Here is a 57,671-nt window from a genome sequence, read left to right as displayed (position 1 = left end):
GTCGGTAAAATGCACGGCCCATCATTTCCATCCGATGGACCAGCTGGCCGTAGCTCAAGCGGTCGCGATGGCCTTTCCACGAGTGGCCGGAGAATGCCGGGGACGATGCCGTGTGCGCAGCACGTCGACGCAGGAGCGCCGGGATGGTGAGTCCGTGAAGCTCGTTGTAGCTCATGAATTACCTGCAATTACGTTGTACGGATTATCTGGCCCCGAACGGTTGCGTCCGGTGCTGGCGATATCAACCGGTCGACTATCCCGCGTGAGGCAGTTCGGCCTATCTTCAGTTCAGCCTCAGGCAACGGTGTCGACGACGCCACCGTCCACGCGCAAGGCTGCACCCGTGGTCGCCGACGCCTGGGGCGACGAAAGGTAGATGACCAGGTTGGCGACTTCTTCCATGCTCGCTGCGCGTCGGATAAGGGAAGTGGGGCGATGAGCGACGACAAACGCCGCGGCTGTTTCTTCCATCGACAGGCCCGATTTCTCCTGCTCGTCCTTCAGGAGTGCCTGCAGACCATCGGACAGCGTCGGACCTGGTAACACGGCGTTGACGGTGACGCCCGTGCCGGCCATGCGTTTTGCGAGACCGCGCGAGACCGTCAGGTTTGCTGTTTTCGTCGTAGCGTAATGAAGCATGTCAACTGGAACGTTGAGCGCCGATTCTGATGAGATGAACACAACGCGACCCCAGCCGCGCTCTGCCATTCCCTGGAGATAGGCGCGTGCGGTTCGAACGCCTCCCATCACGTTGATTTCGTACATTCGAAGCCATACGTCGTCGGGTGTCTCGAAGAAGTCCTGCTGGCCATAGATGCCCGCATTATTGATAAGAATGTCGACTGCAGGCACTGCAGCCTTCAGCGCGGCCGCACCTTCTGCAGTGGCGACATTGGCGACGACGCCGCTGATTTTGGCGGTCGGCAATTCCGACTGCAGTTTCTCAATCGCGTGGTCGACTTCATCTTTCGTCAACCCGTTCAAGACCACCGATGCTCCGGCGTTAGCCAGCCCACGCGCAATGGCGAACCCGATTCCCTGGGCGGACCCGGTGACCAGCGCCGTCTTTGAGGTTAAGTCAATCTTCATAGATAGCAGTCCTATTTATCGAATTTTGATTATTCAAACGTTTAACCGGAGATATATTTTCTAGCTAGATGACCGAGTCGAGCAGGTGCGACGAGTGGGACGCTACGAGATGGTGGGCGGGTTCTTCCATCTGTTTGAAATATTGAACAGCAAAATCGACGAAAGTCTTCACCCGTACCGTAAGACGCTTTGAGCCATCCGTTAGCAGGTGAAAACGTTGGGCTGGCAGGTGGTAGTCCTCCAGTACGGGAACGAGTCGCCCAGCCTTAACGTCAGCGCCGACTTCCCAGGCCCCTTTCCACAACACACCCAGGCCTGCAACGGCCCATTGACGCAGGGCATATCCGTCGTTGGTCATCCTGTTGCCCTTGACCTGCACCGAGGTTGAAAAGCCGTCCTGCATGAACCGCCAGCGGTCGAGCGGGAAGTCATCGCGCAGCAGAATCAAACAGTTGTGATTTCTCAGCTCATCGAGCGTGCGGGGAGGACCGTGCCTATCGATGTAGTCAGGTGAGCAGCAAACGACTGGCCGGTCGTTGCCAAGCGGTCTGGCCACCATTGAGCTATCCGGAAGGTTTCCCCAGCGAAATGCAATGTCGAGACCGCGGTCGACGAAGTTCAGCACCTGGTCGCTGAAGTTGATGCGGAAAATAACCCCCGGATTTTCAGCAATAAAGGCGTCAATCAACGGAGAGAGGTATTGCCGGCCGAGGTCGATGGGGCAGGTGATTCCGATTGTGCCCTGAAGGTCGGCGTGACCACCTTTAATCGCGCGGTCAAGCGATTCGACGTCGTCGATAATGCCCACCGAATTCTCAAATAGGTATTGGCCTTCGGGCGTTGTGCTCAACCCGCGGGTGCTCCGCTTTAGCAGGGGCGCCCCGTATTGCTCCTCCATGGCCTTAAGCCGACCGCTCATGGCCGCAGGCGAAAGGCCTAGTTGCCGTCCTGCGGTTGAAAGTGACCCTGTCTGGACGACCAGACGGAAGAGTCGCATGTCCTGTATGCGGTCAGCCATGGTGCGTTTGTCTCAAGTGTCGTTCTAATTCTGGTCGCTGATGTCGTCGTGATGTCAGCCCAGTACGAGCCAGTATAGGCGGAAGTGCACTCGTAAAGAGCGCTTCAGCTTTTCGGAAAACGCGAAAAGTTATTTCGCTAAATGTGAAAACGGGTTTCGGTGATTCCAGTGCTAATGTTTAACGACACAAAGTCGTGACAGTGAAACACGAAGGAGACACAGATGCACGCATATGACGCGGCGACTGTTGCAACGCCCGAGCTCGCAGCAGGATTCAAATCCGCCATGAGCCGGGTCGCATCGTCCGTAATGCTCATTACCACCGTCGACAGCGACGATTACCCCCACGGTCTTGCGGCCACTGCATTTTCATCGGTCTCGATGGAACCAGCGTCTGCCCTGATTTGCGTGAATCGCTCTGCCAGCGCCTCCCCGATTATCAAGGAAACCGGACTTTTCTGCGTAAGCCTGCTTCAGACTGCGCACGAGCAGATTAGTACGATTTTTAGCCGCTCGGATATGCGTACTCGGCGATTCGTTGAAGGTGACTGGAAAACCGGCGTCAGAGGCATCCGCTACCTCGCTGACGCTCAGGCTGCGATTTTCTGCGAGGTCGCGCGCGAAATCGAACACGGCACCCACACCATCATCATCGGCAACGTCATCGACGTGGTATTGCCGCAGGTGAGCGAACCGCTGGTGTATGTGGGTGGCCGTTACCGTCGGCTCGACAGCTGAAAGCTAAGTAGTGTGGAGAGTAGTTCCTTGGAGAGTGGCAGTCGGTATTCACTCTGGTCAGCAGAGTCGACGTTCGCCCGCCACTAAAGTCTGAACCGCCGACGAGCCACGCTTGCGGCGCGCTAGCGGTTTATCAAGTTGAAAGATTCAGGAGATGATATGAAGCTTGGAATGTTCATGCAGCCGTTGCACCTCGCCGGCGCGCAGTATCACCAGATGTACGACATGGATGTAGCGTGCGCAATTCACGCCGACAAGGTTGGTTTCGATGAGCTGTGGGTGGGCGAACATACCTCGCAACGCACTGAGCCGATTACCAACGCCTTGCAGTTTCTGTCAGCTCTGATTCCGGTTACCGAGCGCATGAAATTGTGCACCGGCGTGTTGAATTTGCCTCACCACCATCCTGCACGAATTGCGGCCGATGCAGCCATGTTTGACCACATGTCGAAGGGCCGCTTCATCATGGGCATAGGCCCCGGCGGTCTCGCCTCGGACTTCGAGGTATTTGACAGCGACCACAAGGCAAGCGGTGCGATGCTGGCTTCCTGCTACGCAATGATTCGCGCAATCTGGAATACGGATGCACCGTATGACCTCGAGACAGCGCATCACAAGGTTAGCATCAAGAACACGGTGAACGAGGCTCTCGGCGTCGGGTTGATGCCGGTCCCGTATCAGAACCCGTTCCCCCGCGTAGCGACTTCCGCGATGAGCAACTTCTCCAGCACGGCAAGGCTTGCTGGTGCCAACGACTGGGACGTGATTTCGGCTAACTTCAACCTTCCGTCGACCGTGGCTACGCACTGGCAGTCCTACAGCGAAGGTGCTCAGGGCGCGGGTCTCAAGGCTGACCGACGCAACTGGCGAATCGCCCGCTCCGTCTTCGTCGCCGACTCCCAGGCAGAGGCCGACGAATACCTGGCCCGTGAATCCAACGCGCTGGCCAAATACTTCGATTTCATGGTCACCCACCTTAAGGCTATCGGCTACGCGAGCATCTTCAAGTCGCGCCCCGACATGTCGGACGACGAGGTGAACATCGAGCATTGCATCCGGGAAATGGTTATTGCCGGCGACGCAAACTCGGTTGTTGACCAACTGGTGGCATTCAGCGAGAAGACCGGCCCGTTCGGTACGCTCCTGACGACCTTCCATGAATGGGACGACGAGGCACTGTGGCGCCGTTCGATGGAGCTGACGGCGAAGCGGGTGATGCCAAAGCTGAGCGAATACATGGAGCCCCGACTAGCGGAGGCGCAGCAGGTCGAGTACGCCCAATAAGGAATTTTCGTCTGCTATCGCGGCGTCAACCGCGAAAGCAGAGGACATCCATCGGTGCTGTTGCGAATATAGCGAATTGCTGCGGTGCAATGCGTGAACTATGCGTCGCTACCCCTGAACGCTCAATCTCCCGCATTTCGCAATTGTGAAACCGGGGAGTCTCTTGTGCTGGTTTCGCCGTTCGCGTGCATTCCAAGGGCACGCGAGCGGCTTTTTTATTTGGTGAGGCTGGAGGCTCAAATCACAGATGCAAGACATCCTTGTAATTCGGGAAGCGGGCGTACTTACCATCGCGTTAAATCGCCCCGAAAAGATGAACTCGCTTACCGCTGCGATGTATGCTGCCATCGCCGGGACGTTGGAAAGCGCGTCCGGTGATGAGCAGGTTCGAGTAGTAGTTATTCAGGGCAGCCAGCGGGTATTTTCCGCTGGAAATGACATCGAAGAGTTCGGTTCCAACCCGCCCGTCGCACAGGATGCGCCAGTCTGGCGGTTCATTTGCGTGCTTAGCACTTTCCCCAAACCAATCGTCGCCGCCGTCAACGGCCTGGCCATCGGTATTGGGACCACCATGTTGTTGCATTGCGACCTCGTGTATGCGGCAGCCGACGCCCGTTTCAGCGTTCCGTTTGTGAATCTTGGAGTGTGTCCTGAAGCCGGTTCAAGTCTTCTCCTCCAGAAGATTTTCGGTTACAGAAGCGCCGCCGAAGCTCTGCTGCTCGGTGGACAGTTCAGCGCGGAAGAGGCCCTTAAGGGTGGACTGGTCACCCGCTTGTTGCCTCCTGACGACGTGCTGGCGTACGCACAGAAACAGGCAGCAAATCTGGCTGACAAGCCTGTCTTCGCGTTAATGGAGACAAAGCGGCTCCTGAAAAGTCACGACGTTGAATCTGTCAGCGCGCGAATCGAGGAGGAGACTCGCCTGCTTCAGAAGATGGTGACGCAGCCTGCAGCGCGTGAGGCCTTCGCCGCCTTTGGCGAGAAGCGCAGACCCGATTTCCGGAAGGTCGGCCAATAAGGCGCGAATCACTTTTAATACCCTAAGGAGTTGAAATGGAACGCGATGTAGTTGTCGTAAGCGGCGTACGTACCGCCATTGGAACGTTTGGCGGTAGCCTGAAGGACATCGCGCCGACAGAACTCGGCGCGCAGGTGGTGCGTGAAGCGCTGCGACGGGCTTCAGTTGGCGGCGATGAGGTCGAACACGTTGTCTTTGGCAATGTCGTTCATACCGAGCCGAAGGACATGTATCTGGCTCGTGTTGCAGCGGTGAACGGCGGAGTGACACAGGACGCACCTGCGCTCACGGTGAATCGCCTTTGCGGCTCTGGTCTGCAGGCGGTCATCTCGGCGGCACAAACAATCCTGCTGGGCGACGCTGACATTGCCGTCGCAGGCGGTGCGGAAAACATGAGCCGCGCGCCGTACGCAGTCCCGCAGGCGCGCTTCGGGGCGCGCATGGGCGATACACAACTGGTTGATATGCTGGTTGGGGCGCTGAGCGACCCGTTTCATCGATTCCATATGGGTGTCACCGCGGAGAACGTGGCACAGCAGTTCGGTGTGACCCGGGAGCAACAGGACGCGCTAGCTCTCGAATCCCATCGGCGCGCATCCAATGCCATCGAAAGGGGATATTTCAAGGAGCAGATTCTGCCCGTTAAAGTAAAAGGTAAAAAAGGTCCGACATTGTTCGAAGTTGACGAACACGTTCGCACAGCCCCCGCGTTCGAAGACTTCGCAAAGCTGAAGCCGGTTTTTACGAAAGAGAACGGCACGGTTACCGCCGGCAACGCTTCCGGAATCAATGATGCCGCAGCGGCGCTGGTACTGATGGAGCGAAAAGTGGCCGAGAGCCGTGGTTCAAAGCCGCTGGGCAGGCTGGTCGCCTATGCACACGCCGGCGTCGACCCGAAAATTATGGGAATCGGTCCCGTTCCGGCCAGTCGGGCCGCGCTCGCACGCTCAGGTCTCACCATCGATGACATTGACGTCATCGAGGCTAACGAGGCGTTTGCCGCCCAGGCCTGTGCTGTCGCACGTGAGCTTGGACTGGACCCGGGCAAGGTCAACCCGAATGGTTCGGGTATTTCGCTCGGTCACCCAATTGGCGCCACCGGCGCGCTGATTACCGTCAAGGCGCTCTATGAGTTGCAGCGTACGGGTGGCCGCTACGCGCTGGTCACGATGTGTATTGGCGGCGGTCAGGGTATTGCGGCCATCTTCGAACGGATTTAAGGGGGCACCGTGGGAATCCAGAATCAGGACACTATGCCGGTCGTCGGACTGGCAGTGACGTCGGTCGGTATCGTTGGCTCCGGCACGATGGGGCAGGGAGTCGCGCAGACCCTAAGCGTTTCAGGCTTGCAGGTTGTGCTCATCGACATCTCGACCGCAGCGCTGGAAAAGGGCGTTGGAAAGATTGACGCCGCGCTTGGTCGTCTGGTCGAAAAGGGGAAGTTGACTGGCGCAGACAAAGACGCGGCACTTGCGCGGGTAACGACGTCCACAGACTACTCAGTGCTCAAGGACGTTGACTTCGTGATAGAGGCCGCGACGGAAAACGTGGACGCCAAACTTCGCATCTTCGAGCAGATTGTGAAGGCGGTGTCGGCGGAGACCATCATCAGCTCCAATACGTCGTCAATTTCCATCACGCGGCTCGCTGCTCACATCGGGGTACCGTCGCGCGTAGTCGGCATGCACTTCTTCAACCCGGTGCCACTTATGCCGCTCGTCGAGGTTATCCGAGGGCTTCAAACGAGCGACGTTGCAGTGGAAACCGTGCGTCAGCTCGCCATCGCCGCGGGGAAGACACCCATCGTGGTCGCAAACTCTCCGGGCTTTGTCGTCAACCGCCTACTGGTGCCCATGATTAACGAAGCGTTTTTCCTGCTTGGAGAAAGGGTGGCTACGGCCGAGGAAATCGATGCGGGTATGAAGCTGGGCGCGAACCACCCGCTTGGGCCGCTCGCGCTTGCAGACATGATTGGTCTGGATGTCTGCCTGTCGGTGATGGAAGTTTTCCATGCCGATTTCGGGGACCCCAAGTACCGTCCGAGCCCGCTGCTGCGCGAGATGGTGACCGCCGGCCGCCTGGGCCGTAAGACTGGACAGGGAGTCTATTCGTACGCGGCTTAGAACCTGCTGCTCGTGGACGAACAAAGGCCCGCTGCATCGAGCGACGGGCCTTGGATTTCCGGTCGGTCTTGCTGAGGCTCAAGCCGTTGCGAGCGACGCAACCTTGCTGACTGTCTGGACGCAGGCTTTCGCGACCTTTACCCCTTTGACCACGAAATGGTCACGGAAGAACGTCACATGTTCTTCGGACGAGTGAAAGTTGTGCGGTGTAAGCACGGCAGAAAAGACCGGCGTACCGGTCTCGAGTTGAACCTGCATGAGTCCGTTGATGACTGCGGTCGAGACGAAGTCATGACGATAGATTCCGCCGTTGACGATGAGACCCGCGGCCACGATACCGGCGTATTTGCCACTTTGAGCCAGCATCTTCACATGCAACGGGAGTTCGAAGACGCCCGGCACCTCGTAGAAGTCGATGTCGTCTCGCGCGTAGTTTTGCGACTGCATGGTTTCGAGAAAGGCAGTCTTGCACTGGTCAACGATATCCTGATGCCAGCAAGCCTGGATAAACGCAATGCGGCTGCGCGGGCCTTCATCTGCCTTGTTGGACAGCGCGTATTGGGTATCAAAAGCGTTCATTGCGTAGGACCTTGGATAGAGCGAATACGCACGATGCTACCGCCGCGAACGGCTCTGCGGCCTACAAATCACGTGAAGTCACTTTTCACATTATCTGAAAAATGCCAGCACCGTCTGGCGCTGTGCCGCCCGCACCGTGCGGATGGGATAAAAAAGACGTTTGAGTTTTGCGAGTGAATGATTAGTTGTTCATAAAATGACTGTTGACTCATTATTCGCACGGACATATCTTTCTCACATCCGCAGAACTGCAACCAGGAGAAAGTGTGGACTTCACTGAATCAGACGAGATGCAACAACTTCGCGACACGCTGCGCCGCTTTGTCGAAAAAGAGATGCCCCGGGAAGCTGCGGCAAAGTGGGACCGGGAAAACGTGTTCCCGCGAGACGTCTTTGCCAAGCTCGCATCGCTGGGAGTACTGGGTCTGACCGTCCCGGAAGAATACGGTGGAGCGGGTCGCGACATTGTCGCGACGATGATGGTCATTGAAGAGTTGTCGCGTCGCAGCCTTGCCGTCTCGGTGCCGTACATCATGGCGGCCTGCTATGCCGGCATGAATCTGGTCGAGTGTGGCTCAGAGGAACAGAAGCGGGAACTGTTGCCGAAAGTCGTCGACGGCAGTCTGCTCTTTGCGTATGGCTGGACGGAACCCGACATCGGCGCTGACCTCGCAAGCGTGAAGACCCGGGCAGAGCGGGTGGCTGACAAGGTCGTCATCAACGGAGCAAAGCGTTTCTGCTCCGGCGCGTCAGTATGCGATTACATCTTCACGCTGGTCCGCAGCGGGCCGGAGGGTGAGCGGCATCGCAATCTGTCCATGATGCTGATTCCCCCGAACACGCCGGGCGTAACCATCACCGAAATCGACAGCCTCGGTATGAAAGGCGTGGGTACAACGGATGTCATCTTTGACAACGTCGAAGTGCCAGCGTGGAACATTGTTGGCGGTGACGCAGGATGGCATCAGGGGTGGTCGATGCTGGTTGGCTCCGGGCTCGATGTCGAGAAGCTGGAGGTCGCGGCAGTTGCCACCGGCGTTGCGACCGCGGCATTCGAAGACGCATGGGCATATGCGCACGAGCGGCGGCAGTTCGGCAAGTTGATTGGCGACTATCAGTCCATCAATCACAAGCTCGCGGACATGAAGACCAGCCTGCACGCTGCGCGGCTGATGCTCTATCACGCTTCGTCGATGGCAAACCGGCATGAACGGTGCGCGGTGGAGACCTCCATGACCAAACTATTTGCCGCAGAAGCCGCGAAGGATATTGCGCTTGAGTGCCAGACGATTATGGGCGCCTACGGCTACGTGAAGGAGTTTGGTGCGGAGCGCTATGTCCGTGATGCACTGTTGATTCCGATTATGGGTGGCTCATCGGCGATTCAGAGAAACAACATCTACAAGTGGACCAACGCGGGGCTCTAGTCGAGATGCTTCGGGTCGCTTTTCGGGTAGTGGTTTGAACAGTCAAGGATAACTTCATCGTGGATTTCACAGAGTCGGACGATATTCGTCAATTGCGCGACACCCTCCGTCGATTCGTCGACAAGGAGATGCCTCGGGACCTGGTAGCGAAGTGGGATAAGGAAAACCGGTTTCCCCGCGAGGTCTTCGAGAAGCTAGCTGGACTCGGTGTACTCGGGCTGACAGTACCCGAGGAGTTCGGCGGTCTCGGTCGCAACATCATCGGCACGATGGTGGTCATTGAGGAACTCGCGCGAAGAAGCCTTGCCGTTGCCCTCCCGTATATCAACGCTGCCTGCTACGCGGGGATGAATATCGTCGAGTGCGGGAGCCAGCAGCAGAAAGAGGAGATTCTGCCGCGGGTGGTCGACGGTTCAATGATTTTCGCCTACGGATGGACTGAGCCGGATGTCGGTTCCGACCTCGCCAGCATGAGGACGAGGGCCGAGCGCCGCGGAGACACCATTGTCGTCAACGGGGCCAAGCGCTTCTGTTCCGGGGCAGGCGTGAGTGACTACATCTACGCGCTCGTGCGGACCGGACCAGAGGAAGAGCGCTACCGGAATCTGACGCTTCTCCTGATTCCACCGACACAGGCCGGCGTGACCATTGAACCCATCAACGGCCTTGGGCTGAAGGGGTTCCCGACGACCGACGTGACGTTCGAAGATGTCGAGTTGCCACTGTCGAGCATCGTCGGGGGCGAGGAAAAGTGGAACGGTGCCTGGCCCATGGTGGTCGGTTCCGGTCTTGATGTCGAGAAGCTCGAAGTCGCGGCGATGGCAATCGGTATCGGTCAGGCTGCGCTGGATGATGCCTGGACGTATGCGGGCGAGCGGCAGCAGTTCGGCAAGGCGATTGGGAGCTATCAGTCTGTCCAGCACAAGCTGGCGGAAATGAAGACCCGCCTTCACGCGGCCCGCCTGATGCTTTATCACGCGGCGAGCCTCGCAGACCGGCATTTGCCGTGCACCGGCGAGACTTCGATGGCCAAGCTCTTTGCCACAGAAGCCGGCAAGGCGATTTCTCTCGAGTGTCAGACCATCTTCGGCGCGTATGGGTACGTCAAGGATTTCGACGTCGAGCGATACGTTCGCGACTCGCTTGCCCTGCCAATCATCGGCGGCTCGTCGGCTATCCAGCGTAACAACATCTACAAATGGATGAAGCGGCAATGAAGCAAGTGGCGAGGCACCGGTGATATCGTGTTTTCTGGAACCTGGGATGAGTATGACCAGAACCGTAAATCGCTGGGCGTCATCTCGCCCTTTGGCAGATGGCAGATAGCGGACACGACATGAACGAGGCAGCCAGTATGACTTCTGAAGTGACAGACAAGGACGTTTCTCGCCCGGCGGGCAAGGCAAGACGCTCTACCCGAGAGATGCGGGCCGAGGAACTGAGAAGCAGGATATTTGCGTCGGCATCGACGGTTGTCGGGCGGCATGGGTATGCGGAAGCCTCCATCGGCCGGATTACCGAGGAGGCAGGCATTGCGCAGGGCACCTTCTATCTGTATTTCGAATCGCGCCAGGCGCTCTTTGATGTGCTGCTCCCTCATGTGGGTGTCGACATGCTCGCGTACATCAGCAAGAAGGTGCACGGGGCTGAGTCCTTTCTGGAGGTCGAAGAGCGGGGCTTCAGAGCCTTTTTCTCCTACCTGCGGACAAATCCCGGTTTCGTGCGCGTGCTGAACGAAGCCGAGGTTGCAGCGCCAATCGCCCATGCCACGCATATGAAGTTGCTCACCGAGCACTATGTTCATTCTCTTGAGCGAAGCGTGGCCAACGGTGAAATCAAGCGGTTTGACGGTCGGGAGCTCGAGGCGCTGGCCTACATATTCCAGTCGGCCCGAAGTTATCTGTACATGAGATATGTCAAGGGCCATGAGAAGTCGAAGCTGCCTGAGTGGGTAGTGGACACCTACATGAAGCTCGTACGGGATGGCCTGAAGTGAGGCTGCTCGTAGGCAGCGGACTCTGGGTCAGGCTCGCCTCTGTTCTATCTCGTAACGCCGTTCGACCGTAGTTGCTGTTATTTTTTCTTTTGCGGAGTAAGCCTTGAATCCCAGACTGTTCTCTTCACTGACGCTGCGCTCGGTGTCCTTGCCCAATCGCATTGTCATCAGCCCGATGAGCACCTATTCGTCTGAAGACGGATTTGCCAACGACTGGCATCTCGTCAATTACGGCAAATTTGCGCAGAGCGGTGCCGGGATGGTCATGGTCGAAACCGCAGCGGTTTCTCCTGATGGACGCGGCACATACGGAGACCTAGGGCTCTGGAGCGACGACCACGTCGTCCCACTGGCACGAGTCGCAGCCTTCATTCGTTCGCAAGGCTCCGTCCCTGCATTGCAGATTGGCCACTCAGGCCGAAAGGGCAGCATGCAGCGCCCGTGGGAAGGTTACGGTGTTCTGACCGATGTGGAGGCTGCGCGCGGCGAGCCCGCCTGGCAGACCGTTGCGCCCTCAGCCATTGCAGCGGCCGACGGATGGCCGGAGCCGCAGGAGATGACCACGGGCGAACTGGAAGAGGTCGCGCTCGCGTGGGAGGCCGCTGCCCGTCGCGCGGCTGACGCGGGCTTTGACGTTCTGGAAGTTCACTGTGCCCACGGCTACCTTCTGCACGAATTTCTTTCCCCGGTCGCCAACCAGCGTTCCGACGAATATGGCGGTGACGCAACGCGCCGCATGGCGTATCCGCTCGAAATTGTGAAGCGGGTGCGCGCAGTCTGGTCGGCTGAAAAGCCGTTGATGTGCCGCGTCTCGTCGGTCGACGGCGCGGAGGGCGGCTACGACATCGAGGACACCGTGGCATTCGCGCGAGAGCTTAAAGCGCTGGGCGTCGATGTTGTCGACTGCTCGTCGGGTGGAATCTCCGGGTTTGCGACGGTCTCCAGTCGCCTGCCACGCACGTATGGGCACCAGGTGCCATACGCCGCCCGTGTCCGCGCGGGAGCGGGCATCTCGACGATGGCTGTCGGGCTCATCATCAACGCACAACAGGCCGAGGAAGTACTGGAGGGCGAACAGGCGGACCTCATTGGCATCGGCCGTGAGGCGCTTCACAACCCGAACTGGGCATTGCATGCGCGACACGCGCTGGGGCAGGACACCTTTGATGGATGGCCCGCTCCTTATGGCTGGTGGTTGGCCAAGCGCGCCCGACTGATTAAATCTATGGATGAAGTGGGCGTACCGCGGCCCGTAGGTCATCAACATGTCTACTAGCATCACCCCTGAGATTGACTCCGAACTCGAGACGGCCGACTGGGTCGTCCCGGCCGGCTTCCGGCCTGTGCCGTCAGAAGGCTTTCTGGACACAGTCGGTCCGGTCTATATGCGCGAGGATGGTGCCGGCTGCCTGTGCATCGCCAGCAAGACGCTGGAACGTCATCGTAACCAGGGAGGCAATGTTCATGGCGGAATGCTTGCGACATTGGCCGACTATGCCATCGGTTTCAACCTGCTTCAGATTGGTTCACGCCCTACCAGATTTGGAACGGTAAATCTGAATATCGATTTTGTTTCGAACGGTCGCATTGGCGAGTGGCTGGAGGCAACGGTGACCATTGACAAGGCCGCGGGCCGCGTGAGATTCGCGTCGTGCGTCATTCGCGGCGAGGGTGGCCGATTGGTGGTGCGGGCGAGTGGAGTGTTTTCGGCGTCGACGCCCGAGTAGAGACATCCGCGTGGAAGATTAAACGGCAATAGCAAAGAGGGCTTTGAATTGAAAATTCTCGTTCCAGTGAAGAGAGTGGTCGACTACAACGTGAAAGTGCGCGTGAAGTCGGATGGGTCGGGCGTTGACCTTGCAAACGTCAAGATGTCGATGAATCCGTTCGATGAAATTGCCGTTGAAGAGGCCGTGCGCCTGAAGGAGGCTGGTGTTGCGACGGAGGTCATCGCCGTGTCCGCCGGTGTCGCGCAGGCGCAGGAGACGCTCCGTACAGCCCTCGCGATTGGGGCAGACCGTGCCATCCTCATTGAATTCGGCGAGGAGCTGCAACCGCTCGCGGTGGCGAAGCTGCTCAAGGCGCTGGTTGACAAGGAGCAACCGCAACTCATCATCCTTGGCAAGCAGGCCATCGACGATGATTCCAACCAGACCGGGCAGATGCTTGCGGCGCTGGCGGGGCTGCCGCAGGCGACCTTTGCCTCGAAGTTGACCGTGACGGACGGCAAAGCGCTGGTGTCTCGCGAGGTCGATGGCGGCGCAGAGACGCTCTCGTTGACATTGCCTGCCGTCGTAACGACGGACCTGCGACTCAACGAACCGCGATACGTGACGTTGCCCAACATCATGAAGGCGAAGAAGAAGCCTTTGGAAACCCTCAAGCCGGAAGAACTTGGTGTCGATGTTTCGCCGCGGCTCAGGACGCTTAAGGTGGTCGAGCCGACGAAGCGCTCTGCCGGTGTCAAAGTTCCCGACGTCAAGGCGCTGGTTGAGAAGCTGAAGAACGAAGCCAAGGTGCTGTGAAGAAATTCGGAGGGACAGGGAAATGACGATTCTGGTGATTGCCGAGCACGACAACTCGGCCCTTAAAGTGGCCACACTGAACGCAGTTGCTGCCGCACAAGCGATAGGCGGGGAAGTTCACATCCTGGTCGCCGGCTTCAATGCGCACGGCGTAGCGGAGGCCGCCGCAAAGGTAGCCGGCGTAACGAGGGTCCTTCATGCTGATGCGCAGCATCTCGAAGCCGGGCTTGCAGAAAACGTAGCAGAGACCGTTCTCGCTAGTGCGGCAAACTATTCGCACGTCCTCGCCGCGGCTACTGCTTCCGGCAAGAACGTCACGCCGCGCATTGCTGCAAGGCTTGATGTGGCGCAACTCAGCGACATTATCGCGGTCGAGAGCGCGGATACCTTTCAACGCCCCATTTACGCCGGCAACGCCATCGCTACGGTCCAGTCTCACGACGGCATCAAGGTCATCACTGTGCGTACGACCGGCTTTGACGCCGTCGCTCATGAAGGCGGAGCGGCGGTGGTCGAGACTGTCGCTGCTGGACCGGATGCCGGAACGTCGCAATTTGTGAGTCGCGAGGTGACCAAACTTGACCGGCCGGAGCTGACGTCGGCGTATACGATTGTGTCTGGCGGACGCGGGCTTGGCAGCGGAGAGAATTACACGAAGGTGCTTGAGCCGCTGGCCGACAAGCTTGGCGCAGCGCTTGGTGCTTCACGAGCAGCGGTCGATGCCGGCTTCGTCCCCAATGACTATCAGGTCGGCCAGACCGGCAAGATTGTCGCGCCGCAGCTCTACGTTGCTATAGGCATATCGGGCGCCATTCAGCACCTTGCCGGGATGAAAGACTCCAAGGTCATCGTCGCCATCAACAAGGACCCTGAGGCGCCTATATTCAGTGTCGTCGACTACGGCCTGGTAGGGGACCTCTTCTCGGTGGTTCCAGAGCTGGCAGAGATGCTCTGAAAGTACGGGCCGGGCAACAATCTGACGGGGCGCATGGCATAGGCCATACGCCCCGTTTCTGTTCAAGCTGAATACAACCTCACCACGCGCCGTCCGTAGTCTGGGAGAAAGGCCTTAGACATGGCTGCATGTGGTTGGCTTTTAGATGAGTCCCTTCAGCACTTCCGGATTCCAGTTGTTCAACTGGTCAATGCGACCCTCACGGACCTTGTTCGCCCAGTCCGGATTGACCAGCATGCCGCGTCCCACGGCAATCAGGTCAAAGTCGCCGCGGTCGACCAGTTGCAACAGGTTGTCAAGAGAAGCGACATTGCTCCCTTCACCCATGAGCGTATCGATATGCTCACCCGTCATACCGATGGACCCCACCGTAATGGTCGGTTTTCCAGAGAGCTTCTTCGTCCACGCGGCCAGGTTCTGGTCAGAGTTGAATTCTGTGTCCCAGAATCGACGTGTCGAGCAGTGGAAGACGTCGACGCCGGTATCAACCATAAGGCTGACAAACTGGTCGAGCTCGGCGGGCGTGTTGAAATTCTTTGCCTTGAAATCCTGCACCTTCCATTGCGAGATACGCAACGAGATGGCGAAGTCAGGGCCCGTCATGCGGCGGATTTCCCCAATGGCGTCAGCAGCGAGGCGCGCACGGTTGCGTAATGAACCGCCCCATTTGTCTTCACGTTTGTTCGTGCCGGGCCAAAAGAACTGGTCAAGCAGGTAGCCGTGCGCCGCGTGGAGTTCAACGCCATCGAAGCCAATCATCTTCGCGTTGATAGCAGCCTTGCCATAGGCTTCGACGATGGAGTCCAGGTCTGCGGGGAGCGCCGGCTCGCCGTCGAGTGTGGTTGGCTTGCCGATGCCGCCAAAGAGCCCAGACGGACCGACACGGCGGGGCGGTTTGTAGTCCGTGCCCTTTGCTTCGTACAGGCTGTCGACGGTGTGCTGCTTCATCTGGCCCACGTGCCAGAGCTGCGCAAGAATGGGCGTGCCTTCGGCATGCACTGCGTCCACAACCTTCTTCCAGCCGGCGAGCGCTTCCACGCCATATATGCGGGGAACGTCTACTTCGTTGGCTGCTGCGTCGTGCGGGACCCACGTGCCTTCTGTGATGATGAGGCCGGCGCCGCCGGCCGCCCGCTTGCGGTAATACTCGGCATTGGCATCACCGGGGACACCCGCCGGCGCCATTGTCCGTGTCATGGGCGACATGACGACACGATTCTTTAGGCGCATGCCGCCAATTTGCACCGGCTCGAATAGCTTCGCGGTACGTTCAGCGGCGATGGCTTCCACCGGTTTCGGGGAAATGTGTGCGTTCAAGTGAAACTCCTACATCGGAATCCAGCTTTTGTTTTATAGGGCACCGACCGTGACCGGGCGCAATGAGGCTTTTCCGGGATGCGAGACGGTGAGAACAGCAGACGTGTAGTCGCGTCGGACAGGTATAGGTGCGTCGAACCTGTTCTGTCCACGAGCTTGATGCGGCATTCCATCATGGTGATGCGCCGAAGAGAGCAAACAGCCCTTGCCGCGATGAACTGCGGAGGAACCGTTCGCGCTGGCTTGATAATGGCTTACAACTCGGATGAGAAAAAGCCCTTGGTGGGCGACTCTCTGTCGCCCCATGGGAGTCAATCTTCTATTGCGTTCGCGGCGGATTTCGCTTAGAGGCAGAGCGCGCCACTATTCTTTGTCTGGTGACACATACCTCGCCGAAGTACGCAGTGCCAGGCATTTCTGAGGCGAGGGAAGTCCGTTCTTCAGTGGAGAAAAAAGGGGCGATAAGAATACGGGTTGCCCTCTCTTCAAGCGCTTGTATCACTGATTGTTTGATTTGACGGTCGGTTGGGAGCGAGCGCTATGAGTAGCATCGTTGCTGTCGCCAGGATTGGGCACGACCAACGCGCGCTGGTCGTGCAACCGCCGTTGCGCAGCCTGAAGCGCTCTGGGATATTGCGTGCGGTCCGAACCCGGCTGGTATCCCACATTGACGAGTTCCTTAAGCTCCGCGGAAACCTGAGCACGGGTTTTCGTAGTTTGGTCCGCAGATGTGGGCAGTGAGGCAAGAAGGGTTGCGGCACACAGCACCGCGGTGATTGTCACTCTTAACATTTTTGTAACTCTGGTAGGAAGGAATCGCGGGCGCCCGCGTGGAGGCATCAGGTGGCGTCATGTGATGCCTTAGGCGTTGGGCCGTTCGGCACATGACGGCGAAGTGTAGGAGTCAAGTTGGCAGGATGAAAGATGCGACATACATAAAACACAATTCGCACCTGGCGAATTGCTGGCAGCTCACCCAGCTCCGTTCGACATGAGTGAACAACCTCGATAAAGGGGATTCTTTCGTGCGACGCAATTCACGTTGCCCGAATGCACTGTTCGGGATATTGACGATTATCTGTGCGTAGGTGTGACATAGACTGGATTGGAATGTTTCTGGTTGGAGTCATCGTGTTAGTCGCATTCTTCATCATCAGTCCGGTGGGCATCGTCGCATTGATTGTTTTTGCGAAATGTGCAGACACGCGGTTTAGAGATTCACAGCGGCCGCGCGACACAAGGTCGGCGATGTAAATCGGAACCCGATGAAAGCGATTCGAGTCGCTTTCACTAGAGAGGCGGTTATTGTCGAGCGGACGTGAAAAGTCAATTCGCCGAGGCAGGCTTTATCTATATCGGCTTGCACCGTACAGTTTCGCGTTGCGCTCATGCGCTGCAGTTTATTCAAGCGAGAATCAAGAGCCGAATCAAATGGACTATCTGGAGTCGCTTAGAGTATTTGTGAAGGTAGCCGAAGTTAGTAGCTTCGTGGGCGCTGCCGAGCAGTTTGACGTCTCGACGTCAGTCGTTACCCGTCACATCTCTTCAATCGAAGGGCGCCTGGACGCACGATTGTTTCAACGCACAACGCGCAGCGTGACTCTGACCGAGGCTGGGCGCATCCTGCTTGAGAAGGTGCGAGCAATTGTCGCCGACATCGACGACGTTGAGGGCGCGCTGCTGGCAGCGAGCAATGCACCGTCCGGAACACTGAGAATCGCGGTGCAAGGGTCACTTGGGGCTCATTGTCTCGCGAGAATTCTGAAGGAGTACGGGCTCAGATATCCAGCCGTCGTGCTCCAGATAGCGTTGACCAGTGGTGCCATCGAACTTGTCGAGCAACGCTTCGATGTCGTCATTGCAGCGGACGACTATCCACATCATAGCTCTGTTGTCAGGCGACGACTCGTGCAGTGGGATTTGTGCCTCGTTGCTACGCCGGACTATCTGGTGCCGTACCGGATGCAGAAAGCATCGCCCAGCCTTGACTGTCTGAATCTGCTCTATCTCGAGGATGTTTCAGCCAGCGCGGCAGCAGGGGTCGCTCATCGGTGGGTCAACGAACACGCAACGGGTGCATCGCGCATGCAGGTAAACAATGCCGAAGTGCTGCGGAACATGGCACTGGAAAGCATGGGCGTCGCGCTGCTGCCGCGATATATCGTCCAGCACGACCTGACCGATGGCCGTCTTGTGCAGGTGCCGACGGACGTTTGTATGCCGACTGACGGGTTGAGTGTCGCCTACGCGAGCCGACGCAATCTCGCGCCAAGCGTCCGGTCCTTTGTAGACTTTCTCGTTGAAGTGTTTGAGCAAAGGTCTTCTTCAGACCCACATATCCAGAAAGAGCTTGCTGAGCTCGAAAGTTGACCTCCCGAGCTCGCGGTCAGGCTCACGCGTCGCGCAGGTGGGTAGGGAAATGTGGCAGAACGAACTCGGCAAGTTCGTCAAGAATGTCGCTTGCAGGCCGCCGCGTGGGCTTCATGTGCAGGCCGACGTGTGCGACGCCCGCCTCCTCCTGCATCTTCCAGAACTCAATAAGCGTGTTGCGCCCGGCACGTAAGACCCGCCCTGGTTGGACCGGCGCGTCCGGGTCCTCATGCAAATCGAAAAGTGTGCCATAGCCGTACGGTTTGAAGTTCATCCCCGCACACGCGGCGCGCCAGCGCGGAATGACGTCTGTCATGGTCCGCGCGTCAAAGCCGGCCCAAATCCAGGCATCCATATGCTCGGCAATCCATTCGACCGACTGACCGCCGCGACCGATGGCAATCGTTGGAAGCTTTGGGCCAAACGGACGAGGCACCATGTCGAGTTGTCCTCGGAGGTTCCCATAGTGTTCGGACTCGATTACCGGATACGTATCCTCCGTGACCGCCCTGATGATGCCGCGTGCTTCGCGATAGCGCTCAGTACGATTTACGTATGGCAGACCAAACGCCGGAAACTCCGTCGGACGGTCACCGCCGGCGAGGCCGAGCAGGAAACGCCCGCCTAGAAGCTGGTCGACGGTGGCTGCCTGCTTCGCGACAAGCAGAGGATGCCGCAGCGGCGCAACGATACCTGCGGTTCCGATTGCAATATCTCGGGTGACTGCGGCGAGCCAGCCCGCGTATACCATAGGGTCGAGTATTTGCCCGACATCGCCAAAGTCCTGGTCATAGAAGGGAACGTCACGCAGCCACAACGCGGCCATACCCATTTGGTCCGCCTTTTGAGCCATTGCTGCGTGGTCTGCAAGCGAAGGACCCGGCGAGTCAGGATATCCCTCAAGTGGAGCGATAAAGCCAAACGTCAGTTTGTCCGGCTGAAATACACGGGAAAATCCCCTGTGCATTGCGAGCTCGACTGGTAACGAGGTGCCAGGGTCGGATGCATTATTCTTGATGTTCTCGTTCATGGCTGTTCGACTGGTATCGAATCAAAGAGGACGACGCTGGTTCGGTTCGCATCGCGGCAAATGCGAGATGCGCCAGCCGACAAAAAACAAAACTCCTCGCCGTAGAGCGAGGAGTTCATTGGTCAGGACCGAGCCGCTAACGCCGCCTGAAAGACGTTACGCTGCCAGTTGTTCCTTGTGCAACGCGACGAGTTCAGCTTCGTCCTTCAAAGCCTTTTGAACTGCCGGGCGGGCTTCGATACGGGCGATGAAGGCAGCCAGGTTCTTGAGGTGGTCCAAATTGACGCCCGAACGCTCGTGCCATAGCGTTGCCCACACGTAAGCGTCTGCAACGGTGAACTGTTCGCCCGTCAGGTACGAACGACCGTCGGACAGTTGTTTGTCGAGCACGCCGTATGCCGTGAGCAACTTGTTCGTATGGAATTCGATGCCTTCCGGCGTCATCAGCTTGCGCATCAGGGGGATGTGCTTCTGCGCGATTTCGGTAGCGATGAAGGTCAGCAGCTGGTCCATACGTGCACGTTCAATCGTGCCGTGCTTCGGAATCAGGTTCGTTTCCGGATGCTGGTCGGCGAGGTAGGACGTGATGGTGATGGTCTCGGTCAGGGCTTGCTTTTCGCCGTCCAGCACCAGCGCCGGCACGTAGAGAAGCGAGTTGACATCAGAGAACGTCGTGCCGTCGGTAGTCGACTTGCCGAACACGTCGAAGTGGACCAGTTGCGGCGTCAGGCCGATTTCGTTAGCGATGGCCTGTGCGGCGAGGGAGCAGGTCGCCTGGGCGATGTAGAGCTTCATTTGCGTGTCTTCCTACGAGGATGAGTGACCGGTTTGTTCCGGGTTTCACGTGGTGCGCCGTGGTGCACCGTTGAGATGAAGTATGGTCAAAATCAGGCCTTCGATAAACAGCGGTTCGAGAGTCAGTCTGTAGAATCGCGAGCGACAATCAACGAGGGAGTGTCCATGTCTGCCAATTGCCCGGTGGCGGCAACTAGCGACGCGATTGCCAGCACGAAACCGCAGAGCAGAATCCCCATTGAGCCATAAGCACCCGTAAAGACAGTGGCGAGCGACACGCCAAGCATTACGCCGGCGCATCCGGCTGATACGTGCAAGGCGTTGGCGACTTCCTGTGCACGCGGAGCCAGTGCGACCAGAAGCGAGCGCGTTATGACCATGCCTGCGGTGTGCGTAGCGCCCCAAAGCACCACGGCGATTGCCGCAGCGACCCCGGGAACCTGTCCGAATACAAAAAGGAGGAGGTAGCAGACGGCGAGCGCAAGCGGCTGGAGGAGAGCCGCGAGTGTTGAGTGGCCTGCGAGCAGGCGCCCGCTTAGCATTGCGCCCAATACGCCGCCGATTCCGAAGACCACCATCATGAAGGCGGCCGACGTCTCGTCAAATGCTGGCTGGTCCATCAGATAGAACAGGGCGTTACTGAATACTGCAAACATTGCGGCGTACTGCAGCACCGTTGAAAGTATTGAAGACAGCGATTTACGTGTGACAGGAATCGACCGCCCGCCATATTGCGCACGCGACGCCCGCCTGCTCTTGCGCCGTGTGACCATCCAGATACCGACTACAGCGGTGACACACGACATCAATGAAAAGGTCGCTGAACGAGGGAAGCTGGTGGATAACCATGTCGCCATGGGAAGGCCCAGGAGAAGGCCGAATGCAGCCATCCGTGCCGTGAACACACCTTTCCAGAAAGCCGTGCGCGGGGTGTCGTAGGAGCAGGCGCTCGAGACGGCTCCAGCCAGCAATACTGGATGGAGCAATGCAACACGCTGAGTGAGTTCCCGTGGCCATCCGGGGGCTAGCTCCGGGAGAGCCACAGAAAGGCACGCCAGAGTGGCAAGGCCGAACAGAATGACTGACAGAGTGCGACGCCTCTCTCGCGCGGACGAGAAGACCGCAGTGAGTGGAGCCATACCAGCCAATGCCAGAACAAGTTTCTCCATACCAGCTCTCAGATGTGGCGCGTAGGGAACGGGATTTGATTACGCGAAAGATGACCGAGTGGCTGACGCTCAATTTGCCTACTGCAGCAGGGGATAGAATGAAATTTAGCGTGCGGGAGAGCGGGGATAAACCCGCCGCCGGCGAATTCTCATTTCGTCGCAATCTGACAACGGGCTCCGTTGCCGATTGTTGTAAGCGCGGCGGCGTTACAGACCGCTGGCGCCACGTTTGGTCAACTCCAGCGCCAGCTCATCAATGTATTTGTCAGTCATGCCGCAATCGGCAAGCGCGCGTTGCAGTTTGAACACGTACTCCGCATTGGTGCCGAACGACCCGGATGCAGCTGCCATGAGTGGAGCAATTGCTGCCGGCCGGGCGTCAGGTTCGAATTGAGCCTGGTGCGAGTTGGCCACGAACACGAGGGCAGTTGCATCTCCGCCCGTCTTGAATCTGATAGGCGCCCACGTCGGGGTGTAGGCTCCGGTGACCATTTCGCGAATCCAGAGAATGCGCAGCTCTTCGTTCAAGTTTGCTTCGGGCATACGCAGGGCTACGCCCTCGGTCGTGCCGCCTGGCTCGAGTGAAAGCATCCTTCCTGGGTTTTCAGGACTACCGCGGCCAGCGAGGAGTCGGATACAAAAGCTGCGGTGCCAATCATCTAACGTCGCTATAACACGGCTGTCGTATTCAGAGATGGGATTCCACATCAATGAGCCATACGCAAACACCCAAAGGTCGCCTTGTTCCGGACGTCGGGACATGGTATCCGCGAGCGACTGGTCAATTTGCGACTGGGCCCAGAGAATTTCTTTCGGGAGCGAGTCAAAGCTCTCGAGGTACGCACCCGAGCTGATAGCAGTACGGTTCAACATGGCATTTGTCTCATTATGGCCGGCAGAGTAGCCCTCGCGGGTGAGGATGCACGCGCGATTGACTGATGCACTCGCGTCAGCTTGGGCGACGGCCGGTCCGGCGAATCTGTAGGTTGTTCTCAGGGATTTGTCTGAGAGTGTGATTCGCAAGTATGGCGGTCGACGCCCGCCAGATAAACCCACATACGGGAGACGCAGCGTCTTCGCAGAAGCGACAATGAGGCGAGTGAATCTGAATGCCGAAAAGTCACTGCTGATTATCCAGCCAGGCCGAATACTTTTTTTGATGGCCTATGCGCAAAGTAATTGACACTGCTATCTGGTCAGTTGCCCGCCGCCCGGGAAGCAGTTACTCATCGGGAGGTGGGCAGAACCCTGTTCAGTCCTTGACGGTGAATGCGGACACGGCCCCTGCCAGGGACTGCGCCTGATGGTCCATTGACTGGGCAGCTGCGGCCGCCTGCTCGACAAGCGCAGCGTTTTGCTGCGTCACTTCATCCATCTGCGAGATGGCCTTGCTCACCTGTTCGATGCCGGCCGACTGTTCCACGGATGCAGCGGCAATTTCGCCCATCAGGTCGGTGACTTGTTGCACCGCCCGCACAACATCCGTCATTGTCTTTCCGGCGCGGTCTACCTGAGCACTCCCGGCCGCGATACGGGAGGTTGAATCATCAATCAGCTGTTTGATTTCCTTCGCAGCTGTTGCGCTGCGTTGGGCGAGACTGCGCACCTCGCCAGCAACCACCGCGAAGCCTCGTCCTCCTTCTCCAGCGCGGGCGGCCTCGACCGCCGCATTCAATGCCAGGATATTTGTCTGGAAGGCAATGCCTTCGATGACACTGATGATGTCTTTAATTTCCTCAGAACTTTGCGAGATGCTCTGCATTGTGTCGATGACCTGCTGAACAGCGATGCCGCCGTCTCGTGCGGTTCCGGAAGCCAACGTGGCGAGTTCGCTCGCCTGTTGCGCACTCTCGGTATTCTGTCGCACGGTGGCTGTCAGTTGTTCCATGCTGGAAGCGGTTTCCTCCAGCGCCGCTGCCTGCTCTTCAGTCCGCGCCGAAAGGTCTGTGTTGCCGGCGGCGAGCTCCCTGACCCCGGTGACCATCGAGTCGGAGCCGCCGCGCACGTCGCGAACGATGGCGGTGAGGTTCGTCTGCATCAATCGCAGTGCTTGACCCAGTGTCCCAATCTCGCTGCGGGAGGGTGAGGGAAGGTCTGTCATGAGATTACCTCGAGCCACTTCGCCAACGGCAAGAACCGCTTCGCGCAGGGGGCGTACAAGCACAAGGTTGAGTGCCCAGTACGACGAGGCAATCAGCAGGATTGCGCAGACAACGACGATACCGGTAATGGCGAACATCCGGGCTGTGTTTCGGTCGCGCGCCTGCTCAAGCGCCGCGGATGCGGTTGCCTGAACCTTGAAGAATTCGTCGGATGCCTTACCGAACGCGACGCTGGTCGCAGTCATGGGCCCTTCGTTCACACTGGCATAGAGCTGCATGTCTCCATTCTTCACAATCTCAAAGAGCTTGTCGAACACCACAGCATGGGCTCGAAACGTCTTCTCGACAACGGCCGCCGCGGCGCGCTCCTCCTCGCTGCCCTTGGGTACAGCGACGAACGCATCAAACGACTTATAGGCGGTCGCGTAAAAGCCTGTTGCGGCGGAGATAGCTCCTTGCCTGGCTGATACGTTTTCGCTCTGGGCGATGTAGGCCCGCGCGAGTGCACTACGTGCCTTCAGGTTGTTCAGGTAGGTGTCTTTGAGGTCGATGGTGGCTATATCAAGCGTGCGAATGGATTGTGAGACGGCGATGGTTCGTTCGAGCGCCTTCGTCGCAACCAGACCGGTCGCCAGTACCAGAAGTCCAAAGAGGACGAGTAGTGTCACGAGCCCATGGCGTAGCGGAATATCTCTGAGTTTCATGCTTGAGTCTTTTGCGTAAGTCGTAATTGAAACCCTTTTTATCGGCTGCCCCTACGAATACTTTATGCGATACCTTTTAACATTTCGCGCTCGATACCGCGGTTGTTTGCTTCTGTAGAATAGTTGGTTTCGACTGTTAGGTAGCAACGAAGAGAAGCATGGAAACTGCGTTAAACGAGGGGGCGGGGTGGAGGCAAAGTTCCGCAGCTTTGTTCAAATCTGACGACATGATTATTCGCTCGGGGCGCGTTTTCTATGCGAGCAATAATCCGTAGGATGGGCATCAGTCGAACTTTGCCGTTCCTGTCAATTCAGGAGCAGCACGCACAGGAAAAGGAGTTCTCATGCAACAAGCGGAAAGGGCCGTCAAGCTGCCCGACGCCACCCATCCTATCACCCTGGCAATGACCGGGGTCCACGTGCTTGTGAAGAGCGGAGGAAGAATCGTCGCGGATACCCGGCGCGCTGTGACGTTCACTGAATCGAAATACCCGCCAGTCCAATACATTCCACGCGACGATGTAGACATGACACTGCTGGAACCCACGCAGCACAAGAGCTATTGCCCATATAAGGGCGAGGCGACGTACTTCAGCATAAAGGGTATTGGTGAGCGCGGGATAAACGCCGTATGGTCGTATGTGGGGGCCTACTCGGCTGTGGCGCAGATTGATGGGTGTCTCGCGTTCTACTCGGACCGAGTGGATTCTATTGAGATTCTTGAGGACTGGTAGCTCCTCGAAAAAACGGCACCTGAGACTTCTAGGTGCCATTTGTGCTTTAGCGCTGGCTGACAACTGCCAGCAAGATACCTGGTGAATCAGTTCGGCGTAGGAGCCAGGACGTGGCCCTCAGTTTCCGATTCACGCACCTTGGCGAATGCTGCCCGGACTTCTGCCGCGAAGATTTCCGGTTGTTCGAACGCGGCAAAGTGGCCGCCTTTGGACGTGCGGTTCCAGTAGAACATGCTGCTGAACGTACGCTCGGCCCATTCCTTCGGTGGCGTATAGATTTCGCCAGGGAACACGCTGACAGCAACCGGAATGTCGACCGGCACCGCGGCGAAGGTCAGACCCGGATGCTCGGCGTACATACGTGCCGAAGAGGCGCCGCTGTTCGTCAGCCAGTACAACGTAATGTTGTCGAGCATCTGGTCATAGGAGAACACGTCTTCCGGGATTCCCTTGCTATCGCTCCACGCGCCGAGCTTCTCGTAAATCCATGCTGCGAGGCCGACGGGCGAATCGGCCAGCGAATAGCCAATGGTTTGGGGCCGAGTCGTCTGGAGGTGGTGATAGTAGGAGCCATCATTCGCGAATCGCAGGCATTGGTCGATTGCAATCTGCTCTTCCGCTGTCGGTACTTCCGGGAACTGGGCCGGGGCAACGAATGGCAAGTTGACGTGAATAGCGCGCAGCCCTTCAAGCTTGATGCGGCCCATCTCGGTGGTGATGACGCTGCCCCAATCGCCGCCTTGTGCAACGTATTCGTTGTAGCCCAGGCCTTTCATGATGGTGTCCCACGCGCGGCCGATGCGATTGCGCTCCCATCCCTTTGCCGTCGGCTTGTCGCTAAAGCCGTAACCGGGAATCGACGGCAGCACGACGTGGAATGCGTCGTCAGCTTCGCCGCCGTGCGCGGTCGGGTCCACGAGCAGGTCAATGACGTCGAGGAATTCGATGATGGAACCCGGCCAGCCGTGAGTCAGGACAACCGGCAGCGCATTCTCGTGCTTCGAGCGGATGTGCAGAAAGTGGATGCCAATGCCGTCGACTTCGGTCTTGAACTGGGGATAGCTGTTGATGCGAGCTTCGACGCGGCGCCAGTCGTACTGAGTGCGCCAGTATTCGACGAGCTTCTGAACCGGGTCCAGCTGCGCGCCTTGGGACTGGTCGTCCACGGTCTCGCGCTCAGGAAGACGGGTGGCGTCCAGACGCTTCTTCAGGTCATCGAGTTCGGCCTGCGGGATGTCGATGCGAAACGGGGTGATGTTCATCTTTGTACCTGCCTGGTGAGAGTCGTGAAAGTGACGTCATCGTAGGCAATCGGATGATTTTGAAAAAGCCGTCTCGTGGAGACGCAGTGTCGCTTCGTGCGCGACAGTGCGGAGGAAACGATTGTCGCTTCAGGAGAGACGCTCTAACCACCGCTGCAGTGTTTATCTTCGCAGCGGTGTTCTGCAGAATGACGCCGTTTGACGGGCTCATTGCGTATGAGTGCGTCGCTCCGCTTCGCAACCCATCATCTGAAAGGTCCGCCGATGAATACCTCAATGTCGCAGGGACAAGACAGTAACAAGCTGCTAATTCTTGCAGCCGTCTGTCTGTCCGCGCTAGTTTTGCCACTTGCCTTTTCAGGAGGCGCTGTCGCTACGCCAGCAATTGGGCGGGACCTGGGCGGCAGCCCCGCTATGCTGACCTGGGTGACTAACGCGTTCATGCTGAGCTTCGGCAGTCTGCTGATGGCTGCCGGCGCACTGGCTGACCAGTTCGGTCGCAAGCGTCTGTTTGTTCTCGGGCTGGGTGGTTTCATCATCACTTCGTTCGCCATGAGCTTCGCGCCTTCGGTGCTATGGCTCGATATTTTGCGTGGCGTACAGGGTATCGCTGCCGCGGCTTCGCTCTCGAGCGGCGGCGCATCGCTTGCGCAGGAGTTCGACGGACATGCCCGTACGCGGGCGTTCAGTATGCTTGGCACGAGCTTCGGCATCGGTCTTGCCTTTGGTCCGCTGATGGCCGGCGTCCTCATCGAGCACTTCGGCTGGCGCTCGATTTTTCAGGTCATCGCGGCCATCGGCGTCGTCGCGTTTATCTTCGGCGTGCCGCGTATGCGCGAGACGCGCGACCCGGGCGCAACAGGTCTCGACTACCCGGGTACCGTGACCTTCACGGCAACCCTTGCTCTATTTACGTTCGGTGTGATTCAGGCGCCGGAAAGTGGTTGGGGTAGTCCGCTCGTCGTCACGCTTCTCGTTGCGTCGGCATTCTTTCTTGCCGCGTTCGTTCTCGTCGAAATGCGCGTCAAGCGTCCGATGCTCGAACTGAGCCTCTTCAAATATCCGCGCTTCGTCGGCGTGCAGATTCTGCCGGTCGGCACCTGCTATTGCTACATCGTTCTCATCGTCATGTTGCCGTTGCGGTTCATTGGCGCGGAAGGGTTGAGCGAAATCGACGCTGGCATGCTGATGATTGCGCTCTCGGCCCCGATGCTCGTCGTGCCGATGTTGGTTGCTTCGTTCACGCGTTGGATGTCTGCTGGCGTGCTCTCGGGTATCGGTTTCCTGATTGCTGCCGCCGGTCTCTACTGGTTGAGTCTTGTCGACTTTAGCGGTCCGAAGGCTGAGCTCATTATGCCGATGCTGGTGATTGGAATTGGTGCAGGTATGCCGTGGGGTTTGATGGACGGCCTGTCGGTCAGCGTGGTGCCGAAAGAGCGTGCAGGTATGGCTTCGGGCATCTTCAGCACAACCCGCGTAGCAGGTGAGGGTATCGCTCTCGCAATCGCGACTGCAGTTCTTGGGGCGCTGGCGCATACCAGTCTTTCCCGTGTCATTCCTGACAATGGCGGTGACATCTCCGCTCGCGTTGCCGAGGCCGCCCAACGAGTGACCGCCGGTGACATGGTGCATGCCGCATCGACCCTGCCGGAAGTAACCCGGCATGCATTGTCGGCGAGCTATGCGGACGCTTTCACAAGCCTGCTGCATGTGCTGATTGTTATTACACTGCTGTCGGCATTGGCCACCTTCGCTTTCCTGAGCAAGACGCCTGCACAGGATGACGAACCAGGCGCGAAGTCCGACGAGAAGAATGACGTCAGAGAGGCGGTGAGCGCATAAGGTTTGAGTTGCTGCGCTGCAGGGGCTGCCCGGATGCGGTAGCCCCGTGGCGTATCAGGTGAGGCTAATCAGGGTGAACCGGTTTGGACAGGCGAAGTGATGGCTGACAGGGACACAACGAGTTTCTTTATCTCGAAACTGCAAAGAAGTTATCGGGAAGTGCGCGGCCGCAGCATTGAGTTGGCACGCCTGCTGACAGCGGAGGACCAATGCATCCAGTCCATGCCGGACGCAAGTCCAACAAAATGGCATCTGGCGCACACGACCTGGTTCTTCGAGACGGTCGTGCTCATGAAGCATGTCGCTGGCTACGTGCCGTTTAACGAGAAATACCAATATCTGTTCAACTCATACTATGAGGCGCTCGGCCCGCGTCACGCCCGGCCGATGCGAGGTCTGTTGTCCAGGCCGTCGGTAGAGGACGTGCATCGCTATCGCCACCACGTGGACGAGGCGATGCTTCGGTTGATAGCCACGGCGGTCGTTGGGACGCTCTCGCAACTCGAGCCCATTATCGTGTTGGGATTAAATCACGAGCAGCAGCACCAGGAGCTTCTTCTTACCGACATCCTGCACGCGTTCTCGTGCAATCCAATGCGGCCCGCGTACGCGAGCGTGCCCGCGGTACACGCAGACGAAGATATTCCAGGGGAAATTCGGCCTGTCCAGTGGCTTCGTCAAGCTGGCGGCGTATTTGACATCGGTTTCGGCGGCCAGGGATTCGCGTTCGATAACGAGTCTCCGCGCCACAAGGTACTGCTGCGCCCGTACGAAATAGCCGCCAGTCTGGTGAGTAACGGCGAATTTGCTGACTTTGTAGCAGATGGTGGATACGAACGCCCCGAGTTCTGGCTGTCGGACGGCTGGGCGATGGTCCAGCGCGAAGGGCTGAAGGCGCCTGCTTACTGGATTGCAACAACGGAGCCGGCGGGCGCGCCTTGCTGTCTCCGTGTGTGGGAAGAGTTTGGTTTGCAGGGGTGGCACCCGCTAGTGTCAACTGCAGCGGTTTGCCACATCAGTTTCTACGAAGCCGCGGCGTACGCAGAGTGGGCGGGCGCACGGCTGCCGACCGAATTCGAGTGGGAAGCAGCGTTTTATGCCCCGGGTATCCGGCACATGACCGGTCATGTCTGGCAATGGACCCGGTCCTCCTATGACCCATATCCCGGTTTTCGGCCGTTGACTGGGGCTGCGGCCGAATACAACGGCAAATTCATGGTTGGGCAGCAGGTTCTCCGCGGCGGCAGCATTGCCACGCCGAAGGGGCATACGCGACCGACTTACCGCAACTTCTTCCCGCCGGCGACGCGCTGGCAATTCTCGGGGGTGCGTCTTGTCAGGGACATCTGAAATTAAAGCGCTGCAGGAAGGTGAGCGTGAGTTGCTTCTGGCTATCCGGGAAAGCGATTTTGGCCGGGACCTACTCGCTGGACTGTCGAGGTCGCCCCGCAGTATTGCGCCGAAGTTTTTTTACGACTCCACCGGCTCAGCCCTCTTCGACCGGATTTGCGAACTGCCGGAATACTACCCAACCCGGACTGAGCTCGACATTCTGCGTTCGAACGCATCCCAAATTGCCGAGCAGATGGGCACACATGCGAACATTATCGAGTTCGGCGCGGGCTCGCTTGAGAAAATCCGTGTGCTGCTCGATGCCTGCCCGCCGGATAGGGCACCGGACCGCTTTATCCCTGTGGACATCTCCGCCGAACATCTGGAGGATTCCGCCCAGAGTTTGCGTCGCGCATACCCGTGTCTTGAGGTTCTGCCCATTGCAGGCGACTATATGAAGCCGGAACAGCTCGTAGATATCGAGGAGATTGGCGGGCGCAAGGTAGGTTTTTTCCCGGGCTCGACCATTGGAAATTTTACGCCGAACGAGACCACGGCTTTCCTGCGCCGAGCTCAGAAGATGCTGGCAGGCGGGGGTTTGCTGGTTGGCGTTGACCTTGTGAAGGATGCACAGACCTTGACTCAGGCCTACAACGATAGTGAAGGCGTAACGGCAGCGTTCAACCTCAATCTGCTTGTACGCGCGAATGCTGAGCTGCGAGCGGACTTTGACCTGGGCAGCTTCACGCATCGCGCGTTCTATAACGAGCCCATGCAGCGCATCGAGATGCACCTGGTGAGCCTGTGCCGGCAGACTGCCCGGGTCGCTGGTTACGACTTCCGGTTCGATGAAGGCGAGACCATCCACACGGAGAATTCGCACAAGTTCACGGTTGAGGGTTTCCGGGAGATTGCGGCAGCCGCCGGATTCAGGCCCGGTCCGGTCTGGACGGATGATGCGGGTCTGTTTAGCGTTCACTGGCTGGAAAGCCCGAGCGCCACGCCTGTGCCACGGTGACTGCACTGCGGCTACTCGCAGGCTGCAGGCGCCTGATACAGTCTGATTTTCCCACCTTGCGTAACGGGGCTAAGAGATGAGCGAGCGGGTAGATGCACCCATAAACGAGATAGCGGTGTTTGTGGCGGTTGCCCAAACCGGCAGCTTCACACGTGCAGCCGAAGAAATCGGTAGCAGCAAGTCCAATGTGGGTAAGGCGGTCCAGCGCCTTGAGGCCCGACTCGGCTCGCAGCTCTTTCAGCGCACGACCCGCGCGGTTCGGCTGACCGAGGACGGCGAGACGTATCTCCTTGCTGCGCAGGAGGCTCTCGATGGTCTTCGAGAAGCGGAGCAGCAGCTCGCCTCGAGGCGCGCTGAGCCCGCTGGGCGGGTCAAGATTGACCTGCCGGCAGGCTTTGGGCGACTGTTGCTGCCGAGCTTCATCCAGCTTCGGGAAAAGTATCCCAAGCTCACGGTGGAGATGGCCCTGACTGACCGGATGTCCGACCCGGTCGGGGAGGGCTGGGACGTTGTTGTTCGCATTGGCGCATTACCGGACGACAGTGAATTTACCGTGCGCAAGCTCTGCGACCTGAGGCTAGGTCTGTACGCATCGCCTGAGTATCTCGCGCGCCGGGGCGACGTAAAGACGCTCGCAGAGCTGACCGACCACGACGCTATAGTTTTCCGTGGCCCAACGGGGCGGCTACGTTCGTGGACAGTGCGAGAAAACGATACCGTGCGGGAAATTGTGCCGCACCCTGTGCTCGTACTTGCTGACGGGCAGGCGCTTGTTGAGGCGGCGGTGGCGGGTTTCGGCATTACGCAGATTCACGACCGTGTCGCGCTTCCGCATGTGCGTGCTGGTCGTCTTGTCCACCTGCTGCCCGAGGCAGATGTCAACGGACCGCCCGTGCATGCCATCATTTCGCTTGGGCAGAAGATGGCCGCCAAGACCCGGGCGGTGGTTAATCACCTTGCCGAGACTCTGCAGAAAGAATAACAAACAGGCATGCGTTGGATGCCCTGGCTGTGATGCCGGGTAGGCTTGACCTGGTTCGTGGTAGCCCTGGCGGTTTGAAGAATGCGTCCGTGCAGCTGATTTCATCAGTGCTCGCGCGACAGACTCGCGTGACGCGAAGCCTGCAGCTGCACGCGACAAATCAGTGACGCATTTCAGTCGAAGTGGCGCGACAGGATGCTACTCCCCGAATTCCTGACGCCGACTCCTGATACTCCCTCGCTTTCAGTTGCTCCAGTGAAGTGGAGCAACAATGGAGCGGTATTGTTCTGGGCTGTTAGTCCTATGACCACTACAGACCGCGGAGTGAAAGAATTATATTTTCGCCGATTCAGACCAAACCATATCCGCGACCTTACATTGCACGGCCGCTAATTCCGACTGTCGCTTCTTAGGCTACACACTAACCACTCCGACGAGCTTTATCTGAAGTCTGAAAGGTCTCAGAATGCGAGCATCGGTTGAGTTGAAAAAGGCACGAAGTTAGGCGGCGTCGCGCGCTGGACAACAGGTGCAATCAATAAAGCTTTTCTACTGGCATGCGGCGGCTTTGCGCAGATGACGCCATCAGGTGTTGCAGCGCGCACAAGAGAGAACGCAAGGGTAGTGGCTTGTTTCAGGAGCAGACAATGCGTTTTCTCGAGAACCAGAGGGACCCGTGGGGCCACCTGCTTGGCGAGCTCAGGGTTTTTTCAAAGGGCCTACAACAAGATACAACCCGCCGGTTTTCCGCAACGCAAGTCGTACTTGGGGCGCGGACGATTTATACGCCGCCGCCAGAACTTGTTGTGAACATTGTGGAGCGCACGGGGCCGACCTCCGCGACCGTAACCTGGAATGAACCGAGCTGCAGGTATGGCTACCAGACCTGGCGGGCCGCAGTGTCTCGCCTGTCCGGCGTCTGTGTCATCAGTGGAAAAGTTATTCGACGGGGCGACCTTGTATTTAAGCCTCAGGTGAGACCGGTTCCTCTGAACGCGCACGCGATGATTCTTCAATCGGTAGTCGACAGACTTGCGCCCCTTCTTGAAGAAGACAAGTCCGCGTAAGTTGGTACAAGGCGTAAATCAGGCTATCCGAGGATTGTTCAGTAACGACAAGAAATCAATTCGGAAAACCAACCTTTATCTGAAGCGACAGTGTGGCTAATCTTAGTTTGCCTGGCGGCGGGAAGCCTCCAGCAGCCAAATGAAGGGGTCTTGCCATGACCAATGCTTTCACTCATCAAACTGGAGATTCAAATGGTTTCACGACTTCTGCGCGTTTCGCTCGCGCTGATTCTGACCGGCGCCGCCAGCGTCGCTCTCGCGGAGGGCGGCGGAGGCATTGGTCGCGCAGGGACCTATCCGCCACAATTCGGACCGAATACGCCGTCACACAAAGACCTGCTCGAGGTGCGGAAGGAAAAACGCGAGCAGGCCAATCGTGCGGTGGTAGCTGATGCTACGTCAGATGTGGGTGGCACGGCCGACGTAGTCTCGCAATCAGGCGTGGCAACGGCAGCGCCGTCGATTCACAGCCATCACTAAAAAGCGTGACGTTGTGCGCGTGAGCATCTGCACGACGAAATCTCACCTCCCATTTTTCGAACGTTTTTTGGTCCTGCGATAGCTGGAGCGCATTTTCGACATGGCGGAGGTAACTGTAGTCCGCCACGGAGACAAAATGGCTATCGCAGCAATCGTAGTGGGCTTTCTGGTGAGCCTCGTAGGTGGTCCGAGTCTGCTGGACCACCTGTCTAAGACGCAGGTCGAGCACCTGCAGCAATCAGAAGAAGTGCAGCATTCGCAACTACCGCCGGAACAGCAGGGGCCACTAGCGCCTGCGCAAGATGTCGCACCGACGTCGGTGTCGGTCGCGAAAGAGAGCAGTAACTCCTGAACCTTGTACCCTGATTTGGCGGCGGTGACCAGGAAAAAAAACGCTGACAATCTGTCCGCTGCTGGTCGTCGGCGATAGACGACAGAGAATTATTGAAGGAAGCAGCAAAGATGAAGAAGTTGTGGAGCACGCGTATCGCAGGTGCCCTTATGGGCGTGACCGCGGTAACGGGGCTGACTGCATGCGCAACGGGACCCGACCGGAAGGCGTCGGACCCGCTCGAGCCGATGAACAGGGCGGTCTTCTCGTTCAATGAAGGCCTTGACCGACATGTTGCGAAGCCTGTGGCTACGGGTTACAGGAAGGTAACGCCAGAACCTTTGCGCACGGCATTCAGCAACTTCTTTTCGAACCTCGGCGACATTGGCAATTTCGCGAATAACCTGCTGCAATTTAAGGTTACCGCAGCAACCGAAGACCTGATGCGCTTCACGTTTAACTCAACGTTCGGTCTTGGCGGCCTGCTCGACTGGGCGTCGGCTGCGGGTCTGCCGAAGCATCATGAGGATTTCGGGCTTACGCTTGGGCATTACGGCGTACCCGCGGGCCCCTATCTTGTACTGCCACTGTTTGGACCGAGCTCCGTGCGCGACGCAAGTGGCTGGGTTGTTGCGAGTGCGCTCACTCCTACGACCTATCTTCCGGTTGAGGCGGGTGCATCTTTCTTTGGGCTGAACGTCGTAAGTGCTCGCGCCGATATGCTGGGTGCGACTGACCTTCTTGAACAGGCGGCTCTCGATAAGTACAGCTTTGTGCGTGACGGATACTTGCAGCGACGTGCATACTTGTTGAACGACGGTAAGGCTCCGCCTTCATACGAAGAGCCCGCCGATAACGTCGGTGATTTGGCGGCGCAGGCGCACCCCGATGGCGAAGCGGTGCCTGCTTCGTAGTAAAGAGGAGGGTTGGAATTATGGGCAGCGCAATAACCCGCAACGAGGGCCACGTCGCAATGTCTGGCTTTGACGTTGCAACGCAGGTCGACTGCGCAATCTGTGGGTCGACGGACGTTTCAGTGGTCGGCGACGAAGAGACGAGGGCGGCGTTTGAGTTTGTCAGGGATGGCCGCACGGATAGCACATGGCTTGGGATTTCGGCTCTGGTAGTCTCGTGTGCTGAGTGCGGCGTAACCTACGGGCTGCAATCCTGATTCCATTTGATGGGCGAAAAAAACGCGAAGACGGCAGTCCTCGCGCTTTTTCTGCTTCCGCTGGTCGGGCGAGGAAAAGCTGACCCGACTTCGGAGGTTAGAACTTGTGGCGGATGCCCACGATTGCGATTTCCTGATGGCTTGTGCCGGCATAGCCATACGAACCAATGGATGCCTGTGCGGCTTGCGTCGTACGCGTGCCAGTTGCCGCGTCGTACACCGATTGTGTGCCGCTCGCGTGCTGATAGGCCGCCATCGCGTAGAAGTCAGTGCGCTTGGACAGCGCATAGTCGGCACCCAGCGAAGCCTGGTGATAGCTCGCTGATGTGTCGCCGCTCGCCTTCATGTACGTGTAGCCTGCACCCACGAGCAACGCAGGCGTGAGTTGGTACGCTGCGAAGACGTTGCCGACATTGTACTTCTCGGTCTCGCTGAAGCCGGACTTGCCGTCCGGGCTGTAACGCGCGTTGCTGTACGAGAGCCCGACCGTCGCGGAGCCGAAGACGTACTGACCTGCAACCCGCGCGATGCCGATGGAATGGGCTGTCGAGTAGCCGTTATTGACGGGACTGTTGAAGAGCGAGTCGGAAGACGGGCTGTTCCAGCCTGCCGTACGATTTGCAGTCGGATTATTCGCGTAGAAGTAGCCCGCAGCAAGCGATACGGGGCCGTTGTTGTACGTTGCTGCGCCGCTCCACGTCTGCCCCTGGCCTGTCGTGCCCGCGCCATTGCTGAAGCCGTAGAGGCCTTCGAGTTGGAACCCTGCATAGGTGGGCGAAACGTACTTCACTGCGTTGGACGTACGCAGGCTGTTGTCGTAGTTGTCGACGTCGCCCGGCGTCGCGAAGATGCCGCCGAAGAAGTTATCGCCCGTGATGCCCTGAACCATGTCAACAAGCGGGTCGTACTGACGGCCGAGTGTGACGGTGCCGTACCTGTCGCTGGTCAGTCCCACGAAGGCCTGACGACCGAACTCACGGCCACCTTGGTTCAGTTTGCCGGTGCCCGGGTCAAAGCCGCTTTCCAGCTGGAAGACCGCCTTCAGTCCACCGCCCAGGTCTTCGGAACCCTTGATACCCCAGCGGTTGCCGTTCATGTTGCCGTTAATCATCCCCACTTGTTTCTTGTTGCCATCAGCGTTGTGCACATAGCCGATGCCTGCGTCGACGATACCGTAAAGCGTGACGCTGGATTGCGCGTTAGCTGCTACCGTGAAGCCAGCGAGCGCAATTGCGAGAGGGGTCAATACGTACTGCTTCATATCTTCGTTCTCCAGATGTTTTACTTACGCCGATAATGCGAACGTAAAGATAGCGTGTCAAAACGGTGTCGATAAACGTCAAAGTGATGGGTGTATCAGGTGCGCTACGCAGAAAACCGGCATTCGTGCCACCTGGAGACGGCGAAGATGGAATCGGGAGCGAGCTAAATGCCTGTATTCATTGAACTCACCTTGCACCTGTTAGGCGCTGTTCGGAATGAGCGAAAAGACTATTCGTAAGCCAGGTCTTCCGGATAGAAGCTCGGCGAGCTACGCTTCGCTCAACCCTATCTCCTCGCAGTTGTTGTTGCCTTGGGCCAGGGACTTCGCGCTCTTCACGCGAAGTCCCGATTCTCCCTCCGCGTCGTTACCGCCTGCCCCCCCACGCCAGTAAGCTACCGCTGTTGATACGGCGAACTGATGCATTGCAGATGCGCATCCGGGCGTACTATTCGTTGAGAACGAACTCTGTATTCGCGCATTGAGGCCTTACATGGCAGTGCTTCAGGCTATAAGATGCGGCCAGCCTAAGTGCTTCCCGCAAGTTGTCACCCGGGCCCGGGGTTTCGCTCACAAGGCGAGCCCCGTCTCAATCCGTCGTTCTCTTGAGCTATTCGCTCTGCCCACTTGCCGAATTGGCGACTCCATTGCTGTCGGTCCTTGATGGGTCGCAACCGCTATACCCTCGTCGCCGTCTTCGTTAGAAAAACCATACACACCGAACGGCGTCCGCGATGGCCAGAAGGATTGCCATCCCTATCGCGAGCACAGCGACACCGAAATAGAGAACCGACGCGACGATGGCGATGCGCAGTATTCTCGCGGGATACAGGACGTCAATCGAGCGTATCCGTCGGACGAAAGCCCGATGCGGCCGGTTAATAGGCGTTCCGAGAATCGTGTTGGCCACGGCGAATTTCATGATGTCACTCCAGAAAGCGACAGGCCCATCCGATGTTCTGGATGGGCCTGCGTGATGCTCAACTCACAACTGCTGCGTTACTTCTGTGCGACCGCTGTTTGCACTGGAACTGTGGGCTCTACCTGTCCCACGAACGGCTGGGCCGGTTGGCGGACAACGTCACCCCAGCCGCCGCCAAGCGCGCGAATCAGGTTGACCGTGGACGCAGCCTGCACACCCTGCAATTGCACCGCTGAGCGGCGGGCTTGCAGGACGGTGCGTTCCGCATCGATGACGTCCAGATAGTTCACCGCGCCCTCGGTGTACTGCGAGCGCGAGAGGTCTGCTGCACGTTGTGATGCCTTGACCGCTTCGTTCTGCGTCTTCGTCTGGTCTTCCAGGATGCGCATGTCCGACAGGTTGTCTTCGACCTCGCGGAACGCTACGAGAACCTGCTGCCGGTAGTTCGCGACGTCCTCCTCGTATACGGCGCGCGCATTCGCGAGGTTGCCCTTGCGGCGGCCACCATCAAAAATCGGAATATTCAGCGCCGTCCCTGCAAGAGGTCCAAGCAGGAAAGCGCGGCTGCTCCATTTGAAGAGGTCGCCAATGGTCGCCGATTCGAAGCCGCCCGTACCCGTGATGGTGAGTGAGGGGAAGAACGCAGCCTTCGCGATGCCGATGCGGGAATTTGCTGCGGCCATCGAACGCTCTGCAGCGGCAATGTCCGGTCGACGCTCGAGCAGCGAAGATGGCAGGCCCGGCGGCACGCGCAGGTTGACCGGTTTGAGCGGGTCCGCCGCCATCGAGAACTCGGCCGGTGCCTTGCCGAGCAATACCGCGAGGCTATGCTCAGAGGCGGCCCTAAGACGCTGCACGGTCATTGCATCGGACTGCGCAGTGGCCAATTCAGCTTTCGCACGCGAGACGTCGAGCTCAGTGATTTCGCCTTCCGTGTAGCGGCGCTGGACCAGCTTCAGGGCCTGCTGACGCAGGTCGACGGCGTTCCCGTACACCTCGGACTCGGCGTCGAACTCACGCAGTGCAAAGTAGTTCTGCGCGACGTCAGCCTGCAGGGCGAGCATCACTGAGCGAAAGAGAGCTTCACTTCGCTCTGTGTCGGCACGTGCCGCATCAACCGTCGACGCGACACGACCGAACAGGTCCACTTCATACGAAGCGCTGGCCTGAGCGCGCCAGAACGTCTGCTGCGGCACATTGGTGCCATCCGGTTCGAAGAGGGACGCGGCAGAGACCCGCTGCCGCGTCGGGCCGAAGCCGGCGTCGAGCGAGGGGAACAGACCCGCGCGCGCTGCCTGGTTCATTGCCCGTGCTTCCTTCACGCGGGCCGCCGCCGCTTTGAGGTTCTGGTTTGCGTCCAGCGCCTGCTCCTCGAGGTCATTCAGTTTCGCGTCCTTGAACGCCTTCCACCATTCACCGCGGGCGACGTCTTCCGACGGTTGCGCCGTCTTCCACGTACCAGCTTCTTCCGGTGACAACGGCTGCTGCGGTGCCTCCTTAAAGGTCGCAGTTGTCGGCGTGGACGGCACCTCGTACTTGGGTGCGAGTGAACAGCCCGCCAGAATCAGCAGCGTGCCCAGCAGGACGGAGCCAGTGAGGCCGCTCTTCATCGAAAAAAATGTCTTCATGATGGTCTCCTTACTCCTGGAATGCCGGTTCGGGAGTTTTTGCGCCCGGTTTGACAGGAGCACCCGTCGAGCCACCGCTGCTGCCGCCATGGCCGCCATCGTTGTCTTTCGGGCCGTGGATGTGCGGGTGGTTGCCATGCTTGTCCGTGAGCTGCTTACCGCCCGAAAGCTTGCGCAGAAGCACGTAGAACACCGGCGTAAGTACCAGACCGAATAGAGTTACGCCCAACATGCCGAAGAACACCGCGATGCCCATCGCACGACGCATTTCCGAACCCGCTCCCGTGGAAATCACCAGGGGAATTACACCCATGATGAACGCGATGGACGTCATCAGAATCGGGCGCAAACGAAGACGGCAGGCTTCAATCGCGGCCTGAACAATTGTGCGGCCCTGGATTTCAAGCTCACGGGCGAATTCCACAATCAAAATCGCGTTCTTCGCTGACAGCCCCACCAGCACCATCAGACCAATCTGGGTGAAGATGTTGTTGTCGCCCTGGGTGAGCCACACACCGAAGAGCGCAGACAGAATGCTCATCGGTACAATCAGCAGGATTGCGAGCGGCAGTGTCAGGCTTTCATACATGGCGGCCAGCACGAGGAACACCAGCAGGACACTGATAGGGAACACCCAGAAGGCTGCGTTGCCCGTCAGAATCTGTTGATACGTCAGGTCGGTCCATTCGAACTTGATGCCGCGCGGCAGTGTTTCAGCTGCGATGCGTTCGACGGCCGCCATTGCCTGGCCAGACGAGTATCCTGGCGCCGGTCCACCGTTGATGTCGGCCGCAAGGAAGCCGTTGTACCGAATCACCGTCTCCGGACCGAAAGTCGGCGTCACCTTGATGAGCGACGACAGGGGCACCATCTCGCCGGCCGCATTGCGAGTCTTGAGTTGCAGGATGCTTTCAGCGGAGGTACGGAATGGGGCATCAGCTTGCGCGCGCACCTGATAGACGCGGCCAAACTTGTTGAAGTCGTTCACATACAGCGAGCCCAGATAAATCTGCATCGTGTCGAACACGTCAGTCACCGAGACGCCCAATTGCTTGGCCTTCTCACGGTCCAGTTCGACGTTCAGCTGCGGAACGTTAATCTGGTAGCTCGAAAACGAGGGGCCGAGTTCTGGCGCTTTTGCTGCTGCCGCGAGGAACGACTGCACCGCCTTGTTCAGCGCTTCGTAGCCCAGCGCGCCACGGTCCTCAATCTGCAGCTTGAAGCCGCCGATAGTACCCAGACCCGACACCGGAGGCGGCGGGAAGGTCGCAATCATTGCGTCCTTGATGCCGGCATATTCCTTGTTCAGGTTGCCGACAATCGCCGCTGCCGATTCATCCTTCGTGCGATGCTTCGACGGGCTCATCACCGGAAACACCAGGCCGCTGCTCGAAGAATTCATCAGGCCGGTCACGTTCAGGCCCGGGAATTCCGGCGAGTGCACGACACCCGGCTGCTTGCGGGCGATGATGCCCATTTCGTGAACGACCTTTTCCGTCCGGTCGAGTGACGCACCCGGAGGCAACTGCAGAATGCTGACGAGATAGTCCTTGTCCTGACCAGGCACGAAGCCGCCCGGCACAATCTTGCCGAACAGGAACGTGCCGCCGAGCAGGACACCGTAGACGACCATCATCGCAGCCTTGCGATTGATGATGCCGCCGACACCCTTGCCGTACGCTTCCGAGCCGCGATGGAACACCTTGTTGAACACGTTAAAGAACGGTCCAAGAATCCGGTCCATGAAACGGGTCAGCCAGTCCTTGGGTGCGTGATGGTCCTTGAGCAGCAGAGCGGAAAGCGCGGGAGACAGGGTGAGCGAGTTGAACGCCGAGATGACAGTCGAAATCGCAATGGTCATTGCGAACTGCTTGTAGAACTGACCGGTCAAACCCGACATGAAAGCCAGCGGAACGAACACGGCTACGAGAGTCAGTGCAATGGCGATAATCGGCCCACTCACTTCCCGCATCGCTGCGTATGAAGCTTCAAGTGGCGTCAGGCCTGAGGCAATGTTCCGCTCCACGTTCTCCACCACCACAATCGCATCGTCGACCACAATCCCGATGGCGAGAACCATGCCGAACAGTGACAGCGCATTGATGGTGAAGCCGAACGCCAGCATCAGCGAGAAGGTGCCCACAATCGAGACTGGCACTGCGAGCAACGGAATCAGCGACGCACGCCAGGTCTGCAGGAATACAATGACAACGATAACGACAAGGACGATAGCTTCAAAGAGCGTGTGGACAACGGCGTCGATACTTTCGCGGACGAACTGCGTCGGGTCGTAAACAATCTTCGCTTGGACGCCTTCAGGCATGTCCTTCTGCAACTCTGCTGTGATTCGACGAACATCGGTCGAAATCTGCAGCGAGTTCGCGTTGGGCTGCTGGAAGATGATGAGCTGCACGCCGGGCTTACCGTCAAGACTCGCCCGCAGCGCATACTCGGCCGCACCCATTTCTACGCGCGCCACGTCGCTCAGATGCGTCACCGCGCCGTCCGGGGAAGTCTTCAGGATGATGTTGCGGAACTCTTCTTCGGTCTTCAGGCGACCCTGGGCGTTCACGCTCAGTTGCATCGGAACATTTGTCGTCATCGGAGCGCCGCCGACAATACCGGCCGCGACCTGGACGTTCTGCTCACGAATTGCCTTCACGACATCGGTTGCCGTCAGGTTCTGACGGGCTACCTTTGTCGGGTCGAGCCAGACGCGCATGGAGTAGTCGCCCGCGCCCCACATCGCAACTTCACCAACTCCCGGCACTTGCGCAAGCCGGTCCTTGATGTTGATGAGCGCGTAGTTGCGCAGGTAGGTAAGGTCATACCGTCCGTTAGGCGAGACGAGATTCACGCCCATCGTCAGGGTAGGCGACGACTTGATGGTAGTCACGCCCAGCCGCTGCACGTCCTCGGGAAGACGCGGCATGGCCTGCGATACCCGGTTCTGCACAAGCTGCTGTGCCTTATCGGGGTCGGTGCCAAGCTTGAACGTCACGGTTGTCGTCATCGCGCCGTCGCTGTTCGCCTGCGACTGCATGTACAGCATGTTCTCGACGCCGTTAATCTGCTCTTCAATTGGAGAGGCAACGGTCTCGGCAATGACTTTCGGATTCGCGCCGGGATACTGTGCGCGTACCACAACCGACGGGGGCACGACTTCCGGATATTCGGCCGTTGGTAATTTGGTCAACGCGATAAAGCCTGCGAGCACAATCACCACCGACAGAACGGCCGCAAAGATTGGCCTGTCGATGAAAAATTTTGAGATGTTCATGATGACCTTCTCGCGTGGTTACGCTGCGGATTTGGCAGCGTCGGCCATGTTGACCATGTGCGGACTGACGGTGTCGCTCGGCTTGGCGTGCATCATGCCGTTCACGACGATGCGCTCACCGTCCTTGAGTCCCGAGGTCACAACGCGCAGGTTGTCGTGCAGGCCGCCCAGCTGGACCTCCCGGTAGACGACCTTGTTCTCGCGGTCCACGACCAGCACGAACTTCTTCGCCTGGTCAGTACCCACGGCTGCGTCGTCAATCAGAATGGCCGGGTGAGGCGCACCGCCGCCAACCTTGACGCGCGCGTAGAGGCCCGGAACGAGTGCGCCGTCTGCGTTGTCGAGGGTGGCGCGCACGCGGATGGTGCCAGACGAGGTATCGAGGCGGTTATCAACGGATGTAACCGCACCCTTGCGGGAATAGCCGTCCTCATTCGCAAGGCCCAGCGATACCGGTACCTTTGTATTGCGGTCGCGACCAAGGTATTGCAGATACGTCTGCTCGTCGACATCGAACGAGGCGTAAATCGGCGACACGGAAACAAGTGTCGTAAGCAACGGTGCGCTCGAACCAATCGAAACAACGTTGCCAACCGTCAGTTCCGCGCGCGATACGCGACCCGTGACCGGTGCGGTAATCCTGGTGTACCCGAGATTCACCTGTGCAGCTTCGAGAGCGGCCTCGGCAGCCTTTACGCCCGCGGCGGCTTCGCGTGAAGCGTTCTGCTTTTCGTCGTAGTCGCGCTTCGCGATGGCGTTGTCGGCAAGCAGGCGGTCAGCACGAGCGGCGTCGGTCGCCGTGTAAATCGCGCGAGCCTTGGCTGCCGCGACCTGTGCCGATGCGCGGTCAACTTCAGCCTGATAGGGGCGGGGGTCAATCGTGAAAAGCGGGTCGCCCTTCTTGACCAGCGCGCCGTCCCTGAAGTGGACGGCAATGATGGTGCCGGCAACGAGCGGGCGCACTTCGACGTGGTCGATGGCTTCCAGACGCCCGGAGTAGCTTTGCCAGTCCGTGATGGTCTGCGAAAGGACGACCGCGACGTCGACCTGGGTGGCTGGCGGCGCGTCAGCGGCCTGAGCTACACTCAGCGGACCTGATGTGGTCCCGTGGGTGAAGCCAATGCCCGCGACTGCGCCGACAACTGCCAGCGCACCCAACGCGGCGGTAAGCCGTTTTCGATTGGTGAGCATGAGTAGTACTCCTTATAGATGCAAAGTGGTCTGTAAAAACGTGACAGGTTTGGATTTCAGTTCATATCCGTCTCGGCCTTACATCCATCACTGGGTGTATAGCGTTGACGAGAGTATGGACTCCGTGTTTCTGGTTATAAAGTAGCGAACAGTGGTTTCTTTGTATCCGTCGGAGCGACAATTCTGCGCGGTCAATCAGGCGCGAGCCGCTTGCGCAGGAATTCGACGACATCATTTAGTGCCGGTGAATGGGAGATGAGTTCGCCATGGCAGACCCCGCCATGGCGTGTCATCTCAACGGGTACGCCGGCCGTAATAAGTTCTCGCGCATAGGTCTCGCCGTCTGCGCGCACAAAATCCTGCTCTGCCGTCGCTATCAGCGTCGGGGGCAGGGTGCCAAGGCGTCTTGATTCCAGCGGCGCCGCATAAGGGTGGATGCGATGGTTTGCGCTGGGCAGGTACGCCCGGTATGAGCGTGCACAATCCTCCGGAGCAAAGTCGCTCCTGCCGGGGCGCTGCCCCTCCATCAGGCGCGTCATGCTCGGGTCAAGCAAGGGTGCAAGGAGTGCCTGCGCCGACAGCCGACGCACTCCCCGGTCGCGGGCGATAGCGGCAAGTCCTGCCGCGATGTTGCCTCCCGCGTCGTGTCCAACTGCGGCAATCCGGTTCGAGTCTGCGCGATACTCGCGAGCGCTTTCCACAGCCCACTCGAGAGCGAGATGGGCATCCTCGGCTGCAGCTGGAAACGGAAACTCTGGCGCGAGCGAATAACCCACGGCAATGACCCAGGCCGGGACTCTTGCTGCCAGGAGCGAAGCCGGCTTGCTGGCTTCGCTCAGCGAACCCTTGACGAAGCCACCGCCATGGAAATACAACACGATTGGCGCACCGCTGTGAGCGGACGGATGGAAGCTACGCAACGTGATGTCTTGCGCGTGTCCTGCAATCGTGATGTCCGTAATGTCCAGCCTGGCTTTCATCAAAGTGTCTGCGCTATGCGCCAAAAGTAAAGGAGGTTTAAGCAGCCGGAATTCTGCATAGATTGGTCGACCGGATAAACATCTCACCTCCGATAAGACAATTCGCTCGCAGCGAATTGTGCTGTTCAAGAACGGCGCCACACGGCGACGCTGCACGGCTTTCGCAGGCCACCTACATCGGCGCCAAATCCCTGCTGCGCGCGCCCGGCACGCGGGCCGAGTCCAGCACGCGGCCCGCAGCGCTGGACGACTGGCGATGCTTGACGTATTGGGCGATACCGGACGGAAGCACGTTGTCCGCGCGCAGCAGTTGACAGTTCTCGAACAGTTCCGCGACCCATTCGACGAACACGCGAACCTGCGGGGATAGATGACGATTCTGTGGATAGACCGCTGAAATCGGGAACGGGCTGGGGCGCCATTTGCCTAGCACTTCAATCAGCGCCCCTGACTCCAGGTGGGGCATCGCAAGGAAGTGAGGCACCTGAATGAGCCCGAGGCCTCGCAATCCGCACTGGAGGTAAGCATCACCATCGTTGGCAGCGAGCTTCGAGCGTATGTGGACTTCCACCGGCTTGCCATCCACGACGAAGTCCATCTCCACAATACGGCCGTTGCGGCTCGAGAAGTAGTTGACGGCTGTGTGTGATTCAAGTTCAGCGAGGGACAACGGCTCGCCGTTGCGAGCGATGTAGTCCGGGCTCGCAACGGTGACAAACTCCGATACGCCGACGCGTCGCGCAACCAGCGTGGAGTCCTGCATCGGGCCGATGCGGATGGCGCAATCGACGCTGTCCTGAATCAGGTCAACGGCCCTGTCTCCGACGCCAAGCATGATGTCGATGTCTGGATATCGCGAGTGAAAGTCGTCCAGTGCGGGGACGACCACGAGCCGTCCGATTGAACCCGGCATGTCAACTTTGAGCTTTCCTCGCGGAGCTGACGCCCGTGAAAACGAACTCTCGGACTCCTCGACCTCGGCGAGAATGCGCGAACAGCGCTCATAGTAAGCGGCTCCGTCCGGAGTGAGGCTGATGCGGCGTGTCGTGCGATTGAGCAGGCGAACCTTAAGGTAGGCCTCGAGGGTCTGGATAATGGTCGTCACCGACGAACGCGTCATGTGCAGGGAGTCGGCCGCACCGGAAAAGCTGTTCGTGTCGACTACCCGTGTGAAGACCTGCATCGCTTGAAGTTTGTCCATGATTCTCACTTAAGGCAGTTACGCTAGGCGGCTTGTTCTGCGCCGCTGCAGTCAATCGGATGCGCCGGGTAAGTCGCAGCAGGCTCGTCGCACAGGCGCTCAATCTCGCTGGCGAGCTCTTCGACATAGGAGTCCTGCAGCCCGTACTCAATCAGGGCGTCGCGAAGCTTCAACAGGTACTCGGTATTGCTTCCAAACTTTCCCGTGGCGGTGCTGATAAGTGGCGCAACGGTTGCCACGCATGAATCTGGCTCAAACTGTTCGCGAGACTCATCCGCAACGAAAGCGAGAGCATGCGTTTCGGTGCCGTCGCCTAGTGTTATGGACGCCCACATTGGCCGGTACGACCCAAGCACCATCTCCCGAATCCAGATGAGCCGAAGCTCTTCCTCGAGCGTCGCCTCGGGCAACTTCAACGCGACGCCGTTCGTGTGGCTGCCCGGCCGCAGTGCGAGCATGCGCCCCGGGCTATCGGGACTACCTCGACCCGCAACCATGCGCAGGCAAAAGCTTCGGTGCCAGCCATGCAACGTTGCAGCCTGCCGTCTCTCGAACTCGACCATCGGGTTCCACATCAGGGAGCCGTAGGCGAAAATCCAAGTGTCCGCAGCATCGGCCGGCCTCGTCTGCAGGGTCTCTGTGAGCGAACTCTGGATTCTTTCTGTGGTCCACAGATTCGGTAGCGACTCAAAATGCCCGAGATACGCGCCTGAGTTAATTGCCTCTCTTGTCAACATCACCGTCGCCCGTCAAGTTTGAAAGCGCAGTGGCATCGCTCGACGGCGCCTGAAGCGCCGCAGAAAATATGTCCCCACGTTTGGCGACAGTATGACGGCGGCGTAGCACCAGATAAACACTCCCGCAGGAGACGCTTTGGCCACTCAGAAGCGACAATCGGGCGCGGGCGGAGCTTGTCGCGGGGCGTCAGACGTAGCCGGTCAGCCGTCCTGGACCTGCTGGAGCGCTGACTGGAGAATCATCGCGTCACTGTTCGCCGGTGGCGTGCCGCCGCGCGTCTGCGGGCGATACACTGCGTCCCCCCTTCTGATGTGCGCCCCTGACAGGGCGCATCGCCCCGAGCGGCGAGCGCGTGCGGGTGTCCAGACCTGTTCTTCGTAGTTGCACAAGGTTGGGTCGTGCCAGGAAAGGCATACGCGCGAGTTGGCCGTGTGCTCCAGCACTGTCAAGTTGAAGGTTCTCATTTGCGAGCCGCTAGCTGCGTGCCGCGACGGCGGATATCGGTACCCCGTCTGGGCGAACGGACTGAGAGACCCGTCCGGAGGCTCAGAGAACTGCTGGAGAGCGGCGAGCGTTCGTAGCCAGGGGTCGCTTTCGGTAACCGAGGCACCGACGGGTGAGGGGCGCCGCCGGCCGACCCTGTCGCGTCCATGTGATAGTCCGATGAGCGCCGCTTCACCGGGAGGGTGTGCAACTGAAGACAGGTTCAGGGGAGAATCTGGCTCGTCGGACTCAGCCGGTGATTCCGAAAGCCTGGGAACCGTTTGAGTGTTCAACATCATTTCCTCTCATCCAGAGCTAATGCCGTTATCGAACAACCGATGTGGTGGGTCACACCTACAGAAGACAGACTTGCCGGAAGTCCACTGTCCGTCTGTAGACGCTTCTGTGAAGCCAACTGACGAACGTGTATTCGATGTAGGCGTTGGCGCCGATAAATATCCAGTTATGCAGAGCATGTGACACGGCTAGTTCCTTGAAGCATTGAGGCAGCGGTTAAAGGAAGGACGGCCAAGCACGCTGGCTAGCGGAGGCGTGCGGCGGCTTGCCATATCGCGGACAGCATCGGGGGTGTCTGGTGCGGTGCTACGAGAATGCGTAGTGCCATCAGAGATGCGCTATCGCGATGACTGAAGGGTAGGTGCGGCAAGGAGGGGAATCTATTCTACGGTGGGGTACGACAGCGCCGAGAAGGCGTAACCGGGATATACAGCCGTATAACGCGGGGGTCGTAATCATTCGTGGCCGCGTATTCAATCCGCGGGGAAACCAGTAGCCGAATCAGCACTGCGTTTATTCGTTTGTATATGATGGAGTCTGTGTATCTTGCATGGAAAATTCCTTACCTTTCAGTGATGTAAAGCAAGGTCGGAACTCTCAGATGGCGTTCGCACGAGTCGCCTGGCGCAAGACCGGGCGTGGCACAGGAGGCTGCAGCGTGGGTGGCAAGATAGGTTCGTCGGACAAGAGCAGTCAGTGGGGCTACCTGGCGCGACTATGGGTTGGCGGCAGCCTTGTCCTTTGCGCCATGGCTTGGCTTTGCCTGAACCTTCACCTCAGGATTGCCACCACTGGCTTCTGCATGCTGATTATCATCGTGCTGCTGTCTTTGCTGGACAGTTTCATTTCGTCGGCAATTTTCTCCATCGTTGGCGGTTTGCTGCTGAACGTCTACTTCACGCCGCCGATTTATAGCTTTGCAATCGCTAAGCCGCAGGACATCCTGCCAATTGCGGCCTTTTTCATCACTTCGATTGCTATTACCTCGCTTGTGCGACGTATCAGAGCATCTGAGCGTCTGCAGCGGGAGCAGGCGAGACTGCTGGACCTGACTCACGATACTGTGTTCGTGCGTGACCGGCAGGACGTGATTACGTACTGGAACCACGCGGCGGAAACGCTCTACGGATGGGGTAAGGATGAAGCTGTCGGAAAGGTCGTCGACAACCTGCTAAAAACCGTTTCTTTCGTGCCACGGGAAGAAATACAACGGGCACTGGCATGCGATGGGTACTGGGAAGGGGACCTTGTGCACACCAAACGCGACGGTTCCGCAGTAATTGTGGCGAGTCGCTGGACGCTCCAGCATGACAGTCGCGGGGAGCCTTGCGCAACGCTGGAAACGAACAACGATATAACGCAGCGCAGGCAGGCCGAAGAGCTCGTCAGGAAAAGTCAGGCGCAATACCTTGCCGAAGCCCAGAAACTTAGCCGTACGGGAAGCTTTGGCTGGAACGTCGCCACAGGCGAACTTTTCTGGTCTGAAGAGGCGTTCCGGATTTTTGAGTACGAGCGAACCCATACGCCGACGCTCGAGACCGTGCGCGAGCGGCTTCATCCGGAGGATGTCCATATATTCGAGCGCATGCTCTCGCAGATGAGCGGCACGGCGGATGATTTTGACATCGAACACCGATTACTGTTCCCGGGCGGTCGTATAAAGCACCTGCGCGTGGTGGCACATGCTTCCGACGCTGTGGGCGGCAGCCGTCAGTTCATTGGTGCTGTCATGGATGTGACTGAAGCGCGGGAGACTGAGACTCAACTTCGGCAGACGCAAAGCGAGCTCGCCCGTGCCAGCCGTATTTCGGCTCTTGGCGAACTAAGCGCCTCAATTGCGCATGAAGTTGGACAGCCGCTTGCGGCCATCATCACGAGCGGCGAAGCCTGCCTGCGCTGGCTGCATCGAGACCCTCCGAACATGGGGGAAATCGAAGGGTGTGTAACGGAGATGACCAGCGAGGGCACTCGGGCCGCCGAAATCGTGCAGCGGGTGAGAAGACTGATGAAGGGCTCACCGCCCGAACACGCGCCAGTGGAAATCAACGAACTGGTCGGCGACGTAGTCGCGCTCACAAAGGGCGAGATGGAAAGCCATGTATGCTGCCTCGTGTTGGACCTTGCGCCCCAGATGCCGGTTGTACTGGGGGACCGCGTGCAGCTTCAGCAGGTGCTTATCAATATCATCATCAACGCGTTGCAGTCGATGGCAACGATGCCCGGCAAGCATCGGCTGACCGTGAGTTCATCGAACGACGTTGACGGTAACGTGGTGCTCGCAGTACGCGATAGTGGCCCGGGCATCACACAGGCAAATCTTTCGCGTCTTTTCGATGCCTTCTTTACCACCCGCAGCACCGGCATGGGCATGGGGCTCGCCATCTGTAACTCGATTGTCGACGCGCATGGCGGTCAGATTCTGGTCTCCAACAACACCGAGGGCGGTGCAACGTTCAGTGTCATCTTGCCCACGGCTCAGGCGTCCATCGCCACGGCCTGACAGGACAGTCATGAGCGGGTGCCGTCCGGTCCAACCCGTTTATACAATCGTATCATCGCGCCGGTCTCACCCGTAAGGTAGTCTTTAAATTACAAGACGACGGGTGCTCCACCGCTCCCGTTATTCACTGGGAGAGAGGTAGGGGCCGCGATTTTGCAGACAACACCTGTAGTATCTATTGTCGACGATGACCTGGCGGTGCGTCGCGCGCTTGGGAGCCTTGTGCGTTCACTTGGCTGGGAGGCGCGACTCTTTGAGTCAGCCGAAGCGTTCCTTGCGTCTGGGGAAGCTGCTGCCACAGCCTGCCTGATTTCGGATATCCGGATGTCTGGTATGTCCGGCGTCGAAATGCACGAACGCCTCGTTGCCCAAGGTGCGGCGCCTGCAACAATTTTTATCAGCGCGTATCCGACGTCGGCTCTGCAGGCAAGAGCGACCGGTAATGGCGCGCTCGTTCTTCTTCAGAAACCCTATCAGCCTTCTGCGATGATGCATTGGCTTTCTGTCGCACTCGGTTCTCCATAGGCGCCGCTGACTAGCAGCTATTGCCGGGTTCCATGCGTTCCTTGCGAGGGACGCACCTCGTGTGGTTCGATGCCGAGCGCCTCCGCTTTGCGAACAAGGTCCGGCACGGAGCGCGCGTTGAGCTTGCGCATCACGTGGCCACGGTGAACTTTGACCGTGATTTCACTAAGGTTCATTTCCGAAGCAATCTGTTTGTTGAGCAGACCGGCGAGGATGAACGGCATTACCTCTCTCTCGCGGGGTGAGAGGGTCTCATATGACGCCCGTAGCTCAGCCACAGCATGTTCCGATTCAAGCCGCGCAGCGTCTCGGGCCAGCGCCTGACCGATTGCATCAAGCATGTCCTGGTCGCGGAACGGCTTGGCGAAGAAATCCATTGCGCCGGCTTTCATGGCCTTGACGCTCATCTCAATGTCACCGTGCCCAGTCATGAAGACGACAGGAATCCCCAGTCCGCTTCGCACGATTTCCTGCTGGAACGTCAGGCCGTTTTTATTCCGCAGTCGAACATCGAGGATGAGACAGCTCGGCACTGGAGGGCGCGGGTGCTGCAGAAATTCGTCCGGGGAGGAGAATGTTTCAACGCGCATGTCGACCGAGCGCATGAGCGTCGCAAGTGCGCGGCGTACTGCAGCTTCGTCATCTACGACATACACGATGGCGTCGAGCCGGTCCGAGGTCCTGGTAGGATTCACAGTGGGTAGAGAGATAAGTCCATTGGACATCTGGCCACACTCCTGCTGGAGCTTGATTGAGTCCCTCTGCAGGCATGTTTGTTCGTCCGTTTATTCTTTACCGCTGGGCAATGCAAGTATAGAACGACAAAACAGCGCTTTGTATTTGACGCAGTCGTTTTATTACAAATGTATTACGCTCTTTGGTCGATGCCACTGACGCCACGAACGTGTGCAGCGGATATCAGTTGAAAAGTGATAACTCTGCGACAATAACGTACGGCGGTCGAGGCGGACTATCCGCTGATTATCAGGAGGCTGCAATGGCAACGCAGCGTAGGACAACTGCTCTTCCGGAAGGTGGAATGGAGGCGCGGGGCCCGACGGATAAGCTTAGAAGCTCGTCAGTGTCTCTCAGCGAGAACGGCACGACGCGCATTGCGACCTCGAGCGTCGCGACCGACACCTATGTTCGGGAGTTCGCGCACCTGTTCAACGTCGACACCGCACATACGCTCACGACTACCAGCCTGAAAACCGCTCAGCTGACCGCCACTCACATGTCTTCGTCAGTGCATGGGCTGGGGAAGAGTACGCCGTTGCCGACCGAGGACGCGTATATCCTCTCGTTGCAATTGCAGCACTCGGGGGCCGCGGAGCTCTGGAAACGGGGGCGACGTGTCCCAACGGAGCCGTATGCCCCGGGCTCGATAATGCTGGGCCACCTTTCAGAGGAGCCGGTAGCAAACCTGCCGGACCCCTTCGAATGCGTACTTTTTCATATTCCGCGGCCGGCTTTTGACGAGCTCTGTAGTCTGTCCGCTTTGCCGCCAGTGGGAGAACTGCAAGACGTTAATCGGGAGATTGACCCCGTTCTGCATCATCTGGGTCTCGCTCTGGTTCCAGCGATGGCAGACCCGCAGCTTGCCGGTTCTCTTTTCTTTGACCATATCGGCCATGCCATATACGAGCGGCTTGCCACCGCCTATGGCCGCTTTCGGGGGCCGGCGGCCGCACGTTCGCGTGTGTTGTCAAAAACGCAGGAGCGCATCGCTAAGGAACTGCTTGTCGCGGACCTTTTAGTCGAGCCCCGGTTAAGCGACATTGCGACTGCTTGCGGACTGCCGGTGCGTCAGTTCATTGATGCGTTTCGCAGTACGACCGGAATGCCGCCATTTCGGTGGTTGCGTGCCTATCGGGTCGAGCGCGCCAAGGAGTTGCTTCGCCGCACGTCTTTGTCGCTGTCGGACATCGGAGCCGCTTGCGGTTTTGCCGACCAGAGTCATTTCACCAGGACGTTCTCAGCAGCGACCGGCACTACACCGGGGAACTGGCGTCGTGTATGCCGTGCGTAGAATCGGCAATTGCAACCCGCTGCAGAGCATGGTCTCGAAGAATCCATTGAACGAGGCTCATCAGTTTGCGCCGCGGCTTTGAGTCCCGAAGATAGACGAGATTGACGGGGCGGGGAGGCGGAAGATACGGGTCCAGTATCCGTACAAGGAGCCCGCGCTGTATGTCATTTGCGAGTAGCACCTCCGGCTGAATGATGACTCCTGCTCCCGCTATGGCCGCCGCACGTAGCGCGTGGCCATCGTTGGTTGTCAGCGTTGTCTTTTGTGGCCAAACATATTCAACTTCGCCGACATGCCAGGCGTTGCGCACCCCGAACGCGAGGTGGCCAAGGCAATGATGGCTATCAAGGTCGCCCATCGTGAGCGGCACACCCGTACGCGCCAGATATTCGGGCGATGCGCAAATCACCATCTGGTAGGGCTTGAGGGGCCGTGCGACCAGATGAGTATCTGCCAGCGGCCCAATGCGCACCGCGAGGTCGAACCGCTCTTCAATCAGATTGACGCGCTCATTGCTTAGCACCAGTTCAACGTGGACGCCTGGGTGCTGCAGCGAATACGACGCAAGCAGCGGCGCGATTGCAGCGCTACCCAGCGTGTCGGGAGCACTTACGCGAAGCAGACCTTGTGGCGTAGCCTGCATATTCTCAATCGAGTCTTCCGCGACCTTCACCTGAGCAAGGATGTCGCGCGCCGCCTTGTAAAACGCGGTGCCTGCGTCAGTCAGATTCTGTCGTCGGGTGGTGCGGTTGAGTAGGCGTGCTTTAAGGTGGTCCTCAAGCTGGTGGATGGTCTTTCCTACCATCACCGCGGACAGGTTGAGGCTTTGCGCCGCAGCGCTGAATGTCCCCATGTCGACCACCGCTACAAATACCTCCATGCTTCTCAACCTGTCCATACTTAACTTTTCGTTAGGTCTCAGTTAATCCGCCACTACTGGTTCGCCACCCAGATGAGCTCCACAATCGCTACTTTCATTCAACGGAGTTTCTAATGAAGGTTCTTGTATTCGGTGGCACAGGCACGATTGGCTCGGCAGTTATGCACGAGTTGGCGCATCATGAACTCATCAGCGTAGGCAAGTCGCGTGGAGACCTGCAGGCAGATATCACTGATGACGCAAGCATTACTGAACTCTTCGAGAAAGTCGGCCGGCTCGATGCAATTGTCTCTGCGACCGGGCACATTCACTTCGGCCCCCTTTCGGAGACCACGGCCGAGCAGTTCAACTTCGGCCTTCAGAATAAAGTACTCGGTCAGGTACGGCTCGCGTTGATTGGCCAGCGGTATCTCAACGACGGCGGCTCCATTACGCTAACAAGCGGCATCTGCTCCGACGAACCTATCGCTCACGGCAGCAACGCGACGACAGCCAACGCGGCCATCGACGCGTTCGTACTGGCTGCCGCTACAGAACTGAAACGTGACCAGCGCATCAACGCGGTGAGCCCGTCCATCGTGACCGAATCGTCCGCTGCCTACGGCCCGTTCTTTCCAGGCTTCGAGACTGTCGATGCAACTCGTGTCGCAAAAGCTTACCGTCGAAGCGTCGAGGGCGTGCAAACGGGCCAGTCGTACCGTATCTGGTGAATCTCCCGGGAGTCTGCGGGGCTACTTCATGCCTCGTGGGCTCAAATAGAACGCTCTATTGTGCTGCCGATAGTACTTTGCGATTGTTCAATTTTTGCGAAAAGGTATTTCTGTACTTCAGAATTGAGCAACCCACCGACGACTGGTTGTAGCCTCTTTCCCGCCTGGCGGGACGTCTCGGGCAGCGGCCCGCTTGTCGAGACGTGGCCGCAGTACGGAATAAACGTTTCGTTTCGCAGAGTAAAACTTCGCGGCTTGTTGAGTTCTCTGCTATCAATTAGAGTCCCTGACTTTATTGAAAGCGCACTGACACCCTGTGAAGTCGAAGCTCTTTTCGCCGCTAGAACTCCGCGGTATTACATTTCCCAACCGTATTGTCGTCACCCCCGTCAAGCAATACTCAGCCAACGATGGGTTGGCCAACGACTGGCATATGGTGCACTACGGCAAGCAGGCCCAGGCAGGCGCCGGCATGGTCATGATTGAGACGACCGCAGTGGAGGCGCGTGGCCGCGAAACCTATGGTGACCTAGGCCTATGGTCTAACGACCAGGTCGCTCCGCTCAGCCGGATTGCAATGTTCATCAAGTCGCAAGGCGCTGTTCCCGGCATCCGGCTTGGCCATGCCGGACGCAAGGCGGCGCTCCTGCGTCCATGGGAGGGCCAAGGCCCGCTCACCGAAACCGATGCTGCACGAGGTGAGGCACCATGGAAGCCCATCGCGCCGTCAGCCCTCCCAGCAGCAATGGGTTGGCCTGAACCCGCGCCAATGACCGATGCGCACCTTGAAGCTGTTGCCGTGGCATGGGAGGCCGCTGCGCGCCGAGCTGCACGTGCTGGCTTCGAAGTGCTGGAAGTGCACTGCGGGCATGGCTATCTTTTACAACAGTTTCTCTCACCTGTTGCCAATCTGCGTAGCGATACATACGGCGGGGTAGCTGGACGTAGAACTTACCCATTGGAAATCGTGAAGCGCCTTCGTGCGGTTTGGCCAGCGGACAAACCGCTTTTGTGCCGCATTTCCGTCATGGATGGCGCGGACGGGGGCTACGGTATCGAGAACACCATCGATTTTGCTCGTCGTCTCAAAGTCGCGGGTGTCGACCTGGTCGATTGTTCCTCCGGAGGAATATCAGGTCCTACGAGCGTCGCGAACCGCCTCGCACATAGCGTGAGTCGGCAGGTCAATTACGCTGCGCAGGTGCGCAGCGACGCAGCCATTCCAACAATGGCCGTCGGGCTGATTGTCGACCCCTTGCAGGCTGAAGAAATCCTCGAAAACGGATATGCCGACCTCGTGGGCGTTGGTCGTGAAGTGCTGCGTAACCCGACCTGGCCCCTGGAAGCGCGCGGGTTGCTCGAAGCGGATGGGTTCGGTTCATGGCCGCAACAATATGGGTGGTGGCTGGAGGAGCGTGCGAGGTCGACTCGTGCGATGGAAGATTGAGCATATTGCGGTTCTGACTTGAGGATTGATGCGGCACTCCTGTGCAACTTCAACAACTCTCAGAAAAACGTGCTCCTAGTAGCACTGTTTAGCTCCCTGCGCACGTTTTGCCCTAAATTTATTTTCACGTTTCTCGCCAACGCCAAGTTTTGTTGGAGTCTATCCGTAATATTCAAGTAAGCGGAATGGAAGTTGACGTGACTCGTCCGTGAATTTGCGTACGACATCTTCAGGATACGTTGTGAAGGCCGGTCGTCGCTCGAAGAGGTGGTTGGACGCCACCAGAATAAGGCCAACGGATAGGAACATGACGTCAATCTACGATACTCCGGGGATGCAATCCGCGGTGCAGTCGCTCATTAGCGGCTCAACAGGTTCAAACGCCGACATTTCCGGCATTGTCGCGGCGCTTGTGAACTCGAAGGTTGCGGGTCAGGCGAGCAGCATTGCGGGGCAGCAGGCTTCGCGACAGGTACAGACTTCGGCGATTGGCAAGCTCAAGTCGGCGCTGGCTGCACTCCAGGAAGCATCGAAGTCACTTGCCGACGGCACGGCACTCGCGGGTCTCACGACAAGGACCGATGGGAAAGGTATCGCTTCGCTAGCAGGCAAGGGCGCAATCGCCGGCAGCTACGCCATTACCGTTGATAACATTGCGAGCGCGCAGACAATCAGCTCCGGTGCGTTCGACTCTCAGGCAAAGCTGGGAGAGGGGACGCTGAAGCTGTCAGTCGGCGGTAAGGAGATTTCCGTTGACATCAACGACAAGAACAACACGGTTGCAGGAATCGCGTCGGCGATTAATGCCGCGGCCAAAGGCTCGGGTGTTACGGCAACGGTTGTCACAGGTGCCGATGGCGCGCATCTCGTACTGCGTTCGACCGAGACGGGAGTCGGCAACAGTATCTCGATGTCAGCCAACCTCGCAAGTGGCAGCACCGATTCCGGGTTATCCAAGCTGAACGTCGCGTCGTCCACGAGTACCGTCGACCCCAAAGACCCTAGTAAGACCGTTTCTCCTTACACCACCATTGACGGCGCCTCGGGTTGGTCCCAGAGCGTCGTGGGTCAGGACGCATCGTTCATGATTGCAGGCACACGGGTCACGAGCGCAACTAACAGCGTCGAAAACGCAATCGCAGGCGTGACGTTGTCTCTGGGCGCCGAATCTGTCGGTACAACGCAAACGTTGTCGATAAGCCGCGACCTCACTGTCCAGAAAGCCGCGGTTACTGCGTTTGTCGCTGCATACAACAATTTCGTCAGCACCGCGTCGGCGCTGACAGCATTCGACCCGACGCAGAAGCAGGGCTCCCAGGCCGCTCCGCTGTTAGGAGACTCAATGCTCAACGGCATCCGGAATGAGCTCGCGGCGGTTGTCGGAAAAGGCGTTTCTTCGTCAAATGGTGCGCTTACCTTGGGCTCCATTGGCATCTCGCTCAAGGACGGGATGTTGACCATTGACGATGCCGCGCTTACATCTGCACTTACCAACTTCCCGGACAAGGTCTCGGTGCTCTTCGACTCGAACAATGGCATTGCGGCCGCCGTGGCGAATCGTGTCGACGCATACGTCCAGAAGAACGGCATTATCGATAGTCGCCTGAGCTCGATTGACGGCGAGATGAAATCGCTGTCGGCCCAGAAAGCACGGCTCGACACCTACGCCGACCAGTTGGCCAAACAGTATGGTGCGCAGTTTACGGCGCTGAATACGCTGATGGCGCAGATGAATAACAACGCAAACTATCTCACCCAACTATTTGGCAATGGGAACAACTCTGGCGCGCTGAACGCCCGATAGGGCTGCCCTCTTTTCATCGCTGTACTGACGGACGTCCCGCGGCGTAAGCGGCGGGACGGTGGCCTCCTGCGGCCATCTTTTCTGGCAAGTATGTCATCGGAGTTCTGAATGACCAGCAGTCTTTTGAATCTCGGCCTGAGCGGACTGAACGCGGCCTCCTGGGGGCTACAGACCACGGGGCATAACATCAGCAACGTGGCAACGCCGGGCTATTCGCGTGTGCGTCCGATATACCAGGAAGCCCAGGGGCACTATTCGCCTTCGGGGTACCTGCCCCAGGGCGTGTCGACCACGACCGTGCAGCGCCAATACAGCGACTTCCTGACGAGCGCGCTCAATGACGCGCAGGGCAAGGGCAGCTCACTTGCTACGTATTACTCGCTTGCCGCACAACTGAACAATCTGGTGGGTAGTCCGACGGCCGGCATATCAACCGCAATACCGGGCTTTTTTAACGGCCTACAGGATGTTGCCAATAACCCGTCAAGCCTTGCAGCACGGCAGACTGTAATGAGCAAGGCACAGGTACTGGTTGACCAGTTCCACGCGGCGGGCGAGCAGTATGCGCAGTTGCGCTCAAGCACCAACACGCAGATTTCCGGCGCCGTCTCCGAGATTAACGGGTACGCAAAGCAGATTGCGGAATTGAATGCCGAAATTGCTAAAGCCAGCGTGCAGGGCCAGCCGCCGAATGACCTCCTGGACCGCCGCGACCTTGCGGTTTCGAATCTGAGTCAACTGGTTGGTGGCCAGGTCGTGAACGGCACGAGCGGTGTGAGCGTTTTCATGCCTGGCGGCCAGCCGTTGGTGAATGGCAGCACCAGCTACGAGCTCGGCGCCGTGACATCGCCGTCCGACCCAACGGAGCTATCGGTCGCGTGGCTCGGGGCGGCAGGAGCCAACCCGAAACCCATGCCTGTTGACCTGCCTGACTCAAGCATTACCGAAGGTGCGCTCGGCGGACTTATCAGGTTCCGCCGGGAGACACTGGACCCCGCTCAGGCGCAGCTAGGCGCCATCGCCGTGAGCCTCGCAGAACAGGTGAACAGACAGAATGCGATGGGCGTCGACCTTGCCGGCCAGAAAGGAACGGACCTCTTCAGGTTCGGCGACCCGACGGTGTATGCAAACCGGAAGAACGCCAGTGACGCGCAGCTCGGCGTGAGCATCGTGGACGGCGTAAAGCCGCCGACGGGGGACTTCACGCTCTCCTTTGACGGTTCGAGCTACTCCCTCACGGACAAGGCAACGGGTAACGTCGTCGGTTCGGCAAACACCCTGCCGTCCACCATCAACGGCATGAAATTCGAGTTGAACGGCACGATGGCGGCCGGTGA

General features: G+C 58.5%; 51 protein-coding genes and 1 pseudogene (1 of these 52 running past the window's edge). 29 read left to right on the top strand and 23 right to left on the bottom strand.

What is annotated here, in order from left to right; genetic code table 11:
* The 3 genes from P0D73_RS33550 to P0D73_RS33540 form a co-directional block, all read right to left on the bottom strand.
* On the bottom strand, positions 1 to 175 hold the 5' portion of the coding sequence (locus P0D73_RS33550; protein WP_408434788.1) for a class I adenylate-forming enzyme family protein. It extends 1,406 nt beyond the left edge of the window; the window shows 175 of its 1,581 coding nt (coding positions 1-175); its start codon is at positions 173 to 175; its stop codon lies off the left edge, out of view.
* Between the two features lie 119 nt (positions 176 to 294).
* Entirely contained in the window at positions 295 to 1,089 is a 795-nt protein-coding gene (locus P0D73_RS33545) for an SDR family NAD(P)-dependent oxidoreductase (protein WP_408434786.1), read from the bottom strand.
* 64 nt (positions 1,090 to 1,153) lie between these two features.
* A complete protein-coding gene (locus P0D73_RS33540) occupies positions 1,154 to 2,086 on the bottom strand; it encodes a LysR family transcriptional regulator (RefSeq protein ID WP_408434836.1) in 933 nt (310 codons plus the stop codon).
* A 243-nt stretch (positions 2,087 to 2,329) separates the two neighbouring features.
* On the opposite strand from P0D73_RS33540, the gene P0D73_RS33535 reads away from it, so the two are divergent.
* The 5 genes from P0D73_RS33535 to P0D73_RS33515 all read left to right on the top strand — a co-directional run bounded on the left by P0D73_RS33535 (position 2,330) and on the right by P0D73_RS33515 (position 7,270).
* Positions 2,330 to 2,845 (top strand): flavin reductase family protein, encoded by a 516-nt coding sequence (locus tag P0D73_RS33535; RefSeq protein WP_408434784.1) that lies wholly within the window; start codon positions 2,330 to 2,332, stop codon positions 2,843 to 2,845.
* 159 nt (positions 2,846 to 3,004) lie between these two features.
* Positions 3,005 to 4,129 carry an LLM class flavin-dependent oxidoreductase gene (locus P0D73_RS33530; RefSeq protein ID WP_408434782.1) on the top strand — a complete coding sequence of 375 codons (1,125 nt, stop codon included), beginning with the start codon at positions 3,005 to 3,007 and terminating at the stop codon, positions 4,127 to 4,129.
* Between the two features lie 247 nt (positions 4,130 to 4,376).
* Positions 4,377 to 5,147, top strand: coding sequence for an enoyl-CoA hydratase (locus P0D73_RS33525; RefSeq protein ID WP_408434780.1), 771 nt, complete (start codon positions 4,377 to 4,379; stop codon positions 5,145 to 5,147).
* 35 nt (positions 5,148 to 5,182) lie between these two features.
* Complete coding sequence (gene bktB / locus P0D73_RS33520; RefSeq protein ID WP_408434778.1) at positions 5,183 to 6,367, top strand: beta-ketothiolase BktB; 1,185 nt, start codon at positions 5,183 to 5,185, stop codon at positions 6,365 to 6,367.
* 48 nt (positions 6,368 to 6,415) lie between these two features.
* On the top strand, positions 6,416 to 7,270 hold the full coding sequence (locus P0D73_RS33515; RefSeq protein WP_408434834.1) for a 3-hydroxybutyryl-CoA dehydrogenase: 855 nt from the start codon (positions 6,416 to 6,418) through the stop codon (positions 7,268 to 7,270).
* A 78-nt stretch (positions 7,271 to 7,348) separates the two neighbouring features.
* Here P0D73_RS33515 and P0D73_RS33510 read toward each other — a convergent pair whose 3' ends face one another.
* Positions 7,349 to 7,849, bottom strand: a complete 501-nt coding sequence (locus tag P0D73_RS33510) for a 6,7-dimethyl-8-ribityllumazine synthase (RefSeq protein WP_408434776.1) — start codon at positions 7,847 to 7,849, stop codon at positions 7,349 to 7,351.
* Positions 7,850 to 8,115: 266 nt separating this feature from the next.
* Between P0D73_RS33510 and P0D73_RS33505 the strand changes: the two genes are divergently transcribed.
* The 7 genes from P0D73_RS33505 (at position 8,116) to P0D73_RS33475 (ending at position 14,752) form a co-directional block, all read left to right on the top strand.
* Positions 8,116 to 9,276: an acyl-CoA dehydrogenase family protein gene (locus P0D73_RS33505; RefSeq protein WP_408434774.1), complete on the top strand. Its 1,161-nt coding sequence runs from the start codon at positions 8,116 to 8,118 to the stop codon at positions 9,274 to 9,276.
* Positions 9,277 to 9,335: 59 nt separating this feature from the next.
* Positions 9,336 to 10,493 carry an acyl-CoA dehydrogenase family protein gene (locus P0D73_RS33500; RefSeq protein WP_408434772.1) on the top strand — a complete coding sequence of 386 codons (1,158 nt, stop codon included), beginning with the start codon at positions 9,336 to 9,338 and terminating at the stop codon, positions 10,491 to 10,493.
* 119 nt (positions 10,494 to 10,612) lie between these two features.
* Positions 10,613 to 11,272 (top strand): TetR/AcrR family transcriptional regulator, encoded by a 660-nt coding sequence (locus P0D73_RS33495; protein ID WP_408434770.1) that lies wholly within the window; start codon positions 10,613 to 10,615, stop codon positions 11,270 to 11,272.
* A 103-nt stretch (positions 11,273 to 11,375) separates the two neighbouring features.
* Complete coding sequence (locus P0D73_RS33490) at positions 11,376 to 12,548, top strand: NADH:flavin oxidoreductase/NADH oxidase (protein ID WP_408434768.1); 1,173 nt, start codon at positions 11,376 to 11,378, stop codon at positions 12,546 to 12,548.
* Positions 12,538 to 12,999 (top strand): PaaI family thioesterase, encoded by a 462-nt coding sequence (locus P0D73_RS33485; RefSeq protein WP_408434766.1) that lies wholly within the window; start codon positions 12,538 to 12,540, stop codon positions 12,997 to 12,999. Before P0D73_RS33490 ends, P0D73_RS33485 begins: the two co-directional genes overlap by 11 nt.
* A gap of 48 nt (positions 13,000 to 13,047) precedes the next feature.
* The gene (locus tag P0D73_RS33480) at positions 13,048 to 13,797 is read left to right on the top strand and encodes an electron transfer flavoprotein subunit beta/FixA family protein (protein ID WP_408434764.1); all 750 of its coding nucleotides are present in this window, start codon (positions 13,048 to 13,050) and stop codon (positions 13,795 to 13,797) included.
* Between the two features lie 22 nt (positions 13,798 to 13,819).
* Positions 13,820 to 14,752 carry an electron transfer flavoprotein subunit alpha/FixB family protein gene (locus tag P0D73_RS33475; protein WP_408434762.1) on the top strand — a complete coding sequence of 311 codons (933 nt, stop codon included), beginning with the start codon at positions 13,820 to 13,822 and terminating at the stop codon, positions 14,750 to 14,752.
* 141 nt (positions 14,753 to 14,893) lie between these two features.
* Here the strand turns inward: P0D73_RS33475 and P0D73_RS33470 are convergent, their stop codons facing one another.
* Together P0D73_RS33470 and P0D73_RS33465 are read right to left on the bottom strand one after the other, a co-directional pair.
* Complete coding sequence (locus tag P0D73_RS33470; RefSeq protein ID WP_408434760.1) at positions 14,894 to 16,069, bottom strand: NADH:flavin oxidoreductase; 1,176 nt, start codon at positions 16,067 to 16,069, stop codon at positions 14,894 to 14,896.
* Positions 16,070 to 16,567: 498 nt separating this feature from the next.
* Positions 16,568 to 16,861, bottom strand: a complete 294-nt coding sequence (locus P0D73_RS33465; RefSeq protein WP_408434758.1) for a DUF4148 domain-containing protein — start codon at positions 16,859 to 16,861, stop codon at positions 16,568 to 16,570.
* Positions 16,862 to 17,500: 639 nt separating this feature from the next.
* Here P0D73_RS33465 and P0D73_RS33460 point away from each other — a divergent pair.
* Complete coding sequence (locus tag P0D73_RS33460) at positions 17,501 to 18,439, top strand: LysR family transcriptional regulator (protein WP_408434756.1); 939 nt, start codon at positions 17,501 to 17,503, stop codon at positions 18,437 to 18,439.
* Between the two features lie 22 nt (positions 18,440 to 18,461).
* Here the strand turns inward: P0D73_RS33460 and P0D73_RS33455 are convergent, their stop codons facing one another.
* The 5 genes from P0D73_RS33455 to P0D73_RS33435 all read right to left on the bottom strand — a co-directional run bounded on the left by P0D73_RS33455 (position 18,462) and on the right by P0D73_RS33435 (position 24,239).
* Entirely contained in the window at positions 18,462 to 19,469 is a 1,008-nt protein-coding gene (locus P0D73_RS33455; RefSeq protein ID WP_408434754.1) for a TIGR03571 family LLM class oxidoreductase, read from the bottom strand.
* A 156-nt stretch (positions 19,470 to 19,625) separates the two neighbouring features.
* Positions 19,626 to 20,264 (bottom strand): glutathione S-transferase family protein, encoded by a 639-nt coding sequence (locus tag P0D73_RS33450; protein WP_408434752.1) that lies wholly within the window; start codon positions 20,262 to 20,264, stop codon positions 19,626 to 19,628.
* 122 nt (positions 20,265 to 20,386) lie between these two features.
* Positions 20,387 to 21,433 carry an MFS transporter gene (locus P0D73_RS33445; protein WP_408434750.1) on the bottom strand — a complete coding sequence of 349 codons (1,047 nt, stop codon included), beginning with the start codon at positions 21,431 to 21,433 and terminating at the stop codon, positions 20,387 to 20,389.
* Between the two features lie 207 nt (positions 21,434 to 21,640).
* Positions 21,641 to 22,306, bottom strand: coding sequence for a gamma-glutamylcyclotransferase (locus P0D73_RS33440; protein ID WP_408434748.1), 666 nt, complete (start codon positions 22,304 to 22,306; stop codon positions 21,641 to 21,643).
* A 379-nt stretch (positions 22,307 to 22,685) separates the two neighbouring features.
* Positions 22,686 to 24,239: a methyl-accepting chemotaxis protein gene (locus P0D73_RS33435; RefSeq protein ID WP_408434746.1), complete on the bottom strand. Its 1,554-nt coding sequence runs from the start codon at positions 24,237 to 24,239 to the stop codon at positions 22,686 to 22,688.
* 344 nt (positions 24,240 to 24,583) lie between these two features.
* Between P0D73_RS33435 and P0D73_RS33430 the strand changes: the two genes are divergently transcribed.
* Positions 24,584 to 24,973: a DUF427 domain-containing protein gene (locus P0D73_RS33430; RefSeq protein ID WP_408434743.1), complete on the top strand. Its 390-nt coding sequence runs from the start codon at positions 24,584 to 24,586 to the stop codon at positions 24,971 to 24,973.
* An 86-nt stretch (positions 24,974 to 25,059) separates the two neighbouring features.
* On the opposite strand, the gene P0D73_RS33425 is transcribed toward P0D73_RS33430, so the two are convergent.
* Positions 25,060 to 26,235, bottom strand: coding sequence for an epoxide hydrolase family protein (locus P0D73_RS33425; protein ID WP_408434741.1), 1,176 nt, complete (start codon positions 26,233 to 26,235; stop codon positions 25,060 to 25,062).
* Between the two features lie 264 nt (positions 26,236 to 26,499).
* Here P0D73_RS33425 and P0D73_RS33420 point away from each other — a divergent pair, with 264 nt between their 5' ends.
* From P0D73_RS33420 to P0D73_RS33385, 8 genes and pseudogenes are all read left to right on the top strand, one after another.
* Positions 26,500 to 28,077, top strand: a complete 1,578-nt coding sequence (locus P0D73_RS33420; RefSeq protein ID WP_408434739.1) for an MFS transporter — start codon at positions 26,500 to 26,502, stop codon at positions 28,075 to 28,077.
* A 99-nt stretch (positions 28,078 to 28,176) separates the two neighbouring features.
* Positions 28,177 to 29,427 carry an ergothioneine biosynthesis protein EgtB gene (gene egtB, locus P0D73_RS33415; RefSeq protein WP_408434737.1) on the top strand — a complete coding sequence of 417 codons (1,251 nt, stop codon included), beginning with the start codon at positions 28,177 to 28,179 and terminating at the stop codon, positions 29,425 to 29,427.
* Positions 29,411 to 30,427, top strand: a complete 1,017-nt coding sequence (gene egtD / locus P0D73_RS33410) for an L-histidine N(alpha)-methyltransferase (protein WP_408434735.1) — start codon at positions 29,411 to 29,413, stop codon at positions 30,425 to 30,427. The genes egtB and egtD overlap by 17 nt, the downstream gene beginning before the upstream one ends.
* Positions 30,428 to 30,503: 76 nt before the next feature.
* Positions 30,504 to 31,409 carry a LysR family transcriptional regulator gene (locus P0D73_RS33405; protein WP_408434733.1) on the top strand — a complete coding sequence of 302 codons (906 nt, stop codon included), beginning with the start codon at positions 30,504 to 30,506 and terminating at the stop codon, positions 31,407 to 31,409.
* A gap of 557 nt (positions 31,410 to 31,966) precedes the next feature.
* Entirely contained in the window at positions 31,967 to 32,476 is a 510-nt protein-coding gene (locus P0D73_RS33400; RefSeq protein ID WP_408434731.1) for a DUF3331 domain-containing protein, read from the top strand.
* A gap of 192 nt (positions 32,477 to 32,668) precedes the next feature.
* The gene (locus P0D73_RS33395; protein ID WP_408434729.1) at positions 32,669 to 32,956 is read left to right on the top strand and encodes a hypothetical protein; all 288 of its coding nucleotides are present in this window, start codon (positions 32,669 to 32,671) and stop codon (positions 32,954 to 32,956) included.
* A gap of 136 nt (positions 32,957 to 33,092) precedes the next feature.
* Complete coding sequence (locus tag P0D73_RS33390) at positions 33,093 to 33,308, top strand: hypothetical protein (RefSeq protein WP_408434727.1); 216 nt, start codon at positions 33,093 to 33,095, stop codon at positions 33,306 to 33,308.
* 149 nt (positions 33,309 to 33,457) lie between these two features.
* A pseudogene (locus P0D73_RS33385) lies at positions 33,458 to 34,144 on the top strand (MlaA family lipoprotein); the annotation flags it as partial.
* Positions 34,145 to 34,555: 411 nt separating this feature from the next.
* Here P0D73_RS33385 and P0D73_RS33380 read toward each other — a convergent pair.
* From P0D73_RS33380 to P0D73_RS33340, 9 genes are all read right to left on the bottom strand, one after another.
* A complete protein-coding gene (locus P0D73_RS33380; protein ID WP_408434725.1) occupies positions 34,556 to 35,719 on the bottom strand; it encodes a porin in 1,164 nt (387 codons plus the stop codon).
* A gap of 700 nt (positions 35,720 to 36,419) precedes the next feature.
* Complete coding sequence (locus tag P0D73_RS33375) at positions 36,420 to 36,641, bottom strand: hypothetical protein (RefSeq protein ID WP_408434723.1); 222 nt, start codon at positions 36,639 to 36,641, stop codon at positions 36,420 to 36,422.
* Positions 36,642 to 36,718: 77 nt separating this feature from the next.
* Positions 36,719 to 38,269 (bottom strand): efflux transporter outer membrane subunit, encoded by a 1,551-nt coding sequence (locus P0D73_RS33370; protein WP_408434832.1) that lies wholly within the window; start codon positions 38,267 to 38,269, stop codon positions 36,719 to 36,721.
* A 10-nt stretch (positions 38,270 to 38,279) separates the two neighbouring features.
* Positions 38,280 to 41,549, bottom strand: a complete 3,270-nt coding sequence (locus P0D73_RS33365; protein ID WP_408434721.1) for an efflux RND transporter permease subunit — start codon at positions 41,547 to 41,549, stop codon at positions 38,280 to 38,282.
* An 18-nt stretch (positions 41,550 to 41,567) separates the two neighbouring features.
* The gene (locus tag P0D73_RS33360) at positions 41,568 to 42,740 is read right to left on the bottom strand and encodes an efflux RND transporter periplasmic adaptor subunit (RefSeq protein ID WP_408434719.1); all 1,173 of its coding nucleotides are present in this window, start codon (positions 42,738 to 42,740) and stop codon (positions 41,568 to 41,570) included.
* A 191-nt stretch (positions 42,741 to 42,931) separates the two neighbouring features.
* Complete coding sequence (locus P0D73_RS33355) at positions 42,932 to 43,720, bottom strand: alpha/beta hydrolase (RefSeq protein WP_408434717.1); 789 nt, start codon at positions 43,718 to 43,720, stop codon at positions 42,932 to 42,934.
* A 172-nt stretch (positions 43,721 to 43,892) separates the two neighbouring features.
* Positions 43,893 to 44,921 carry a LysR family transcriptional regulator gene (locus P0D73_RS33350; RefSeq protein WP_408434715.1) on the bottom strand — a complete coding sequence of 343 codons (1,029 nt, stop codon included), beginning with the start codon at positions 44,919 to 44,921 and terminating at the stop codon, positions 43,893 to 43,895.
* A 23-nt stretch (positions 44,922 to 44,944) separates the two neighbouring features.
* Positions 44,945 to 45,658, bottom strand: coding sequence for a gamma-glutamylcyclotransferase (locus tag P0D73_RS33345; RefSeq protein WP_408434713.1), 714 nt, complete (start codon positions 45,656 to 45,658; stop codon positions 44,945 to 44,947).
* 201 nt (positions 45,659 to 45,859) lie between these two features.
* Positions 45,860 to 46,438, bottom strand: a complete 579-nt coding sequence (locus P0D73_RS33340) for a DUF3331 domain-containing protein (protein ID WP_408434830.1) — start codon at positions 46,436 to 46,438, stop codon at positions 45,860 to 45,862.
* Positions 46,439 to 47,040: 602 nt separating this feature from the next.
* On the opposite strand from P0D73_RS33340, the gene P0D73_RS33335 reads away from it, so the two are divergent.
* The gene (locus P0D73_RS33335; protein WP_408434711.1) at positions 47,041 to 48,939 is read left to right on the top strand and encodes an ATP-binding protein; all 1,899 of its coding nucleotides are present in this window, start codon (positions 47,041 to 47,043) and stop codon (positions 48,937 to 48,939) included.
* A gap of 153 nt (positions 48,940 to 49,092) precedes the next feature.
* Positions 49,093 to 49,464 carry a response regulator transcription factor gene (locus P0D73_RS33330; protein ID WP_408434709.1) on the top strand — a complete coding sequence of 124 codons (372 nt, stop codon included), beginning with the start codon at positions 49,093 to 49,095 and terminating at the stop codon, positions 49,462 to 49,464.
* Between the two features lie 17 nt (positions 49,465 to 49,481).
* Here P0D73_RS33330 and P0D73_RS33325 read toward each other — a convergent pair whose 3' ends face one another.
* On the bottom strand, positions 49,482 to 50,189 hold the full coding sequence (locus tag P0D73_RS33325) for a response regulator transcription factor (RefSeq protein ID WP_408434707.1): 708 nt from the start codon (positions 50,187 to 50,189) through the stop codon (positions 49,482 to 49,484).
* Positions 50,190 to 50,545: 356 nt separating this feature from the next.
* Here P0D73_RS33325 and P0D73_RS33320 point away from each other — a divergent pair, with 356 nt between their 5' ends.
* Positions 50,546 to 51,493, top strand: a complete 948-nt coding sequence (locus tag P0D73_RS33320; RefSeq protein WP_408434705.1) for a helix-turn-helix domain-containing protein — start codon at positions 50,546 to 50,548, stop codon at positions 51,491 to 51,493.
* On the opposite strand, the gene P0D73_RS33315 is transcribed toward P0D73_RS33320, so the two are convergent.
* Entirely contained in the window at positions 51,456 to 52,391 is a 936-nt protein-coding gene (locus P0D73_RS33315; RefSeq protein ID WP_408434703.1) for a LysR family transcriptional regulator, read from the bottom strand. The genes P0D73_RS33320 and P0D73_RS33315 overlap by 38 nt on opposite strands.
* Positions 52,392 to 52,486: 95 nt before the next feature.
* Between P0D73_RS33315 and P0D73_RS33310 the strand changes: the two genes are divergently transcribed.
* The 4 genes from P0D73_RS33310 to flgK form a co-directional block, all read left to right on the top strand.
* Positions 52,487 to 53,083: a short chain dehydrogenase gene (locus tag P0D73_RS33310; RefSeq protein WP_408434701.1), complete on the top strand. Its 597-nt coding sequence runs from the start codon at positions 52,487 to 52,489 to the stop codon at positions 53,081 to 53,083.
* A 316-nt stretch (positions 53,084 to 53,399) separates the two neighbouring features.
* Positions 53,400 to 54,530, top strand: a complete 1,131-nt coding sequence (locus P0D73_RS33305) for an oxidoreductase (protein WP_408434699.1) — start codon at positions 53,400 to 53,402, stop codon at positions 54,528 to 54,530.
* A 307-nt stretch (positions 54,531 to 54,837) separates the two neighbouring features.
* Positions 54,838 to 56,334: a flagellar filament capping protein FliD gene (fliD, locus tag P0D73_RS33300; protein WP_408434697.1), complete on the top strand. Its 1,497-nt coding sequence runs from the start codon at positions 54,838 to 54,840 to the stop codon at positions 56,332 to 56,334.
* Positions 56,335 to 56,442: 108 nt separating this feature from the next.
* On the top strand, positions 56,443 to 57,671 hold a 1,229-nt coding region (gene flgK / locus P0D73_RS33295), incomplete at its 3' end, for a flagellar hook-associated protein FlgK (RefSeq protein ID WP_408434695.1).

Source organism: Paraburkholderia sp. RL18-101-BIB-B, from assembly GCF_046026985.1.
Classification (GTDB): domain Bacteria; phylum Pseudomonadota; class Gammaproteobacteria; order Burkholderiales; family Burkholderiaceae; genus Paraburkholderia.
This window is presented reverse-complemented; position numbering and strand designations above follow the sequence as displayed.

Bases quoted from the DNA above. Each gene is read 5' to 3' on its own strand.
- P0D73_RS33535 (WP_408434784.1), top strand. From the start codon at position 2,330: ATGCACGCATATGACGCGGCGACTGTTGCAACGCCCGAGCTCGCAGCA.
- P0D73_RS33390 (WP_408434727.1), top strand. From the start codon at position 33,093: ATGGCTATCGCAGCAATCGTAGTGGGCTTTCTGGTGAGCCTCGTAGGT.
- P0D73_RS33355 (WP_408434717.1), bottom strand. From the start codon at position 43,720: ATGAAAGCCAGGCTGGACATTACGGACATCACGATTGCAGGACACGCG.
- P0D73_RS33345 (WP_408434713.1), bottom strand. From the start codon at position 45,658: ATGTTGACAAGAGAGGCAATTAACTCAGGCGCGTATCTCGGGCATTTT.
- P0D73_RS33370 (WP_408434832.1), bottom strand. From the start codon at position 38,269: ATGAAGACATTTTTTTCGATGAAGAGCGGCCTCACTGGCTCCGTCCTG.
- P0D73_RS33400 (WP_408434731.1), top strand. From the start codon at position 31,967: ATGCGGCGGCTTTGCGCAGATGACGCCATCAGGTGTTGCAGCGCGCAC.
- P0D73_RS33545 (WP_408434786.1), bottom strand. From the start codon at position 1,089: ATGAAGATTGACTTAACCTCAAAGACGGCGCTGGTCACCGGGTCCGCC.
- P0D73_RS33540 (WP_408434836.1), bottom strand. From the start codon at position 2,086: ATGCGACTCTTCCGTCTGGTCGTCCAGACAGGGTCACTTTCAACCGCA.
- P0D73_RS33360 (WP_408434719.1), bottom strand. From the start codon at position 42,740: ATGCTCACCAATCGAAAACGGCTTACCGCCGCGTTGGGTGCGCTGGCA.
- P0D73_RS33430 (WP_408434743.1), top strand. From the start codon at position 24,584: ATGCAACAAGCGGAAAGGGCCGTCAAGCTGCCCGACGCCACCCATCCT.
- P0D73_RS33465 (WP_408434758.1), bottom strand. From the start codon at position 16,861: ATGTTAAGAGTGACAATCACCGCGGTGCTGTGTGCCGCAACCCTTCTT.
- P0D73_RS33460 (WP_408434756.1), top strand. From the start codon at position 17,501: ATGGACTATCTGGAGTCGCTTAGAGTATTTGTGAAGGTAGCCGAAGTT.
- P0D73_RS33375 (WP_408434723.1), bottom strand. From the start codon at position 36,641: ATGAAATTCGCCGTGGCCAACACGATTCTCGGAACGCCTATTAACCGG.
- P0D73_RS33335 (WP_408434711.1), top strand. From the start codon at position 47,041: ATGGCGTTCGCACGAGTCGCCTGGCGCAAGACCGGGCGTGGCACAGGA.
- P0D73_RS33315 (WP_408434703.1), bottom strand. From the start codon at position 52,391: ATGGACAGGTTGAGAAGCATGGAGGTATTTGTAGCGGTGGTCGACATG.
- P0D73_RS33420 (WP_408434739.1), top strand. From the start codon at position 26,500: ATGAATACCTCAATGTCGCAGGGACAAGACAGTAACAAGCTGCTAATT.
- bktB (WP_408434778.1), top strand. From the start codon at position 5,183: ATGGAACGCGATGTAGTTGTCGTAAGCGGCGTACGTACCGCCATTGGA.
- P0D73_RS33445 (WP_408434750.1), bottom strand. From the start codon at position 21,433: ATGGAGAAACTTGTTCTGGCATTGGCTGGTATGGCTCCACTCACTGCG.
- P0D73_RS33485 (WP_408434766.1), top strand. From the start codon at position 12,538: ATGTCTACTAGCATCACCCCTGAGATTGACTCCGAACTCGAGACGGCC.
- P0D73_RS33325 (WP_408434707.1), bottom strand. From the start codon at position 50,189: ATGTCCAATGGACTTATCTCTCTACCCACTGTGAATCCTACCAGGACC.
- P0D73_RS33350 (WP_408434715.1), bottom strand. From the start codon at position 44,921: ATGGACAAACTTCAAGCGATGCAGGTCTTCACACGGGTAGTCGACACG.
- P0D73_RS33395 (WP_408434729.1), top strand. From the start codon at position 32,669: ATGGTTTCACGACTTCTGCGCGTTTCGCTCGCGCTGATTCTGACCGGC.
- P0D73_RS33530 (WP_408434782.1), top strand. From the start codon at position 3,005: ATGAAGCTTGGAATGTTCATGCAGCCGTTGCACCTCGCCGGCGCGCAG.
- P0D73_RS33310 (WP_408434701.1), top strand. From the start codon at position 52,487: ATGAAGGTTCTTGTATTCGGTGGCACAGGCACGATTGGCTCGGCAGTT.
- P0D73_RS33425 (WP_408434741.1), bottom strand. From the start codon at position 26,235: ATGAACATCACCCCGTTTCGCATCGACATCCCGCAGGCCGAACTCGAT.
- P0D73_RS33455 (WP_408434754.1), bottom strand. From the start codon at position 19,469: ATGAACGAGAACATCAAGAATAATGCATCCGACCCTGGCACCTCGTTA.
- P0D73_RS33365 (WP_408434721.1), bottom strand. From the start codon at position 41,549: ATGAACATCTCAAAATTTTTCATCGACAGGCCAATCTTTGCGGCCGTT.
- P0D73_RS33450 (WP_408434752.1), bottom strand. From the start codon at position 20,264: ATGAAGCTCTACATCGCCCAGGCGACCTGCTCCCTCGCCGCACAGGCC.
- P0D73_RS33495 (WP_408434770.1), top strand. From the start codon at position 10,613: ATGAACGAGGCAGCCAGTATGACTTCTGAAGTGACAGACAAGGACGTT.
- P0D73_RS33380 (WP_408434725.1), bottom strand. From the start codon at position 35,719: ATGAAGCAGTACGTATTGACCCCTCTCGCAATTGCGCTCGCTGGCTTC.
- P0D73_RS33340 (WP_408434830.1), bottom strand. From the start codon at position 46,438: ATGTTGAACACTCAAACGGTTCCCAGGCTTTCGGAATCACCGGCTGAG.
- P0D73_RS33510 (WP_408434776.1), bottom strand. From the start codon at position 7,849: ATGAACGCTTTTGATACCCAATACGCGCTGTCCAACAAGGCAGATGAA.
- P0D73_RS33405 (WP_408434733.1), top strand. From the start codon at position 30,504: ATGAGCGAGCGGGTAGATGCACCCATAAACGAGATAGCGGTGTTTGTG.
- P0D73_RS33440 (WP_408434748.1), bottom strand. From the start codon at position 22,306: ATGTTGAACCGTACTGCTATCAGCTCGGGTGCGTACCTCGAGAGCTTT.
- P0D73_RS33435 (WP_408434746.1), bottom strand. From the start codon at position 24,239: ATGAAACTCAGAGATATTCCGCTACGCCATGGGCTCGTGACACTACTC.
- fliD (WP_408434697.1), top strand. From the start codon at position 54,838: ATGACGTCAATCTACGATACTCCGGGGATGCAATCCGCGGTGCAGTCG.
- P0D73_RS33475 (WP_408434762.1), top strand. From the start codon at position 13,820: ATGACGATTCTGGTGATTGCCGAGCACGACAACTCGGCCCTTAAAGTG.
- egtB (WP_408434737.1), top strand. From the start codon at position 28,177: ATGGCTGACAGGGACACAACGAGTTTCTTTATCTCGAAACTGCAAAGA.
- P0D73_RS33525 (WP_408434780.1), top strand. From the start codon at position 4,377: ATGCAAGACATCCTTGTAATTCGGGAAGCGGGCGTACTTACCATCGCG.